This is a genomic window from Kibdelosporangium philippinense (genome assembly GCF_021390435.2).
Lineage (GTDB): Bacteria > Actinomycetota > Actinomycetes > Mycobacteriales > Pseudonocardiaceae > Kibdelosporangium > Kibdelosporangium philippinense.
Genome location: NZ_JAJVCN010000002.1, coordinates 2,631,536 through 2,688,742, shown reverse-complemented (window position 1 = coordinate 2,688,742; position 57,207 = coordinate 2,631,536). Strand labels below are relative to the sequence as shown.

At 65.0% G+C, this 57,207-nt stretch carries 55 protein-coding genes (1 of these 55 running past the window's edge); 30 read left to right on the top strand and 25 right to left on the bottom strand.

Annotated features, from left to right (window positions below; genetic code table 11):
* Window positions 1-62: 62 nt before the first annotated feature.
* Window positions 63-638: a hypothetical protein gene (locus LWC34_RS31325; protein ID WP_233728667.1), complete on the bottom strand. Its 576-nt coding sequence runs from the start codon at window positions 636-638 to the stop codon at window positions 63-65.
* Window positions 639-827: 189 nt separating this feature from the next.
* Between LWC34_RS31325 and LWC34_RS31320 the strand changes: the two genes are divergently transcribed.
* Window positions 828-983, top strand: a complete 156-nt coding sequence (locus tag LWC34_RS31320) for a hypothetical protein (RefSeq protein WP_233728666.1) — start codon at window positions 828-830, stop codon at window positions 981-983.
* 40 nt (window positions 984-1,023) lie between these two features.
* Window positions 1,024-1,230 carry a hypothetical protein gene (locus tag LWC34_RS31315; protein WP_233728665.1) on the top strand — a complete coding sequence of 69 codons (207 nt, stop codon included), beginning with the start codon at window positions 1,024-1,026 and terminating at the stop codon, window positions 1,228-1,230.
* Between the two features lie 23 nt (window positions 1,231-1,253).
* On the opposite strand, the gene LWC34_RS31310 is transcribed toward LWC34_RS31315, so the two are convergent.
* Window positions 1,254-1,577, bottom strand: coding sequence for a hypothetical protein (locus LWC34_RS31310; RefSeq protein WP_233728664.1), 324 nt, complete (start codon window positions 1,575-1,577; stop codon window positions 1,254-1,256).
* Between the two features lie 507 nt (window positions 1,578-2,084).
* Here LWC34_RS31310 and LWC34_RS31305 point away from each other — a divergent pair.
* Together LWC34_RS31305 and LWC34_RS31300 are read left to right on the top strand one after the other, a co-directional pair.
* On the top strand, window positions 2,085-2,807 hold the full coding sequence (locus LWC34_RS31305) for a maleylpyruvate isomerase family mycothiol-dependent enzyme (RefSeq protein ID WP_233728662.1): 723 nt from the start codon (window positions 2,085-2,087) through the stop codon (window positions 2,805-2,807).
* A gap of 130 nt (window positions 2,808-2,937) precedes the next feature.
* Window positions 2,938-3,663 carry an SAM-dependent methyltransferase gene (locus tag LWC34_RS31300; protein ID WP_233728661.1) on the top strand — a complete coding sequence of 242 codons (726 nt, stop codon included), beginning with the start codon at window positions 2,938-2,940 and terminating at the stop codon, window positions 3,661-3,663.
* Between the two features lie 115 nt (window positions 3,664-3,778).
* Here the strand turns inward: LWC34_RS31300 and LWC34_RS31295 are convergent, their stop codons facing one another.
* Window positions 3,779-4,777, bottom strand: coding sequence for an RDD family protein (locus LWC34_RS31295; RefSeq protein WP_233728659.1), 999 nt, complete (start codon window positions 4,775-4,777; stop codon window positions 3,779-3,781).
* Between the two features lie 40 nt (window positions 4,778-4,817).
* Here LWC34_RS31295 and LWC34_RS31290 point away from each other — a divergent pair, with 40 nt between their 5' ends.
* Window positions 4,818-5,825, top strand: a complete 1,008-nt coding sequence (locus tag LWC34_RS31290) for a stage II sporulation protein M (RefSeq protein ID WP_233728658.1) — start codon at window positions 4,818-4,820, stop codon at window positions 5,823-5,825.
* A 17-nt stretch (window positions 5,826-5,842) separates the two neighbouring features.
* On the opposite strand, the gene LWC34_RS31285 is transcribed toward LWC34_RS31290, so the two are convergent.
* Complete coding sequence (locus tag LWC34_RS31285) at window positions 5,843-6,694, bottom strand: IS5 family transposase (protein WP_233722595.1); 852 nt, start codon at window positions 6,692-6,694, stop codon at window positions 5,843-5,845.
* Between the two features lie 191 nt (window positions 6,695-6,885).
* On the opposite strand from LWC34_RS31285, the gene LWC34_RS31280 reads away from it, so the two are divergent.
* Entirely contained in the window at window positions 6,886-8,274 is a 1,389-nt protein-coding gene (locus LWC34_RS31280; RefSeq protein WP_233722400.1) for an IS1380 family transposase, read from the top strand.
* A 160-nt stretch (window positions 8,275-8,434) separates the two neighbouring features.
* Here the strand turns inward: LWC34_RS31280 and LWC34_RS31275 are convergent, their stop codons facing one another.
* From LWC34_RS31275 to LWC34_RS31250, 6 genes are all read right to left on the bottom strand, one after another.
* On the bottom strand, window positions 8,435-9,727 hold the full coding sequence (locus LWC34_RS31275) for a DUF58 domain-containing protein (protein WP_233728657.1): 1,293 nt from the start codon (window positions 9,725-9,727) through the stop codon (window positions 8,435-8,437).
* A 7-nt stretch (window positions 9,728-9,734) separates the two neighbouring features.
* Window positions 9,735-10,685: an AAA family ATPase gene (locus LWC34_RS31270; protein WP_233728656.1), complete on the bottom strand. Its 951-nt coding sequence runs from the start codon at window positions 10,683-10,685 to the stop codon at window positions 9,735-9,737.
* The gene (locus tag LWC34_RS31265; protein WP_233728655.1) at window positions 10,685-11,794 is read right to left on the bottom strand and encodes a DUF4350 domain-containing protein; all 1,110 of its coding nucleotides are present in this window, start codon (window positions 11,792-11,794) and stop codon (window positions 10,685-10,687) included. The genes LWC34_RS31270 and LWC34_RS31265 overlap by 1 nt, the downstream gene beginning before the upstream one ends.
* Complete coding sequence (locus LWC34_RS31260; RefSeq protein ID WP_233728653.1) at window positions 11,791-12,402, bottom strand: DUF4129 domain-containing protein; 612 nt, start codon at window positions 12,400-12,402, stop codon at window positions 11,791-11,793. Before LWC34_RS31260 ends, LWC34_RS31265 begins: the two co-directional genes overlap by 4 nt.
* Entirely contained in the window at window positions 12,399-13,538 is a 1,140-nt protein-coding gene (locus LWC34_RS31255; protein WP_233728652.1) for a DUF3824 domain-containing protein, read from the bottom strand. The genes LWC34_RS31260 and LWC34_RS31255 overlap by 4 nt, the downstream gene beginning before the upstream one ends.
* 294 nt (window positions 13,539-13,832) lie before the next feature.
* Window positions 13,833-14,888, bottom strand: coding sequence for an MFS transporter (locus tag LWC34_RS31250; protein ID WP_233728650.1), 1,056 nt, complete (start codon window positions 14,886-14,888; stop codon window positions 13,833-13,835).
* Between the two features lie 227 nt (window positions 14,889-15,115).
* Here LWC34_RS31250 and LWC34_RS31245 point away from each other — a divergent pair, with 227 nt between their 5' ends.
* Genes LWC34_RS31245 through LWC34_RS31235 form a run of 3 tightly spaced genes read left to right on the top strand, consistent with a single transcriptional unit; the run spans window position 15,116 to window position 18,576 of the window.
* A complete protein-coding gene (locus LWC34_RS31245) occupies window positions 15,116-16,009 on the top strand; it encodes a LysR family transcriptional regulator (RefSeq protein WP_233728649.1) in 894 nt (297 codons plus the stop codon).
* 60 nt (window positions 16,010-16,069) lie between these two features.
* Window positions 16,070-16,531 (top strand): (2Fe-2S)-binding protein, encoded by a 462-nt coding sequence (locus LWC34_RS31240; protein ID WP_233728648.1) that lies wholly within the window; start codon window positions 16,070-16,072, stop codon window positions 16,529-16,531.
* Entirely contained in the window at window positions 16,528-18,576 is a 2,049-nt protein-coding gene (locus LWC34_RS31235) for a xanthine dehydrogenase family protein molybdopterin-binding subunit (RefSeq protein ID WP_233728647.1), read from the top strand. The genes LWC34_RS31240 and LWC34_RS31235 overlap by 4 nt, the downstream gene beginning before the upstream one ends.
* A gap of 61 nt (window positions 18,577-18,637) precedes the next feature.
* On the opposite strand, the gene LWC34_RS31230 is transcribed toward LWC34_RS31235, so the two are convergent.
* From LWC34_RS31230 to LWC34_RS31215, 4 genes are read right to left on the bottom strand one after another with little or no spacing between them, the layout of a single operon-like run.
* On the bottom strand, window positions 18,638-19,639 hold the full coding sequence (locus LWC34_RS31230; RefSeq protein ID WP_233728646.1) for a LacI family DNA-binding transcriptional regulator: 1,002 nt from the start codon (window positions 19,637-19,639) through the stop codon (window positions 18,638-18,640).
* A gap of 52 nt (window positions 19,640-19,691) precedes the next feature.
* Window positions 19,692-21,119, bottom strand: coding sequence for an NAD-dependent succinate-semialdehyde dehydrogenase (locus tag LWC34_RS31225; protein ID WP_233728645.1), 1,428 nt, complete (start codon window positions 21,117-21,119; stop codon window positions 19,692-19,694).
* A gap of 14 nt (window positions 21,120-21,133) precedes the next feature.
* A complete protein-coding gene (locus tag LWC34_RS31220; RefSeq protein WP_233728643.1) occupies window positions 21,134-22,378 on the bottom strand; it encodes a M24 family metallopeptidase in 1,245 nt (414 codons plus the stop codon).
* Window positions 22,371-23,321, bottom strand: coding sequence for an NAD(P)-dependent oxidoreductase (locus LWC34_RS31215; RefSeq protein WP_233728637.1), 951 nt, complete (start codon window positions 23,319-23,321; stop codon window positions 22,371-22,373). Before LWC34_RS31215 ends, LWC34_RS31220 begins: the two co-directional genes overlap by 8 nt.
* Before the next feature lie 107 nt (window positions 23,322-23,428).
* On the opposite strand from LWC34_RS31215, the gene LWC34_RS31210 reads away from it, so the two are divergent.
* A complete protein-coding gene (locus tag LWC34_RS31210) occupies window positions 23,429-24,346 on the top strand; it encodes an ABC transporter substrate-binding protein (RefSeq protein ID WP_233728636.1) in 918 nt (305 codons plus the stop codon).
* On the opposite strand, the gene LWC34_RS31205 is transcribed toward LWC34_RS31210, so the two are convergent.
* A complete protein-coding gene (locus LWC34_RS31205) occupies window positions 24,341-24,808 on the bottom strand; it encodes a MarR family winged helix-turn-helix transcriptional regulator (protein ID WP_233728635.1) in 468 nt (155 codons plus the stop codon). The genes LWC34_RS31210 and LWC34_RS31205 overlap by 6 nt on opposite strands.
* Before the next feature lie 36 nt (window positions 24,809-24,844).
* Window positions 24,845-25,756, bottom strand: coding sequence for a TetR/AcrR family transcriptional regulator C-terminal domain-containing protein (locus tag LWC34_RS58220; protein ID WP_233728634.1), 912 nt, complete (start codon window positions 25,754-25,756; stop codon window positions 24,845-24,847).
* A 105-nt stretch (window positions 25,757-25,861) separates the two neighbouring features.
* Here LWC34_RS58220 and LWC34_RS31195 point away from each other — a divergent pair, with 105 nt between their 5' ends.
* Together LWC34_RS31195 and LWC34_RS31190 are read left to right on the top strand one after the other, a co-directional pair.
* Window positions 25,862-27,040, top strand: coding sequence for an FAD-dependent monooxygenase (locus LWC34_RS31195; protein ID WP_233728633.1), 1,179 nt, complete (start codon window positions 25,862-25,864; stop codon window positions 27,038-27,040).
* A gap of 27 nt (window positions 27,041-27,067) precedes the next feature.
* Complete coding sequence (locus LWC34_RS31190) at window positions 27,068-27,460, top strand: DUF2237 family protein (RefSeq protein WP_233728632.1); 393 nt, start codon at window positions 27,068-27,070, stop codon at window positions 27,458-27,460.
* Here LWC34_RS31190 and LWC34_RS31185 read toward each other — a convergent pair.
* The 3 genes from LWC34_RS31185 to LWC34_RS31175 all read right to left on the bottom strand — a co-directional run bounded on the left by LWC34_RS31185 (window position 27,457) and on the right by LWC34_RS31175 (window position 30,021).
* Window positions 27,457-27,843, bottom strand: coding sequence for a polysaccharide deacetylase family protein (locus LWC34_RS31185; RefSeq protein ID WP_233728631.1), 387 nt, complete (start codon window positions 27,841-27,843; stop codon window positions 27,457-27,459). The two genes, LWC34_RS31190 and LWC34_RS31185, sit on opposite strands and share 4 nt — an antisense overlap.
* A 79-nt stretch (window positions 27,844-27,922) precedes the next feature.
* Window positions 27,923-28,837 carry a polysaccharide deacetylase family protein gene (locus tag LWC34_RS31180; RefSeq protein ID WP_233728630.1) on the bottom strand — a complete coding sequence of 305 codons (915 nt, stop codon included), beginning with the start codon at window positions 28,835-28,837 and terminating at the stop codon, window positions 27,923-27,925.
* A gap of 32 nt (window positions 28,838-28,869) precedes the next feature.
* On the bottom strand, window positions 28,870-30,021 hold the full coding sequence (locus LWC34_RS31175) for a putative hexosyltransferase (protein WP_233728629.1): 1,152 nt from the start codon (window positions 30,019-30,021) through the stop codon (window positions 28,870-28,872).
* Between the two features lie 240 nt (window positions 30,022-30,261).
* Between LWC34_RS31175 and LWC34_RS31170 the strand changes: the two genes are divergently transcribed.
* From LWC34_RS31170 to LWC34_RS31155, 4 genes are all read left to right on the top strand, one after another.
* On the top strand, window positions 30,262-31,113 hold the full coding sequence (locus LWC34_RS31170; RefSeq protein WP_233722595.1) for an IS5 family transposase: 852 nt from the start codon (window positions 30,262-30,264) through the stop codon (window positions 31,111-31,113).
* Window positions 31,114-31,230: 117 nt separating this feature from the next.
* Complete coding sequence (locus tag LWC34_RS31165) at window positions 31,231-32,289, top strand: alginate lyase family protein (protein WP_233728628.1); 1,059 nt, start codon at window positions 31,231-31,233, stop codon at window positions 32,287-32,289.
* Between the two features lie 74 nt (window positions 32,290-32,363).
* A complete protein-coding gene (locus LWC34_RS31160) occupies window positions 32,364-32,891 on the top strand; it encodes a DUF4865 family protein (protein WP_233728627.1) in 528 nt (175 codons plus the stop codon).
* 460 nt (window positions 32,892-33,351) lie between these two features.
* Entirely contained in the window at window positions 33,352-34,581 is a 1,230-nt protein-coding gene (locus LWC34_RS31155; RefSeq protein ID WP_233728626.1) for an HNH endonuclease signature motif containing protein, read from the top strand.
* Here LWC34_RS31155 and LWC34_RS31150 read toward each other — a convergent pair.
* Window positions 34,560-35,846, bottom strand: a complete 1,287-nt coding sequence (locus LWC34_RS31150) for an aminotransferase-like domain-containing protein (RefSeq protein WP_233728625.1) — start codon at window positions 35,844-35,846, stop codon at window positions 34,560-34,562. The two genes, LWC34_RS31155 and LWC34_RS31150, sit on opposite strands and share 22 nt — an antisense overlap.
* Before the next feature lie 69 nt (window positions 35,847-35,915).
* Here LWC34_RS31150 and LWC34_RS31145 point away from each other — a divergent pair, with 69 nt between their 5' ends.
* Together LWC34_RS31145 and LWC34_RS31140 are read left to right on the top strand one after the other, a co-directional pair.
* On the top strand, window positions 35,916-36,671 hold the full coding sequence (locus tag LWC34_RS31145) for an alpha/beta fold hydrolase (protein WP_372496653.1): 756 nt from the start codon (window positions 35,916-35,918) through the stop codon (window positions 36,669-36,671).
* Entirely contained in the window at window positions 36,668-37,426 is a 759-nt protein-coding gene (locus LWC34_RS31140; RefSeq protein WP_233728623.1) for an SDR family oxidoreductase, read from the top strand. Before LWC34_RS31145 ends, LWC34_RS31140 begins: the two co-directional genes overlap by 4 nt.
* Here LWC34_RS31140 and LWC34_RS31135 read toward each other — a convergent pair.
* Window positions 37,414-37,860, bottom strand: coding sequence for a TetR/AcrR family transcriptional regulator (locus tag LWC34_RS31135; protein ID WP_233728622.1), 447 nt, complete (start codon window positions 37,858-37,860; stop codon window positions 37,414-37,416). The genes LWC34_RS31140 and LWC34_RS31135 overlap by 13 nt on opposite strands.
* Window positions 37,857-38,651: an SGNH/GDSL hydrolase family protein gene (locus tag LWC34_RS31130; protein WP_233728621.1), complete on the bottom strand. Its 795-nt coding sequence runs from the start codon at window positions 38,649-38,651 to the stop codon at window positions 37,857-37,859. Before LWC34_RS31130 ends, LWC34_RS31135 begins: the two co-directional genes overlap by 4 nt.
* Window positions 38,652-38,748: 97 nt before the next feature.
* Between LWC34_RS31130 and LWC34_RS31125 the strand changes: the two genes are divergently transcribed.
* From LWC34_RS31125 to LWC34_RS31085, 9 genes are all read left to right on the top strand, one after another.
* Window positions 38,749-39,078, top strand: a complete 330-nt coding sequence (locus tag LWC34_RS31125; protein WP_233728620.1) for a DNA glycosylase AlkZ-like family protein — start codon at window positions 38,749-38,751, stop codon at window positions 39,076-39,078.
* Window positions 39,079-39,213: 135 nt separating this feature from the next.
* Entirely contained in the window at window positions 39,214-41,388 is a 2,175-nt protein-coding gene (locus LWC34_RS31120; RefSeq protein ID WP_233728619.1) for a xanthine dehydrogenase family protein molybdopterin-binding subunit, read from the top strand.
* A 9-nt stretch (window positions 41,389-41,397) separates the two neighbouring features.
* The gene (locus LWC34_RS31115; protein WP_233728618.1) at window positions 41,398-41,853 is read left to right on the top strand and encodes a (2Fe-2S)-binding protein; all 456 of its coding nucleotides are present in this window, start codon (window positions 41,398-41,400) and stop codon (window positions 41,851-41,853) included.
* Window positions 41,854-41,934: 81 nt separating this feature from the next.
* Complete coding sequence (locus LWC34_RS31110; RefSeq protein ID WP_233728617.1) at window positions 41,935-43,137, top strand: PucR family transcriptional regulator; 1,203 nt, start codon at window positions 41,935-41,937, stop codon at window positions 43,135-43,137.
* Between the two features lie 8 nt (window positions 43,138-43,145).
* Window positions 43,146-43,793 (top strand): hypothetical protein, encoded by a 648-nt coding sequence (locus tag LWC34_RS31105; protein WP_233728616.1) that lies wholly within the window; start codon window positions 43,146-43,148, stop codon window positions 43,791-43,793.
* 111 nt (window positions 43,794-43,904) lie between these two features.
* Entirely contained in the window at window positions 43,905-44,690 is a 786-nt protein-coding gene (locus tag LWC34_RS31100; protein ID WP_233728950.1) for a PaaX family transcriptional regulator, read from the top strand.
* Between the two features lie 71 nt (window positions 44,691-44,761).
* Window positions 44,762-46,360, top strand: coding sequence for a S8 family peptidase (locus LWC34_RS31095; protein ID WP_233728615.1), 1,599 nt, complete (start codon window positions 44,762-44,764; stop codon window positions 46,358-46,360).
* Between the two features lie 31 nt (window positions 46,361-46,391).
* Entirely contained in the window at window positions 46,392-46,937 is a 546-nt protein-coding gene (locus LWC34_RS31090) for an RNA polymerase sigma factor (protein WP_233728614.1), read from the top strand.
* A 255-nt stretch (window positions 46,938-47,192) separates the two neighbouring features.
* Window positions 47,193-47,495, top strand: a complete 303-nt coding sequence (locus LWC34_RS31085; RefSeq protein WP_233728613.1) for a CHAT domain-containing protein — start codon at window positions 47,193-47,195, stop codon at window positions 47,493-47,495.
* On the opposite strand, the gene LWC34_RS31080 is transcribed toward LWC34_RS31085, so the two are convergent.
* Together LWC34_RS31080 and LWC34_RS31075 are read right to left on the bottom strand one after the other, a co-directional pair.
* Window positions 47,452-47,892 (bottom strand): RidA family protein, encoded by a 441-nt coding sequence (locus LWC34_RS31080; protein ID WP_233728612.1) that lies wholly within the window; start codon window positions 47,890-47,892, stop codon window positions 47,452-47,454. The two genes, LWC34_RS31085 and LWC34_RS31080, sit on opposite strands and share 44 nt — an antisense overlap.
* Entirely contained in the window at window positions 47,889-48,644 is a 756-nt protein-coding gene (locus LWC34_RS31075) for an SDR family NAD(P)-dependent oxidoreductase (RefSeq protein ID WP_233728611.1), read from the bottom strand. The genes LWC34_RS31080 and LWC34_RS31075 overlap by 4 nt, the downstream gene beginning before the upstream one ends.
* Before the next feature lie 98 nt (window positions 48,645-48,742).
* On the opposite strand from LWC34_RS31075, the gene LWC34_RS31070 reads away from it, so the two are divergent.
* The 3 genes from LWC34_RS31070 (at window position 48,743) to LWC34_RS31060 (ending at window position 55,856) form a co-directional block, all read left to right on the top strand.
* Window positions 48,743-51,064 (top strand): bifunctional salicylyl-CoA 5-hydroxylase/oxidoreductase, encoded by a 2,322-nt coding sequence (locus LWC34_RS31070; protein WP_233728610.1) that lies wholly within the window; start codon window positions 48,743-48,745, stop codon window positions 51,062-51,064.
* Window positions 51,061-52,167, top strand: coding sequence for an acyl-CoA dehydrogenase family protein (locus LWC34_RS31065; RefSeq protein ID WP_372496652.1), 1,107 nt, complete (start codon window positions 51,061-51,063; stop codon window positions 52,165-52,167). The genes LWC34_RS31070 and LWC34_RS31065 overlap by 4 nt, the downstream gene beginning before the upstream one ends.
* A gap of 638 nt (window positions 52,168-52,805) precedes the next feature.
* Entirely contained in the window at window positions 52,806-55,856 is a 3,051-nt protein-coding gene (locus tag LWC34_RS31060) for a GH92 family glycosyl hydrolase (protein WP_233728609.1), read from the top strand.
* A gap of 104 nt (window positions 55,857-55,960) precedes the next feature.
* Here LWC34_RS31060 and LWC34_RS31055 read toward each other — a convergent pair whose 3' ends face one another.
* Window positions 55,961-57,207 carry the 3' portion of an MDR family MFS transporter gene (locus LWC34_RS31055; RefSeq protein WP_233728608.1) on the bottom strand. It continues 766 nt past the right edge of the window, so the window shows 1,247 of its 2,013 coding nt (coding positions 767-2,013); its start codon lies off the right edge, out of view; the stop codon is at window positions 55,961-55,963.

The following is a 57,207-nucleotide window of genomic DNA, read 5'->3' as shown; positions in this document are numbered from 1 at the left end:
ACACACCCGCCAGGTCGCACGACAGCTTGACGATCACCAGCGCGTACCGACACCCCGACACGCTACAAAGTGGACACATTAACCCGTACGTGGCTGGTCACATGAGTCCGTACGCCGACACATACCTTGGCCGGATAAGGAAATGTAGGTGCATACCTTGATGAACGCCGGGCCGAAGTCGATGTGTTGAACAGGAAGAAGTAGTAGACGCTGACCCGCCGGTCGGCCTTGGTGAAACACCACTGCACCGCCCCGGTCGGGCTCTGCCGCTCATAGGCGGTCCAGACTCGCTGAAACTCTTGTGCCACCCCGATCGCCGCGACACCGGACCGGCCAGTAGCGGCCTGACGATCCAGGTGTGGACGCATCAACTCCAACTTGCCGCCGACATCGTGCTTGCCGAACTTCACCCACGGGATGTCGTTGGCCTCAGCGAAATCCGACACCGCCCGGCGGAACCGGTCACCCAACTGCTTGAACAACGCCGGAGACGGGAACGGATATCCCAAGTGACCCGACAGGAACGCCACCACCTGCGCGCTGGTCTGCAACTTCGGCACGTAGGCGTTGAGATAGATCCGGTCCAGACACTGGATATCCGGTGTCACGTGCCCGTCGAGCACGTCGTTGACCGTCACCACATGCCCGCCCCTGACCAGCCTCCGTCACCATGGCTACCCAGGCGAGCATGCTCCGACCCGCAGCGGGCACACCAGACCAGCCACCCTGCTCGGCGGTCCGAGGCGACGCCTCACTGGTACTCCAGCCGGACTTCTTGATCTTGGCTGGTGAGGGTGCCGGAAGACGAGCGCGGCCACCAAACGATCATGAGCAGTTGGGTGGACAACTCAAGATCAGGTGGTGGCCGCAGGCGCCATCCTAGACTCGGCGAACCGATCGAGATCGACAACGCGTCCGAGATCCAGCAGATCAACGCTATCCGCCGAGCCGTCTTCGGCGGTACCGACGACGCGAACCGTTGAAACACCTCGGCGAGGCCCAGACCTGCTTCATGATCCTCAAGTGGAGCAAGTTCGCCGGTTCCTGATGGATCTCAGACGACCGGGGCCGTGCCTCCAGCGAATCACCACGCGAACGATCGACCTGGTCAACACAGCCGTCATCGCCGGCGATATCGCTGCGCGGGATGCCTTCGACCTCATGCGCCACATGACCGACGTCGGCCGACACCTCCGGCTTCCCAACTTGACGGCCGATCTGCAGCGATGACGTGTCGCCCCGGCCAGAACATGTCAGGGTCGGATGATGCTGCCCAAGGCAGCCCGCCCAGACAGCAGCAGCGTGGCGAGGTCGGCACGTGCCGACAGCACCGGCTGGACCGCGCGGTCCGCAGCAGCGGCGGCGACCGCACTGGCGGTTGAACGGGCTGGCGACCGCCACACGCGCTCGGACTGAACTACCGCCGAACCGACCGAGTTGCCCAGACAGCACACCGGACTCGACTGGTCGACACTCAGCCCTATGACCGCTTCGTCCGCATCCGACACCTCGGGCCAACGCCGAGAACCAACGACCTCGACCTCTGTTGACGCCGCGTGCGGCGATCTGACCGTCACATTCGACATCCGCTATATCGACGGCCCCGCCAGTGATCGGCTCGCAGCGGCACAAGCCAGGGCCATATACGCGCTCCTGGAGTGGATGGCCGCAGGCCACACCCACCAGCGTTGACGGTCTGTACCCGCAGATCGAGGCTTGCTTCCGCGAAGTGGTGCCGGTTCGACTCGCCTATCACCAACCTGCACCACTTGAGCGCTCCGTCATGCGCAGGTCAGAGCCATGATTGTCGCGGTGCAGGTTCGAGTCCTGCCGGGGGCACACTTTTCAACCCAGCCTTGAGCGACGGTCCACCCTGTCCCTGGTGTGACCGCTCCGCACTTGGTTACCCATCTCGCCGAGCGTCCAAACGCAAGAATTATTAGGCCGATCGGGTGAAGTCGAGGCCATCCATGCTAACGGCGGATCGAAGACGTGAACGAAAATCGCATTGGCCAGCTCCAGGTCGCTACCGACGGCTTTCTACGCGCCTGCCTGGTTGAGCGCGTCGGGCTAGGCTGAGCTGGGTGGAGATCTTCGACGACCTCGAGGCCGAATACGACCGGTTGGACGGCATCTTCGCCACGCTCACTGCGGACCAGTGGATGCAGCCGTCGGCCGCGGATGGGTGGAGCAACGTCGACGTGCTGCTTCACCTCGCACAAAGCGAAGAAATCGTCACGGCCACAGTCAATGGGACCGCGACGCGCGATCGCGGGGCCATGAGCGTGGACGAAGCGATGGATCTCTGGGTGCGTGCTGATCGTGCTGGACCTGAGGTGGTCTATCCGCGCTGGCAGGCGGCTCGACGGAGCTCGGTTCAGGTTCTGCGATCCGCTGATCCGGCCAAGGCGTCGGCGTGGGTGTCCGCTCCGCTGCGGCCCGCGACGATGGCGACGACACGACTCGCCGAGCATTGGGCGCATGCTTTGGACATCACTGGTCCGCTGAACATTCCGTATCCGGATACCGATCGGCTCAGGCATATCGCACGGTTGGGGCATCGCACATTGCCTTATGCGTTTCAGTTCGCGGGCCACGAATTCGTGCCCATCAGGGCAGAGTTGAGCGGGCCGGATGGGACGAGTTGGCGGTTCGGTCCGGATGACGCCGAAAGCGTGATCAACGGTCCGGTCGGCGCGTTCTGCCGGGTAGGGGCACAGCGGTTGCGGCCGGAGGACTCCGGTTTGACGACCTCTGGGCCGCATGCCGCGCTCGCCTTGCGGTTGCTGCGCAACTACGCCGCCTGAATGCTATTTTGATCGTGAAACGCAAGCACTTCCTGGAGGAAGCCATGGCTGCCCGGAGCCTGTCACCGGGCGCTGCACCCGCCCGGTGAACCGAGTCATCACAACACTCGAGATCACCAGGAGTTTTTACGTGTCCACTTGGTACACGACATTCTTCACCCACCTTCCTAACGAGTTCTGGCGCAGGCTGGCGCCACCCTCCACCGCGGACATCGACTTCGTCGAACGGCACTTGCGGCTGACACCGGGCGCACGCGTTCTTGACGTGCCTTGCGGCAGTGGCAGGCATTCGATCACCTTGGCGGAGCGCGGATACCGTGTGACAGGCGTGGACTCGTCCGCGGAAGCGATCGAGCATGCCCGGGTCACAAGCAGTGCGGTCGAGTGGATCGAGGCCGACATGCGCGACATCCCTCGCGATGGCCGGTTCGATGTCGCGATCTGTATGGGCAACAGCTTCGGATACATGGACCACGACGGCAGCGAGCATTTCCTCGAAGCGCTCGGGGCCGCCGTGCGTCCTGGTGGCGGCATTGTTCTGGATATCGGGGTGACGGCGGAATCCGTGCTTCCTGGGTTCGGGGACGACCGTGAACCGATGGTCGCAGGCGACATCACCGCGTACGCAACGTCCAGCTACGACGTGGCAACCAGCCAGTTGATCACTGATTACCGGTTCGTACAGGGCGATCGGGAACATCGGGGCACGGCCGTGTACCAGGTGTTCACGGTCGCGCACCTCAGCCGGATGCTGTCAACGGCCGGGTTCGGGCGTATCGAACTCTATTCCGGACCGGATGACGTGCCGTTCCACCTCGGCAGTCCACGGTTGATGCTGACCGCGATCCGAATCTAGGAGTGGCCGGGGGCGATGGCGACGCGCGATCGCCCCAGGCAGGCTGGAACCTGTCGCCAAAGCTATTGCTGTGAAAGCCGATCCGTGACACACCCGGAGATTCGGCCCGGAAGGTTCAGCTCGGTGGGGTGAAAGGATTGTCTGGCACGGAAGGCGAGTCCGTGGCGGGCTGCGGCTGAGATGGCGAGTCGGCGGCTGGCTGGGCCTGCTGCTGTTGGTCGATGGCAGGCTGCCGTTGCCACGGCGAATCCGTAGCCGACTGGGATGAGGCCCCTGGCTGGGAATCCGTGGCTGGCTCGTACTGGAACCGTGGCTGCTGCTGGAATTGCTGCTGCTGCGGATCTTGCGGCCGGTGGTTCTGTTGGTAGTGCCTGGCTTGCTCACGCGTGCGGCGCTCAGCCAAGATCGCCGACAGGTATGCGTACACCGGCACGTTCGGCGGCACTGGGCTGCCCAGGTACGCGCTGACCTCCGCCGCAAGCCTGCTTCCGAGGTTGTGGGCGGCTTCCGGGGCCAGTTCGTGCAGCCTGCCGAGGTATTGCCGGATTGCCAGCGCCAAATCGTTCGGCAGGCCCGTTACGTTCTGTGTCGACGCCCAGTTGGCCAGGGGCGGTGGCATGTAGACCGGGGCTACGTTCTGCTCCGGGATGCGTTCTCTGATCACCAATGTGCCTGCGAGCATGTCGCCGACTCGCTGGCTGTTTCGGGAACTCAGGGACACGATCACCGCGACCGCTCCGAGCAGCCCCACTCCCCAGAAGTCCACGAAGAATCCGGCTAGGCCGCGCACCAACGCGTGCCGGAAGCGGATCGGGCCACCGTCCACCCTGACCACGCGCAGGCCTGCTGCCGCTTTGCCGACGGTCTTGCCGCGGGTCAGTGTTTCCGCTGTCACCGGGTATCCGACCAGGACCGCGACCAGTCCTACCAGGGTGACCGTTCCTTGCAGTGCGTTGTCGAATCCGACGAGGCCCGCGGCGCTCAGGATCATGGCGAGGAACAGCAGCGCAGCGGCTTGGATCAGCACGTCGAGCGCGATGGCCAGACCACGGCTGGCCAGCTTCGCCACTCGCACCTCGAGCAGCACGGCCTCGCCACTGACTAGATCTGACATCTGGTGCCCACCCCCTGGTCAATACGGAATAGTAAGGGGTGTGGACATCGATTTGTTCGTCGCGGCACACCGTGCCGACTGGGATCGGCTGGCTGAGCTCGTCCGGCGCGGCAGTTCCGTCCGCGGGGCCGAGGCCGATGAGCTGGTTCGGTTGTACCAGCGCACCGCGACGCACCTGTCGATCGTCCGGACCGAAATGCCAGATCCCGGGCTGATCGGCCACCTTTCCACCCTCGTCGCGCGGGCGCGCTCAGCGATCACTGGGACGCACAGCCCTGCTTGGCGTGAGGTCGCTCAGTTTTTCACCCGGCGCTTTCCTGCCGCTCTTTATCTGGGTTGGCGCTGGTGGGTTCCGACCGGACTGGTGTTCACCGGGGTTTCCGCGTTGATCGCGTTGTGGATCGCGGGCAATCCGGATGTGCAGGCCAGTATTGCCGCGCCGGAGCAGATACGGGACCTGACCCAGCCGGGCGGCGATTTCGAGACGTACTACTCCAGCAATCCCGCCGCGTCTTTCGCCGCGCGAGTGTGGACCAACAACGCCTGGGTGGCCGCGGCGTGCCTGATGCTCGGTGTCCTGCTCGGCCTTCCTGTGATCTACGCGCTGTGGCAGAACGCGGTGAATGTCGGCGTGAGCGGCGGGTTGATGATGTCCGTCGGTCGCGGTGACATCTTCCTTGGCCTGATCACGCCACACGGCCTGCTCGAACTGACTGCGGTGTTCGTGGCTGCGGGTATCGGGTTGAAGCTCGGTTGGACGGTCATCGACCCGCGTGGCCGGACGCGTCCGCAAGCGCTCGCGGAAGAGGGACGGCCTGTGGTTGTCGTTGTACTGGGGTTGGCGTGCGTGCTGGCCGTGTCGGGCGTCATCGAGGCGTTCGTGACTCCGTCGGGGCTGCCGACGTGGGCACGGATCGGCATCGGCGTGGTCGCTGAACTGCTGTCCCTGGCGTACGTGTTCACGCTCGGCCGTCGCGCCGCGCAGGCTGGCGAGACGGGCGATGTCGACGCGAAGTACGCAGGCGACAAGCTCCCAACGGCCGCTTAGAGGGCATCTGATCTTAGTTAGGCAAGAATGTCTGCTTTGGGTGGATCGTTTCGCCAGGTTTGGGTGGATTCCCCGGTCAGGGTGCGGCTCATTATGTTAGTCATCGCCCAGTGGACCATCGTGCGCGACCGCTGGGGCAGGGCTTCGTAGTCGCGCGCGAGTCGGCGGTGTTGCATCAGCCAGCCCAGACTGCGCTCCACTACCCACCGCCGGGGCAACACGTGGAATCCCTTGGCAGAAGGGCGTTTGACGACCTCAACCCGGATACCCCGCTGGGCTCCATGACGGATGACTGTGTTGTTGTAGCCACCGTCCACCCATGCCGCCGACACGGTCGGATGCGCAGCGGCGAGATGATCGAGAACCTGTTGCCCGCCAGCGGAATCCTGCACCGACGCCGCGGTCACGATTACCGCCAGCAGCAGGCCGAGCACATCGGTGGCGATGTGCCGTTTGCGGCCCTTGATCTTCTTGCCCGCGTCGATACCCTGACTGGATTCGCTGACATTGCAGGAGGTTTTCACGCTCTGCGAGTCGATGATCGCCGCCGTCGGGGCAGCAGCGCGGCCTTTCGCGACGCGGACTTGGTCACGCAACAGGTCATGCAGCGTTTCCGTTGTGCCATCGGCTTCCCACTTGGCGTAGTAGTCATAAACCGTCTTGCAGGGCGGGAAGTCGTGCGGCAGATACTCCCAGGCGATCCCGGTCCGGCACACGTACAGGATCGCGTTCACGATCTCCCGCAAGTCATGCACGCGCATCACGGTTCCCGGCCCACGCCGGGCAGCACGCCACGCCGTCAGCGTTGGCTCGATCAACGCCCAGCGAGCATCGGACAAGTCGCTGCGGTACGCACGCCGGGACCCCACAAGTTGATCAAGGTATCAGCCGTCACCCGACACAGACATATCGCCCCAACCAAGATCAGATGCCCTCTTAGCCTGAATCCACTGATGAGTGGGTGTTCGGGGCGGCGTGTTACAAGTGAAAGTGCCTTCTGACCTGTGATAATACGAGTTACTGAGGCTCGATTATCACCCGGGGATGGAAGGCACTTTCAGTGAAATTATCGCACAGGTGGTCGCGGGCGGCGGTGCGGTTCGATGAGGAGAATCTCGTGTCCTGCGCCGGGATCGTGCCGGTGATGGCGCTGGCCGAGCGGGCGGGCATGTCGGAACTGGTAGCGCAGAAGGTAGAGATCACGAACGCTCCGATCCCGTCGACTGGGGCCAGCCCGGCAGGCAAGGTCGCCTCGATCGTCGCGGGGATGCTCGCGGGCGCGGACTGTATCGATGACCTGGACGTGATCCGCCACGGCGGGATGAAACGTCTGTTCACCGGGGTGTACGCGCCCTCGACGCTGGGATCGTTTCTGCGCTCGTTCACCCACGGCCATGCGCTGCAACTGGCCGCGGTGCTGCGCGCGATGCTGGTGTCGCTGGCGGCGAAGACCCCGGTGCTGGCCGGGGCGGATCAGATGACCTTTGTGGACATCGACTCGCTGCTGCGCCGCGTGTACGGCACCCAGAAACGAGGTGCGCGGTTCGGGCCGGCCAAAGTCGGTGGCTACCAATTGTTGCTGCGAGGGCTCTCGCCGCTGGTGGTCACGATCTCCACCCGGCTGGCCGCACCCCTCGTCGCCGCGATCCGTCTGCGGGCAGGCAACGCCGGTTCCGCGCGGGGCGCGGCGAGGTTACTGACCCAAGCCCTGAACACTGCGAAAGCCGCCGGGGCACGCGCGGGACGGATCCTGGTCCGCGGCGATTCCGCCTACTACGCCGGCACAGTGGTCAGTGCCGCACGCCGCGCCGGGGCGATGTTCTCGATCACCGTGGCGACCAACCCGTCAATCCAGGCCGCCATCACGGCGATCGCCGAGGACGCGTGGGTCGCGGTGCGCTACCCGGGTTCGGTGGAAGATCCCGATACCGGCGAGCTGATCTCTGACGCCGAGGTCGCCGAGACCGGCTATACCGCCTTCGCCGGAACCCGCCACGTCATCACCGCCCGGCTGGTGGTACGCCGGGTGAAGGACAAGAACTCCGAGAACGCCCTGTTCCCGATCTGGCGTTACCACGCGTTCTTCACCAACACCGAACTATCCACAGTAGACGCTGATCTCGCCCACCGGCAGCACGCGATCGTCGAAACGACCTTCGCCGACCTCATCGACGGCCCGCTGGCGCATCTGCCATCGGGGCAGTTCGACGCCAACGCCGCGTGGGTCGTCTGCACCGCCCTCGCCCACAACCTGCTGCGCGCCGCAGGCAGCCTCACCAGCACCTTCCACGCCAAAGCCCGCGGCGCGACACTGCGCAAACACCTCGTCTGCGTCCCAGCCCGCCTTGCCCGCCCTCAAGGCCGCCCGGTCCTGCACCTACCCGAGCACTGGCCCTGGGCCGAGGCTTTCACCACCCTGCACACCGCCGCCAGCCCACCCGCCGCCTGACCTTTTCTTCACCACCCGCCCGCCAGGGCCCGACCGGAGACCTCCCGTGGACACGCTGGACAAGCCAGCCGTTTCACCATGCCCACCACCAAAACCCAAGATCCACACATGACCAGAACACCCCGGAAGATCAACACAAGGTCTATCGGTGGATTCAGGCTTAGAGCCTGCCTGCGGCCTTCAGCGCCAAATAAGCGTCCGCGAGGGCAGGTGCCAGCTCGTCCGGTGTGGCGTCGACGACCTCCACACCGCGCCGCCGCAACAGACCCGCGACGTGCTCACGCTCTTGCGTCGCGCGCGCTGCTGCTGCCGCGTCGAACACGGCTTCCGCGTCACCGCGCGCGTGGGACATCTCGCTGATGCGTGGGTCCGCGACGGACGCGATAAGCACCAAATGCCGTGACGTCAAGGTGTGCAGGATCGGCAACAGCCCTTGTGCCAGCGGATCTGGCTCCAGGCCGGTCAACAACACGACCAGCGAACGGCGTCGGCTGCGGCGCAACACCTCCGCGGCGATTCCAGACGCGTCCGACTCCACCAACGTGGGCTGCAGCGACGCCATACCGTTTACCAAGGCAGGCAACAGTTCCACAGCACTCGACCCCTGCACGCTCGCGCGCACCTGCCTGTCGTAGGCGATGAAGTCGACGCGGTCACCGGCTCGCGAGGCCAATGCAGCCAACAACAACGCGGCGTCCATCGACGCGTCGAGCCGAGGGATGTCGCCGACGCGTCCCGCGGACGTCCGGCCGGTGTCCAGCACGACCATCAGGTGCCGGTCGCGTTCCGGGCGCCAGGTCCGGATCATCACGTCCGTCGAGCGAGCCGTTGCGCGCCAGTCGATCGAGCGCACGTCGTCACCGGCCACATAGGTCCGCAGCGAGTCGAACTCCGTGCCTTGGCCACGAGCGAGAGTGCGCAGCCTGCCATCGAGGTCACGCAATCGGTCCAACCTGGACGGCAAGTGCTTGCGGCTGGTGAACGGCGGCAAGGCCCGTACTGTCCACGGAACGCGGTGCGATCCCTGACGTGCCGCCAAACCGAGCGGACCGAACGCTCGAACCGTTATCCGGTCGGCCATCCTGTCGCCACGACGAGTCGGCACCAGAGTCGTGGTCACGGTCTGCTGGCCACCGCCGCGAATGTCCAGAGCGTGCCGGTCCGACGCGCCCGCGCTGGGCGGCCACGCGTCGCGCAGCACACCGCGAACCCTGGCACCGCCGGGATTCATCACGGTCAACGTCACCGAAGCCGGTTCGCCCAGGCGCGCTGACCGCGTGCCGCCGCGCGTGAATGTCAACGCACTGATCGATGCCGCCAAAGCGAGATCGACCAGGATGGCAGCCACGATCACGCCCGTGACCGCGATGATCCCGATGTACGACGGCACCGCGACACCAACGATGATGGCGCCCAACAGGGCAAGCAGCCCTGCGCGCCCGCTGATCGCCACGGGCCCGTCAGCGGGGAACCGGAACGGCCGCGAGCACGCCGTCCAGCACCCCGTCGGTGGTCGCACCCTCGAGCTCGGCCTCCGGCCGCAGTTCGAGGCGGTGCCGCAAAGTCGGGCGCGCCAACGCTTTCACGTCATCCGGCGTCACATATTCCCGGCCGGACAACCAGGCCCATGCCCGAGACGCGGCGAGCAAAGCGGTCGCGCCACGCGGCGACACACCGAGCCGCACGGCAGGCGAACTACGAGTCGCCCTGCAAATGTCCACAATGTATCCGAGGACCTGCTCGTGCACGGTCAGCGCCTGAACCTGGGCACGGCCGTCGTCGAGGTCCGCTTTGCTTGCCACCGGCTGGATCCCGGCGGCGGCGAGGTTACGCGGGTCGAATCCGGACGCGTGCCGCGACAGGATGCCGACCTCGTCCTCACGCGAGGGTGTCGGCATGGTCAGCTTCAGCAGGAACCGGTCCAACTGGGCCTCTGGCAACGGGTACGTGCCTTCGTACTCGACCGGGTTCTGCGTGGCGATCACGATGAACGGGTCGGGCAACGGCCTTGGCGTGCCGTCGATCGAGACCTGCCGCTCCTCCATCGCCTCGAGCAGCGCCGACTGGGTCTTCGGCGGCGTGCGGTTGATCTCGTCGGCGATCAGCAGGCTGGTGAACACCGGGCCTTCGCGGAAGACGAAGTCGGCCTTGTGCGGGTCGTAGACGATCGACCCGGTCACGTCACCGGGCATCAGGTCCGGCGTGAACTGCACGCGCGTGTTCTTCAGGTCCAGCGCGGTCGCCAAAGCCCGTACCAGCAACGTTTTCGCCACCCCCGGCACGCCTTCGAGCAGTACATGGCCGCGGCACAGCAACGCGATGATCAGGCCGGTGACCGCGGCGTCGTTGCCGACCACCGCCTTGCCGACCTCGGAGCGCAGGGCGATCAGCGCCTCGCGTGAGTTTCCCATCAGTGTGAACCTACCTCATTGGCCAAGGCGTCCAGGTCGTCCGCGATCTGAACGAGCGCTTCTTCCGTCGTTGGTGGTGGTCCGAAAAGGACGGCGTGCACCTCGACACCGGGTCGTCCGGTCCGGGCGGCGACGCCTTCGCTGATCGCCGCGGGGGAGGCGTCGGAAGACAGCCCCAGCATCGGGATCAGTTTGCTGATCGTGGCGCGCCGCAACGCGTCCGCGGCGTGATCGGTGGCTTTGGCCCGCCGGTAGAGCCTCGCGCGTCCCTCGGTCGTTTCCGCCGCGCGCACGACAACGGGCAGTGGTTCGGTGACGATCGGGCCGAGCCTGCGTGCCCGCCATGCCATGAAAAGCAGGACAGCGATGCCGACTTGGCCGAGCGCGAACCACCACGCGCTGGGGATCAGGCTGTACAAGCTCTGGTCGCCTTCGTTGTCACCGCCACCGACCGCGCGGTCATTCAGGTTTGGCATGTACCAAACGAGTTGGCGGTGCTCGCCCAGCACTCGCAACGCCAGGGCCGCGTTGCCTTCTTCGTCGAGGGTGTCGTTCACGATCGGCGAGGCGTCGCCAAGCAACGTGACGTTGCCGTCACGCACCACAGTGCCGTCGTAGCAACTGGTTCGTGCCTCGTAGGTCACGCCTCCGATGTAGACGGCACCAGCAGCATCGAAACTGCAACCCGGCTGCCGGTTCTCCGGTTCGACGAGTCCTGACCGCCCTGTTCCCGGCGCCAACCCGTCCACCGCGCCGCCCGTCGGCGCGATGGCGACCGTCGATCCGGATTCCTCGCTCAACACGCTCAACTGCTCAGCGCTCAGCCAGTTCGGATTGGTGATAAGCAAAGTCGTATCGCCGTTGACCGCTCCGGCGGCGTCGTCTATCGAATTCGCGCGAATGATCTGAACGCCTTGCTGCTCAAGCAGCCTGGCGACGGCGCGGCTGCCCTGCGGCGACGCCGACTCGGGATCGAGCGCGTCTTCCTCACCACCGCTGCTCACCAAGGCGATCACGATCGCGGCGGCGAGCACGATCAAGCCGATCAGCACGGGACCGCGGCCAGCGCTCCAGATTCGCCTGGCGTCGGGGGAAATCGATGTCGTCATCGGCTGGCGCCGTCCAGAGCCAAGTCGAGGTCGACCAACCGCCGGTATTCGTCCACTGTGGTCTCCCGGCCGCCGTACCAAACGTCATCGAACAGCCTTGCGCCCGCACGTAAAGCGTTGGCGTAGTCCGGAATTCTGGCTCCTGCGGCGCGCGCGACCTCGTCGACCGTCCGGCCGGAGCGTTCATCGAGAACACCCCGTTCCTCCAAGCCTCGCGCGATCGCACGGAACCGCTCCCGCACAGCCTCAGGCAGATTCCCTTGTGCCTCAGCAGCATCGGCCGCCCGCCGGTGATCGGCCGCCGTCAGCTTGCGTCCGGCGAATACGGCGGTACTCGCCGCTGCGCGCGCGAACTTCCCAACTTTCAGCCGGATGGCCACGATCACCGCGATGACAATGACCACCAGCGCGATCACGCCGAAGATCCCACCCGGGATCGCGCTCGCGACACCGTCGAGCAATCGCATGAACCGCTCGATCAGCCAGCGAAGGGCCTTCATGAACATCGAAGGCTCGGCTTGCTGGTACGCCGGGTCGGACAGCTCCCTCACGGCCGCGTCGCGCGCGGCGTCGCGGCCGATGTCGACCGGGATGTCGTTGCTGTTCACCAGGCCGTCGGTGGTTGCTGTGGCTGCATCGGGACACCGGCCTGACGAGCCAGTTCGATGTCCATGCCCTCGCGGCGCATCCGGCGGTCGATGTAGATCAGCGTGGTCACGCCTGCGGTGAACGGCAGCGTGATGGTTTCCGCGATGACCGCGCCGAGCGCCGACAACAGGAGGACCTGATTCAGGCCCCCCAGGTCGATGTCATTGGTGAAAGTGCCGGAGACCAGGCCGAACGGTAGTTCCACGATCTGGCTGAGCAGCGCAACCATGATCGCGGCGAGGATCAGAATGCCGAACGTACGCCACCACGCCCCGTTGATCAGGGCACGTGACCGGTCGAAGCTCCTGCCGACAGTGGCGCCTTCGAGGACCAGCGCGGTGCTGGCCAGACTGAACAGCACGTACAGCCAGACGCCAGGGAGAATGAGGAATATCGAACCGACGACGACGATCAGCATGTACAGCAGGCTCAATCCCAGCAGCGCGCCGAACCGGGGCTTGATGTGCTGCCACGCCTCACCGAACGTGATCGGCTGGCCGAGCACCGCCTTGCCCATCACCACGGTCAGCATTCCGGTGAGGAACGTGCCGACCATGACCGAGACGACGCTCGCGGGGAGGCCAATCAGCAGCGCGACCTGCATCTGTGCGACGAAGACATCGAAGTCGGTCGCCGACAGCGGCAGGTCGGGGCTGAGCAGGTCGGTCTGGTTGATCATGAGGAGGACGACGCCGACACTCAGCAGGTTGGACACGGCTGACGCCAGGGCTGAGACTCCGAGCATGAGCTTGGGGTAGGACCGGATCGCGGTGATCGCGCCGTCCAGGATCTCGCCGAGGCCCAGTGGCCGCAGGGGGATCACGCCCGGCTTGGGTGATGGCGGCTGTGGTGGCGGGAAGTACTGCTGCCCGGGGTAGGGCTGGCCAGGGTAGGGCTGGCCCGGGTACGGCTGCTGGCTCGGGTATTGCTGCGGGTACCAACTCGGATACTGCTGCGGGGTGGACTGGCCAGGATAGGGCTGTTGCCCAGCGTAGGGCTGCTGGCCGGGGTCTGGCTGGGCATGGTGGTAGCCGGGGTCCGGCTGCGCATGCGGGGAGCCTGGGTCCGGCTGCGCGTGTGGCTCACCGGAGCCCAACTGGGGGTCTTGGGGCCGAGATTCTTGCGACTGCTCGTTTGAAGCCTGCTGGCCCATGTCTGGCTGCGCGTCTTGCGGCTGACCGCCCGCATCGGGCTGGGCGTGCTGCTGGGTCGGGTCCGGGTGTTGATCTTGGGGCTGCCCGGGAGCAGGATCCTGTGGTCTGTCTGGCTGACCGTCCGGAGACGGCCGTCCGTCTGATTCCGTCACTCGAACCCCCTGCTCCCGCCCGTTGTGTCGGGTTCACTCTAGGGGCACTCGCTACACGTTAAATACATGCGGGTACCAGACACGTCAGCTGCCGCGAACACTGAGGGTTCGGCGGGCGGCCCAGGCGAGTAGAGCCAGCTCCAGCGCCGAGAACAGGACCACAGCGGTCTGGCTCGGCAGCCACACCAGCGCTATGCCGATCGCCAGCACGGGCAGCACCAGTCCGGCATACGCCCCAAGGAACAGAGCGGCGAGCACCTCACCACGGACCGAAGGCTCAGCCAACGCCGCTCCAGCCGCCACCGACGACCGGAAAGCCATCCCCACGCCTGTCCCGCCGACCACAGCCCCCAGGAAAAACAGCCACAACGCGTCGGAAAGCACCGCCACAGGTACGAACACCAACCCGACAGCCATCAACCCGAAGCCGAGCTGCAACTGCGGCCGCATCGGCAGACGGTGGAACACGACCTGAGCCGCGGCCGCCGATCCCAGCAAGGCGAACGTTGCCAATCCCCCAAGCAGCTTCGAGGGCTGGTGGAACGCCAACGTCAGCAGTGTTGGTCCAAGCGCCGTGAACAAAGCCATCATCGCGAACGAGGCGAACGCACCGGTCGTTGCGCCGAAAAACGTCGTCAGCGACTCACGTGGCAACGACACCCGCTGCGGCCGATAAGCCGGACGTTCTCCCGCAACCGACACGGTTTCCGGGACGAGGCTGATCGCGAGCGCACTCAGCAGCAACAGGCCAAGGAAGATCAGGTACGGAGTGGTCAGCGGCGAGTCCACGAACTGCAACAGCACTCCGCTGATCACCGGGCCGATCGCCAGCCCGCCCGTGTTGACCACAGTGGACACCAGGGTTGTGTCGGACGAGCCGGGGCGGGCGATGAGCCGCAGTTCTGACAGGTGCGCAGTGGCCGCGGCGACGATCACGCCGACTCCGGCGCCGCCGATCAGCCTGGCGAGGATCAGCCCGGGAACGTCCGGCCAGGCGACGAAGATGAACGCCGACAGGGCTTCGACGAGTGTCGCCCCGAGGATCATCCGGCGGCGGCCGTACCAGTCGCTGAGGTGGCCGATCAGGTACAGGCTGGCCACGACACCGACCGCGTACGCGGCGAAAATGACCGTGATCACCCTGGTTGGGAAGTCGTCGCGCTGCTGGTAGATGCCGTACAGCGGGGTTGGGATCGTTGAAGTACGCCAGCGCGAGCGTGAACGCGGTGACGATCACCCAGTAGCCCCCGTTGTGGCTGAGGCGCCAGGTGGGAGCGGCGGTCAGACTCATAACTCAACCGTGCGCGCGCAGACTCATCAAGTCCAACGAAGAATCTTGGTCATATTGTCCAATAGAATCGATAAATATGGAGACACGGCAGCTTGAAGTCTTCGTCGCGGTCGCCGAGGAGTTGAGTTTCACGCGCGCCGCGAAACGGCTCTACGCCGTCCAGTCCACTGTGTCCGCGGCGATCAAGGCACTGGAGGCGGAGCTCGGGACGACGTTGTTCGACCGGTCGACAAGGCGGGTCACGTTGTCCGAGGCAGGCAGCGCGTTCCTGCCCGAGGCGAAGGCCGCCCTTGAGGCCGTCGACCGGGCGATCGCCACAGCGCAGGAGGCGTCCGCTGGGCTGCGCGGCAGCATCCGGATCGGCACCATGACGAACCTTACGGTGATCGATCTACCCGGCCTGCTTGGCGCGTTTCGCCAGCGCTATCCCCTGGTCGACATTCATGTCACGGTCTCGACGACCGGGTCGAGTGGAATGGCCGAGGATGTCCGGTCCGGCAGGCTTGACCTAGCACTCGTCGGGCTGCCGGAGTCCGATCTGGTCGGGCTGGACGCAAGACCCCTGGCGAGTTGGCCGTACGTGGTGTTGCTGCCTTCTAGCCACCCGCTCGCCAAGCGAAAAGCGGTTTCACTGAACGACCTGGCGAAGGACACGTTCGTGGATACGTCTGCCGGGTTCGGGAACAGGGTGGTGATCGACCGCGCGTACGTCGCGCTGGGCATGCCGCGACGGGTTGGGGCCGAGGTCGCGGATCTGAGCGCGGTTCCGGCGTATGTGCAGGCTGGGTTGGGTGTGGCCGTTGTGCCCAACCTGGGATTCGAGGTCGGGCCGGGTGCTGTGCGGATTCGGCTCGCGGATGGGATGACGTGGCCGATGACCATCGTGACACTGGCTGGCAAGCCGCCGAGCCGGGCGTTGCGAACCCTGCTCGGGCTGCTCGATCGATTGATATCGTTTGCAGACAGCTAACACCTGTTGACCCAACCTGGGCCGCTAGGTAGCGTGCAATCGTTAGCAGGGGAGACGGGAATGGGTATGACAGAGACGTTCCAGCTGACGGTGAACGGGACCGAGGTCGAAGTGACCTGCGACCGCGACACGCCACTGCTCTACGTCCTGCGCAACCACCTCGACCTGAAGGGCACCCGGTTCGGGTGCGGCCTGGGTCTCTGCGGGGCGTGCAACGTGATCATCGATGGCCACACGGTGTACTCGTGTGACACTCCACTGTGGTCGGTCGCGGGCAAGGCAATCCGTACGGTCGAAGGCCTGACGGACAACCCGGTGCAGCGGATGTTCGTCGAAGAGCAGGCGGCGCAATGCGGGTACTGCGTGTCCGGGATCGTGATGAGCGCGACCGCGTTGCTAGAACAGAATCCGAAACCTGACGAGCACGAGGTACGTACGGCGCTAGACAACAACCTGTGCCGTTGCGGGGCGCACAATCGAATGGTCCGCGCGGTGCTGCGCGCACGCGAGGCGACGTCATGATCCCGCCCGCACTCGCCGCCGCGCCAAGGCTTTCCGGGTGGATCACTGTGCACCCGGACGGTACGGTGTCCGTACGGTCCGGGAAAGTCGAACTGGGGCAAGGAATTCTCACCGCGCTCGGCCAGATCGTCGCCGAGGAGCTGGACGTGGACTTCGCGCGGATCACGATGATCCCGCTGACCGCGCCCCTCACCCCCGAGGACACATTGACCGCGGGCAGCCGATCCCTTGAAGAGTCGGGAGTCGCGCTCCGCCAGGCCGCCGCCGAGGTCCGCGCCCTCTTCGTGCGAGCCGCCGGGCTCGGGCCGGACGCCACGGTACGAGACGGCGTCATCGGCTCTACGACCTATTGGGATCTAGCCGAATCCGTCGACCTGGATGTCGACGCGACCGGTGAACCCACGCCAAAACCCGTGACACAGCACAGCGTTGTCGGTTCGAACGCGCCACGATTGGACCTTCCGGACAAGGTCTACGGCCAACCTCGATTCATCCACGACATGTCGTTGCCCGGCATGCTTTACGGACGCGTGGTGCGCCCGCCCTCCCCCGGCGCGGCCCTGCGTTCGCTCGACACGACGGCAGCCAAAGAACTCGCCGGAGTGGTCGAAGTCGTCCGCGATGGCAGCTTCCTCGGAGTTGTCGCGACACACGAGGAAACCGCGATCTCCGGCGCCGAACTGCTGCGCAAGCACGCCATCTGGCACGAAACCGCATCCCTGCCGCCAGTCGAGGACCACCTGGCATCAACGGACTACGAAACCCAGACCATCGAAGCGGAATCCCCGGACTTCACCACGACCGTGTCCGCCCGATACACCAGGCCGTTCCTGGCGCACGCGTCGATCGGCCCGGCATGCGGTATCGCGCAATGGAACGACTCGCTGCTGGAAGTCTGGAGCCACACGCAAAGCGCGTACAACCTCCGCAAAGCCATCACACTGGCGTTGCCGCTGAACCCGGACCAAGTCACCGTGCATCACGCCGAAGGCGCCGGATGCTACGGCCACAACGGCGCCGACGACGCCGCCTTCGACGCGGTTCTGTTGGCACGCGCGGTACCTGGGCACCCCGTCCAGGTCGTCTGGTCGCGCGCTGACGAACTGTCCTGGGCGCCCTTCGGCCCAGCGATGGCCGTGCAGTTGTCCGCGCGCGTCGAGGACGGCACCATCACCGGTTGGCGCCACGAGACGTACGGCAACGGTCACGCGTCCCGTCCGGGCACATCGCCGATCACTCCGGGTCTTCTCGCGGCGGCGCATATGGCTGATGCGAAACCATTGGTCCCGTCGAACGATCCACCGACTGCACGCGGCGGTGGCGCGCAACGCAATGCGATCCCGCTGTACACGTTCCCTCAGCGCGAAATCATCAAGAACCGGTTGCTGGAGATGCCGCTGCGCACGTCCGCGATGCGCGCGCTCGGGGCCTACCTGAATGTCTTCGCCATCGAGTCCTTTATGGATGAACTAGCCGGCGACGTTGACCCGGTCGAGTTCCGGTTGCGATACCTGTCCGACGACCGTGCCAGGGCTGTGATCCTGGCTGCGGCCGACCGTGCAGGCTGGTGGGACCGGTCACCAAAGCCCGATTATGGCTACGGTTTCGGCTTCGCCCGCTACAGCAACCATGGCGCGTATTGCGCGGTTGTCGCAGAAGTCCGTGCCGAGAACGAACTCCGGGTGACGCGCCTGACCCTGGCCGTGGACGCTGGCCTGATCGTCAATCCTGACGGCCTGCGCAACCAGATCGAAGGCGGCGCGATCCAGAGCACGAGCTGGACGTTGAAGGAACAGGTCCGCTTCGACCAGACGCACGTCACGAGCTCCGACTGGGAAAGCTATCCGATCCTGAGGTTCTCCGAAGTCCCCGCGGTGGACGTGGTTCTGCTCAACCGTCCGGACTTGCCGAGCTGTGGCGCGGGCGAAACCGCGCAGGGCCCGACCGCCGCCGCGATCGGCAATGCCCTGTATGACGCGCTGGGCATCCGAGTCCGCGACCTCCCGCTGAACGCCGAGAACATCGTGGCCGCGATGCCGGAATGAACACTGTCTTCCCAGCTCAGCCCTCGTGAGTGGTTAGCAGGGTTCTAACTCGGTTAACCACTCACGACCCTTTAGGTGCGACTGAGCCTCGGCGGATCAGCTCGACGGGCAGGATCACGCGCTTGGCGGGCGTTGTCGGGTTCGCGATCCGTTCGAGCAGCAGCCTGGCCGCTTCCAGACCCATTTCGTAGTGCGGGATCCGGATGGTCGTGAGCCCTGGCCGTTGCTTGTCCGCGAACGGCATGTCGTTGAAGCCGACCACGGACACGTCGTCAGGGCACGACAAGCCGTGCTCGTCCAAAGCGGAATAACAGCCAAGGGCGATCAGGTCGTTGCCCGCGATGACCGCGGTGACGTCCCGCTGCAACTCCACTGCGGCGCGATATCCGGCCTCTTCGGTGAACGCCGTTGAGAACACCACACGCCCGGGGTCGACCTCCAAACCGTGTGATGCCATGGCATCGACGAACGCCCGGTAGCGCTCCCAGCCTGTGGACAGCTCCTGCGGCCCGGCGACGTGACCGATGCGGGTGTGCCCCAGCGAAGCAAGCAACTGCACGGCCGAATAGACGCCCGCGTTGTTGTCGTTGGTCACTGAAGGGATGTCACTGGAGTCGGTTCGACGGTTCACCAGCACAGTGGGGACGTGGTCGGCGGGCGTTGGGTCGTTGCGGCGGCCGGTGGCGAGGATGAAGCCGTCGGTCTGTCTGCCGCGCATGGCCAGCAGGAGCTCGCGTTCGCGTTCTTCGTCGCCATCCGTATTGCCCATCAGGGCCATATAGCCCGCTTCGCGCAGCCCGTCCTCGATTCCTCGGACGATCGGAGGAAAGACCGGGTTGCGCAGGTCCGGGATGATCACGCCGGCCACCGAGGATGTCTTGGTGCGCAGCGATCTCGCCGCCGAGTTCGGCGCGTAGCCGAGGGATTTCGCGGCTTCGAGCACCCGGTTGGCTGTCCGCGTGCTGACTTTGCCCCTGGTCTGGGGATTCAGCGCACGGCTGGCTGTCGCCGCGTGCACCTTGGCCAGGCTGGCGACATCCTTGATCGTTGGCGGCTTTTCCACGGCGGTCACCCTAGCGGTAACAGCCGGGTTACCTACCGCTATCGGGCCATAATCACCACTTCACAGCAATGTATTTGGACTCCGTGTATTCGAGCAGGCCCTCGTGACCACCCTCCCGGCCCAGCCCGCTCTGCTTCACGCCACCGAACGGCGCCGCGGGTTCCGACACAAGGCCACGGTTGAGCCCGACCATTCCGGACTCCAGCGCCTCAGAGACCCGCAGCCCACGGGCAAGATCCGCGGTGTACACATAGGACACCAGGCCGTGCTCGGTCGCATTGGCCAGCCTGACCGCCTCGTCCTCGGAGCTGAACGTCACGATCGGCGCGACCGGCCCGAAGATCTCCTCAGCCAGCACGGGAGCCGTGGACGGCACGTCGGCGAGCACAGTTGCCGGATAGTAGAACCCAGGTCCATCCGGGCGGGCGCCGCCGACCAACGTCCGCGCGCCAAGCGAAACCGTCTCGGACACCAGGCTGTCCACTTTGTCCACTGCCTCGGCGTTCACCAACGGCCCGAGTTGGACACCGTCAGCCGTGCCCGGCCCCATCGCCAGCTCGCCCATGGCTGAAGCCAGCCGCGCGGCGAACTTGGGCGCGATGCCTGCCTGCACGTAGAACCGGTTGGCCGCGGTGCACGCCTGTCCGCCGTTGCGCATCTTGGCGATCATCGCGCCTTCGATGGCCGCGTCCAGGTCGGCGTCGTCGAAAACCAGGAATGGCGCGTTTCCGCCAAGTTCCATCGAGCACGACAGCACGCTCTCGGCCGCGGTCGCCAGCAGCCTGCGACCAACCTCGGTCGAGCCGGTGAAGGACAGCTTGCGTACCCGCGGATCCGCCAGCATCGCCGAAACGACTGGGCCCGACCGACGAGACGGGACGATGTTGACCAGTCCCGGTGGCGCACCGGCTTCTTCAAGCAGGGCACCGATCGCCAGCGCGGTCAGCGGCGTCTCGCTGGCAGGCTTGAGGATCACCGAGCAGCCAGCGGCCAGCGCGGGCCCGATCTTGCGGGTCGCCATCGCGGCCGGGAAGTTCCATGGCGTCACGAGCACACTCACGCCGATCGGCTGACGCAGCACCATGATCTGGTTCTGCCCGCCGGGCGCGGTCTGCACGGTGCCTTCGACCCGCACGGCTTCCTCGGCGTACCAGCGGAAGAACTCGGCCGCGTACTTCACTTCGCCCACCGCGTCGGGCAAAGCTTTGCCGTTCTCCAGGACAATCAAGCGTGCCAAGGAATCCGCACGTTCCTGCATCAGGTTGAACACAGTCATCAACAGGTCGGAGCGCTCACGGGGCGCGGTCGCGGCCCATGAAGGCAACGCGGCAGCGGCCGCGTCGACCGCGGCCAGCCCGTCCTGCACGGTTGCGCTGGCCACGGCCGCGATCTCGTCGCCGGTCGCCGGGTCGAGCACCGGGATCCGCGCGCCATCCGAGGCGGGCAGCCACTTCCCGCCGATGAACAACTCGGTCTTCATGCGAACAGCCTTCGTTAGTACGGGTTGGCGATGAACAGGTCCTGTGCCGGGAACTTCGTCAGCACCTCGGCGCCGCGGTCGGTCACCACGACCTCTTCCTCGATCCGGGCGGCGGAGAACCCGTCGGACGCGGGGCAGTACGTCTCCAGCGCGAACACCATGCCCGCCTGGATCTCGACGGGATTGTCCAGACTGTTGAGCCGGGAGATGATCGGCCGTTCGTGCAGGCCCAGCCCGAGGCCGTGACCGAACTGCAGGCCGAACGCGGCCATCTCGTCGGCGAACCCGAAGTCGGTCGCGGCAGGCCACGACAACGCGATCTCGTCCGTCCCGACACCGGGTTTGACCAGCTGGATGGCCACGTCCATCCACTCGCGGGCCCTGCGGTACGCGTCGCGCTGCGAATCGGTCGCGCTGCCGACGCTGAAGGTCCGGTAGTAGCAGGTCCGGTAGCCGTTGTAGGACTGGATGATGTCGAAGAAAGCCTGGTCACCTGGCCGGATCAGCCGGTCGGAGAAGTTGTGCGGGTGCGGGTTGCACCGCTCCCCCGACACCGCGTTGATCGCCTCGACCTGGTCGGAGCCCATCTCGTAGAGCCGCTTGTTGGCCAGCGCGACGATCTCGTTCTCCCGCACGCCGGGCTTCAGCGCCTCGACGATGTCCTGGTACACGCCGTCGACCATGGCAGCGGCCTGCGAGAGCAGGGTGATCTCGTCCACCGACTTGATCTGCCGCGCGTCCAGCATCAACTGCTGCGCGTCGACCACTTTCAGGCCTTGGCGCTGCATCTCGAACAGGAACGGCGGCTCGACGATGTCCACGCCAACCGGCGCGTCCGCGACGCCTGCCTGCGTGAGGATGTCCTTGATCTCGGCGATGGCCGATTCCATCAGCCCGGCGCTCGGGGCGATCGCGCCACGCAGGCCGAGCATCCCGGCCCGGCAGTTGTCCTGCTCCAGCCACGGCGAATACAGCTTGTGGTGCCGCGCGGCCGAGCCGAAGTCCCACAGGATCGGCTCGCCGCCTCGGGTCAGCAGCGCGTAGCGGGTCATCTTGTCGCCGAGCGCGCCGCCGATCCACGTTTGCGTGGTGTAGCGGATGTTGTAGAAGTCGAACAGCAGGAAGGCACCGCACTCACTGGATTCGAGCGCCGCCTTGGCCCTTTCGACGCGATACGCGCGCAACCGGTCGAAGTCGACGCGCTGCTCGTAGTCGACGGCGCCGTGTCCCGGCGCCGGGATGGGCCGGTTATCAGCCATCTTTCGCCTCCAGACCGTCGGTCACGTCGGCGTCCTCCGGCTCCAGTTTCATTCCGGCCCTGCGGGCCTGTTCCTGGATCAGGACCGAGAAGTCCTCGTCCCGGTAGCCCGCGCCGATCGCGGCCGACACGATCTGCGCGGCGGCCGAGGCGACCGGCATTGGCGCTTCGAGCGTCCGCGCGGCCTGCAGGCCGAGGTCGAAGTCCTTACGCAGCAACGGCATCGTGAACGTCGGGGTGAAGTCCAGGTTGACAAGAGCCGGGGTCTTGTAATGGCTGAACGCCGAGCCCATCACCGACTGGTTGAGGAACTCGAGGAACGCGGCCCTGCTCACGCCGCCCTTCTCGGCCAGCACGGTGATCTCGGCCATCGACTGGATCACCACACCGAGGAACACGTTGTGGGCGATCTTGACCAGACGGGCGACCTCGTCCTCGCCGACGTACGTCACCGCTTTGCCCAGCGCCGCGAGCACCGGCTCGACCTGGTCGAACACCGGGCGCGGGCCGGACACCGCCAACGTCACCCGGCCCGCGTCGACAACCTTGGGGTTGCCGCTGACCGGCGCCGCGAGCAGTTCGGTGCCGCGCTTGAGCGCCACGACCCGCACGCTCGCCGAGGCTTCCTCGGAGACCGTCGACGAGTCGATCAGCACCTTGGGCGCGACGTCCGGGTTGGTCAGCACGCCGTCCTTGCCCGCGGTGACGTCTTCAAGGTCGGCCGAGGCGGCCACCATGGTGAAGACCACATCACGGTCGGCGAGGTCGATCGGGCGCTCGGCGATGGTCGCGCCGAGTTCGACGAGCGCCTCCGCCTTCGCCCGCGTCCGGTTGTAGACCGCCACGTCGTAACCGGCCAGCAGCAAGCGTTTGGCCAGGGCCGCACCCATCCGGCCACAGCCGATCCAGCCGATCCGGGGACGGTCCGCGGGAATGGCCGCCATCGTTACCTCGCTCCCAGTGATTGCAATCGTTCGCATTCACGATGCCTCTCGATTCTGCCGTCGTCAAGGACTTGACTCCGGGCAGTGATGTGCGAACGATTGCGTTCGTGCGCACGGTGCGAGTGGGAACCTTCAGTCCCTCGGTGTTGGTCGAGGTCGCCGCCGAGACGGGCGCGCTGAGACACGCCGAACTCGACGTGCTGGAGATCCCCGCCACATCGTCGCCCGCCCAGTTTGCCGCACTGATGGACGGCGAGCTGGATGCCGTGCTGACCAATCCGGACAACGTCGTAGCGTACCGCTGTCTGCCGAACAACCCACTGAGCCGAACCGCGGACGTGCGAATACTCGCCGCGATCGACGGCGGACTAGGGCTGTCGCTGTTCGGCCAAGCCGGTTGCGCCGGGCCGAAGCAGCTGCGCGGCGGCGTGCTGAGCGTCGACGCGCCGACGACCGGGTTCGCGTTCATCGCCTACGACCTGCTCGACCGGCTCGGCCTGCGCAAGGGCGACGACTACACCATCGAGGCCATGGGTTCGACGCCCCGGCGTACCGAAGCGTTGCTCGGGGCGCGATGCCACATGACGATCCTCAACGCGGGCAATGACCTGCGGGCCGAAGCCGAGGGTGCTGTGCGGCTGAGCAGCGTGACGGGCATTGGGCCGTACGTCGGAACCGTGCTCGCGGCACGCGGGGAGACGATCGAGCGCGACGGCGACATGCTCGCCCGGCTGATCGAAACACTCCTGCAGACAGCCACCGACCTCGTCGCAGGCAAGCACGCCGATCTGGCCTTGGCCGCCACGGAACGCCGATGCGGTCTGGATCGTGCGACCGCCGAGCGCTACCTCAAGACACTGACCGACCCTGCCGAAGGCCTGATCCCGGACGGCTGGATGTCACCGGACGCGCTGAGCACGGTGATCGACCTACGCAACCGCTATCAGCCAGGGGCCACCAAGCTCACGCTCAAGAGCGTGCTCGGTTCCGGGATCGTGGACGACGGACTGCTGCCCGCGTCATGACCGCTTCGCGACCGCCCTGCGCTGATGCTCGGCCACGTCCATGAACGCGGCCTTGAACTGCGCGAACGCGTCCCGGCCGAGCCTGCGGGCGTGCCGGTCCTGCAACCCGGCCATGATCTTGTCCGCGGCCTTCATCTGCTCAAGGCCACGCTCGGTCGGGCAGACGAGCTTCGCGCGCCGGTCGGCCGGATCGGGGTGCCGCTCGACGTAACCAAGCCGTTCCAGCTCGTCGACGAGCGTGCCGATCACCTGCTTGTGCTGACCGGACAACCTGGCGAGGTCGGTCGCGCGGACACCGTCGGGATCCATGTAGGCCATCACGGCGCCATGGCGCGGCTGCAGGTCGTCGAACCCCTTGGCGGCAAGCGCACTGAACAGTTCGTTCTGCACCGCGAACAACAACCGCCCGGCCAGCACCCCGAGATCGGGATTCGCCTTGACTCGCTGTGCCCGGGTCGTCATGTGTTCCGCCTTTGTGCCGTACCGGCCAGTAACCGGTCAGTGTAGTTCGCGCGTCCGCAGCTTGTGTTCGACCCCGTCGAGTAACAACCGCAAGCCATACTCGAAGACTTTGTCCAAGTCATAATCGAAGTCGACCTTGATCGTCGCCGCCATCGTCGGGTACCTGCCGGTCGCCAGCAATCGATCAAGCGCGGCCTCCTCGGTCGCCATCCATTCCTCATGCGTCACCCCAGTGTCCTGCCGCGCCTGCAGTTCGTCCTGCAATGTCAACGCGAGTCCGCGAACATGGCCGAAAATACTCAGATGCGTGTACCAGTTCTCGGTCAACGGCAGGCCTAACCGGCCAAGCGCGGTCATTGTCCATTCGGTATACATCATCACGTTCGGCGACACGCGCGGCCTCGTCATCGACATCGCCGACGCCACCCAAGGATGACGGCGGCAGACTGTCCACATCAGACGCGCCGCGATCTCGACACACTCTCGCCAGGCCCGCGGCATCCGATCGGGGAACGGCTGCTCGGCGAACGCGGCGTCGGCCATGTCGACGATCAGGTCTTCCTTACTGGTCACGTGCCGGTACAACGACATCGTGGCCACGCCGAGATCGGTGGCGATCCGGCGCATCGAGACCATGCCGAGGCCTTCGGCGTCCGCGATCGCCATGGCCGCCCTGACCACTCTCTCCTTGCCGAGATCGGGCTCTTTGGGGTACTTGCGAGTTGGCTGCGTGACCGGCCTGACTACCGTGCCAGCGCCTGGTTTCGTGTCGACGACACCGTCGTCTTTCAGTGCCGCGATCACTTTGGTCGCCGTGGCCATCGCGACGCCCCACTCCTGCGTGATCTGCCGCGTCGACGGGATCCGATCACCGGGCCGGAGTTCCCCGCTGGCGATGCGCGCCTTGATCTCCGCCGCGATCCGGCGATAGGGCGCTTCAGCCGTCACAAACCCTCCAGCGCACGAGCACCGAACCGGGACAAAGGCAGCATAACAGCGTCCAGTGCACTAGTTCGCTGTACGCTGTATGCCCATCTCGGTACGGTGTATCCCATGCGCACTGTGCTGATCTCAGGGGCAGGCATAGCCGGACTCTCACTTGCCTACTGGCTGACCGAATACGGCTTCCGCCCGACGGTGGTGGAACGCTCCCCGGCATTGCGAACCGGCGGACAGGCGATCGACATCCGTGGCACCGCACGGGAAGTAATCTCCCGGATGGGCCTGATGGACACCATCCGGGCGCACCACACCGGAACGCACGGCATCGCGTTCCTCAACGAGGCCGGCGAGCACGTGGCCAGGATGGGCGGCGACGACTTCGGCGACTCAGGCGGAATCGTCGCGGAGATCGAGATCCTGCGCGGTGACCTCGTTCGTATCCTGCACGAGGCGTTGCCGTCGGGCGTCGAATTCCTGTTCGGCGACAGGATTGTCGCGATGACCGAACACGCGGACGGCGTCGATGTCACGTTCGCCGAAGCAGCACCTCGGACCTTCGACATCGTGGTCGGCGCGGACGGCGTCCGCTCTGGCGTGCGTGAGCTGATGTTCGAGGCGGACGTGCGGGATCTTGGCTACTACTCGGCTTACTTCGCCGCGCGGCTTGACCTCGACTTCGACGGCTGGGAGCTGATGTACAGCGTGCCGCGCCGCAACGTCATCCTGTATCCGGTGGGTGACAGCGGCGAGGTCCGTGCCATGTTCGCGTTCTCCGGGCCGGTGGTGCCCGACGCGCGGCGCGATCCGAAAGCGCTGCTGGCCAGGGAGTTCGACGGCGTCGGCTGGCATGTGCCCGGCCTGATCGAACAGTTGTGGCGGGCCGAGGACGTCTATGTGGACCGGTTCACGGAAGTGCGCGTCGAGCACTGGTCGAACGGGCGTGTGGTGCTGCTCGGCGACTCCGCGTTCGGCGGCTCCATCGGAATGGGCACGAGCATGGCGATCGTCGGCGCGTACGTCCTGGCGGGTGAACTGTCTGAAAATGGACATGAACACGCGTTTGCCCGATACCAGAACGAGATGCGCGACTACGTGGCGACGAACCGCAAACGCCCACCAGGCGGCACGAACGGTTTCCTGCCGCGTACCCGGCGAGGTATCTGGCTGCGCAACCAGTTCATGCGGCTGCTGACGCGTCTGCCCGGTCGCAAGAAGATGATGGGCGGGATGGACAAGGCGGCCAGTTCCATCACGCTGAAGTCATACACACGTTCTGTCTCTCCCGGATGATCGGCATGGTGTGCGACCCTGTGAGGTATGAGCGACGACCGGAACGTACTCGGCGGCGCCCTCGAGGAATGCGGCACTGACCCGGTGACCGGCTTCTACCGAGACGGCTGCTGCACCACGGGCCCGCAGGATGCGGGCAGTCACACCGTATGCGCGGTGATGACCGGCGAGTTCCTGCAGCACCAGCGGGAAATCGGCAACGACTTGGCCACCGCACAGCCACGCTTCGGTTTCCCCGGGCTCAAGCCGGGAGACCGCTGGTGCGTGGTGGCTTCCCGCTGGCTGCAGTCCTATGAGGCCGGCGTCGCGGCGCCAGTGGTGCTCGCCGCGACGCACGCCCGTGCTTTGGATGTCGTTCCGCTGGAAGCCTTGCAGGAGTACGCGGTCGACGTGCCAGCCGACCCCAGTTCACTGCTTTAACGAATCGGCCGCCATGGCTGCGGGATCTCCTCTTCGGTGCCGAACGCGAGCGGGATCCGGTACGGCACTGGTGCTTTGACGGCCGGAATCGGTTCGCCCGACGAGACATAACGGTCCGCGATCACCTGACCGGACGCGTCCACCACACCAAAGCAGTATCCGAGTTCCCGCGCCTTGTCGATTATCATCCCGACGGCTTGCACTGTCGCCGCGCCGGACGGGGTGTCGATCGGGCCGTCGTGCATCCCGATGATCACGCCGGGTTTCAACTGCCGCACGATGTCGTCGCTGATGGCGGTCGCGGTCATCTCGGGCAGCCAGTCGGAAGTGTTGATGCGGTTGAGGAAGTACGTGTACCCCATTTCGATCAGCAGCTTCTGCACGGCCGGGTTCGATCCGCCGAAAGGCGGCCGGATGCCTGTGAAATCGATTGGCGCGCCCGCTGCCTTCAGGACCTTTTCGTTACGCAGTACCCTCTTCCCGGTTCTGCTCGGGCGTGAGCTGGTCCATGTGGACATGCGAGTAGGTGTGGTTGAGTTCGACGTGGCCTTCGCGTGCCTGGAATCTGGCCCACTGCGGGTTGGCTTCGACGCGCACGCCGTTGTCGAAGAACACCCCGTGGACTTGCTTCTCCCTGAGTGTTTTGAGCAGTTCGGGCCGGTAGATCGAGGTTCCGTCGTCGAAGGTGAAGGCGATCCGCCGGTCGCAGGAGTTGTCGATCTGCGGCTTCGTGCCGACGTCCGAGCGTGCCGCCGCGGCCAGGACAGCCAGTCGTTGATGGGCGTTCAACCGGAACTGTGCAGCTGCTTTGTCCACTGTGCTCAGGAAGTCGGCCTTGCCGCGGAACGGTTCGGCGTTCCACACCACATCTTGCAACGTGCATCCGTCCGCACGTTGCGGGTTTCGCACTCCGGAATCGCTTCGGCCGTATGAAATCGTTTGTTCCGGCGCCCATCCGTTCGGACAGGCGTCCCGCGCCGGGATCACGTCCGTGCGTTTGATGTCGTTGACCGTCACCGTGTTGACGAGCTGGTCGGGCACGTCGGCGGCGACGTTCACGACTACCCGGATCGGCGGGTAGGACGAACGTGGTGGCAGAGCGTCACTTCGCTGGCAGGTCGTTGCGGTGCACGTCCATCCTTCGCCAGCGACCGCTGTCGCGGTCAGTCCGGCGGGCAAAGTGTCGCTCACAGTAACCGTTCCCGTGGCAGAGGATCTGCCGGGGTTTGTGACTGTGATCGTGGCGTATGCGGCGATCATGCCCGGCAAGAAGTGCGATGGCGCGTGGTTCACCGACACTGTCAATGGTTGTGCGGCATTCGCGGGGATTGACACTGCCAGTAAGAGGACGGCGGCGCCGACCACGGACCTGATCATGTTCACCCCCAATAGTTCGGAAGGTTTCCTAATCAGTCTCCAATCGGCGTCAAGGGTCTCCGGGTTTCCAGCACGAGCTCCCGTGTCACCAGCACAAGCGCTGCCAACATGGAAAAGGCCAGCAGTTTGAGGTCCACGCTCACCTTGCCGAACAGAAACGGCGTATATGAGAAGAACGACGCGAACTGGACGAGCAACGGTACCGGCCAAAGCCTGCGCGGGAAGTAGAACGCCACGATCACGGAAAACACGTCGGCAAGGTAGAAGTAGCGTTCGTGCATCGCGGGCAGGAAGAACGGCACAAGGATCGCGAACACTCCTGCCAGCAGGATCACGCGCGGAATCGTCAGCGGCATCCGGCTCGCCACAACACCGAGCACCACGATCAACGCCAGCGTCCCGGTGAACAACACGCCCGCGGTCCTGATCAGGTCAGCGGAGTTGGTGACGTTGAGGAACTGGTAGATGTTCGACGCGTTCAAGGTCAACCGCGTGTCCTGCCCTGCTTGATCGACGTATACCGAAAGCAGCTGCACAGGGTTCGCGCCCGCGAGCAAAGCCGGGCCGTCGAGCAGCAACACGACACCGGGCACGACAAGCAGCCCAGGCCAGGGCACCTTGCGCAGCAACACAAGGATCAACAGCAGCGGGAACAGGAACACGATCTGCAGCTTGAAAGCCAGCGCCAGGCCGAAGAACACGCACGCCAGCCACGGCCGGGAACGCACGGTGTAGTACACCGCGCCGACGCCGAACGCGGCGTAGATCGAATCGCATTGGCCCCAGAAGGCGCCATTGGTGACGACTGTCGGTAACAGGCTGACCGTCGCAGCGGCAAGGAAGGGCACCCAGCCACGCGGATACTTCAGCGCCACGAGCTTGTACGCGTAGAACGCCAGCAGCAGGTCGAAGAGGATCGAGATGACCTTGACGCCGACCAGGGCAGGCACCGGCAAGTACGTCAGGACCGCCAGCAGATACAGATACGGCACGTTGTAGTTGGCGAATTGATATCGCAGTGCGGAAAAACCGCCGTTGGCCTTGATGAAGTCGTACCACTGTGCGACGAACATCCGGTAGTCCATCGACTGGAAGTCCAGCAGCACCAGCCGGACGGCCACGGTGAGCAGAACGATCGCGGCAGCGACGAGGAAAACCTGGCCAGGACGGGCTATTCGGATCACGTCCGACACAAGACCAGATCCAGCTGGGTGCGAACTGGGAGCTGGCTGAGCGTTTGATCGAAATGCCCGGTTCTATTGACGGTCGTGGTCCAGACCACAGACACTTGGCGTGACCCAACCGCCGCCACCGGAACGTTCAAAGGAGAACGATGCCTGCATCCGGTCGCCGCTTAGAGGGCATCTGATCTTGGTTGGGGCGATATGTCTGTGTCGGGTGACGGCTGATACCTTGATCAACTTGTGGGGTCCCGGCGTGCGTACCGCAGCGACTTGTCCGATGCTCGCTGGGCGTTGATCGAGCCAACGCTGACGGCGTGGCGTGCTGCCCGGCGTGGGCCGGGAACCGTGATGCGCGTGCATGACTTGCGGGAGATCGTGAACGCGATCCTGTACGTGTGCCGGACCGGGATCGCCTGGGAGTATCTGCCGCACGACTTCCCGCCCTGCAAGACGGTTTATGACTACTACGCCAAGTGGGAAGCCGATGGCACAACGGAAACGCTGCATGACCTGTTGCGTGACCAAGTCCGCGTCGCGAAAGGCCGCGCTGCTGCCCCGACGGCGGCGATCATCGACTCGCAGAGCGTGAAAACCTCCTGCAATGTCAGCGAATCCAGTCAGGGTATCGACGCGGGCAAGAAGATCAAGGGCCGCAAACGGCACATCGCCACCGATGTGCTCGGCCTGCTGCTGGCGGTAATCGTGACCGCGGCGTCGGTGCAGGATTCCGCTGGCGGGCAACAGGTTCTCGATCATCTCGCCGCTGCGCATCCGACCGTGTCGGCGGCATGGGTGGACGGTGGCTACAACAACACAGTCATCCGTCATGGAGCCCAGCGGGGTATCCGGGTTGAGGTCGTCAAACGCCCTTCTGCCAAGGGATTCCACGTGTTGCCCCGGCGGTGGGTAGTGGAGCGCAGTCTGGGCTGGCTGATGCAACACCGCCGACTCGCGCGCGACTACGAAGCCCTGCCCCAGCGGTCGCGCACGATGGTCCACTGGGCGATGACTAACATAATGAGCCGCACCCTGACCGGGGAATCCACCCAAACCTGGCGAAACGATCCACCCAAAGCAGACATTCTTGCCTAACTAAGATCAGATGCCCTCTTAGGGCTGCTTTCCGGCGTTCTAACCCTGCTGATCGCCTTCGCTGTACCCGCGGTTCCGGCAAGCGCGGCCCCTGCGGTCTTCACTCACCCTGGAGTGATGGTCAGCCGTGCCCAGCTGGATTTCGTCCGCGGTCGTGTCAACGCGAACGCACAACCATGGCGCAATGCCTACAACCAGATGGCTGGCAGTCAGTACGGATCTTTGTCGCGCACGGCGAGGCCGCGTGCGGTAGTGGAATGTGGCCCCTATTCGAACCCGAACCTGGGCTGTACCGATGAACGTCAGGACGCGATCGCCGCGTACACCCTGGCATTGATGTGGTACATCACCCAGAACTCCCAGTACGCCACCAAGTCCATCCAGATCATGGACGCGTGGTCGAACACCATCCGAGACCATACGAACTCCAACGCACCCCTGCAGACCGCATGGTCGGCGGCGTCGTGGACGAAGGCCGCGGAGATCATCAAGCACACCTACTCGAGCTGGCCGAACTCCGGCCGGTTCGGCACGATGTTGCGAAACGTGTACCTGCCGGAGATCGCCAACGGCCGGGCGAACACGAACGGCAACTGGGAACTGACCATGATGGAAGCGTCCCTGGGAATCGCTGTGTTCCTTGAGGACCGAGCCGCCTACGACAAGGCAGTCGGGATCTTCCGCACCCGAGTGCCCGCGTTCATCTACCTGCCAAGCGACGGCGCCCTGCCGAGAACCCCGCCAGGCAGTGGAATCGACACAAGGGCGGAGATCATTTCCTACTGGCACAACCAGTCGACGTTCGTCGAAGGGCTGAGCCAGGAAACGTGCCGGGACTTCACCCACACCGGCTACGGCATCGCCTCGATCGCTGCCTTCGCCGAGACGACGCGAATCCAAGGCCAGGACCTCTACCCAGAGGTCGGTGACCGGTTGCGTACGGCTCTTGGCTTCCACACTCGGTACGAGCGTGAAGGCCCGCCGTCGTGGCTGTGCGGTGGTGCGGTGAATCGTGGCCTCGGTCCGGTGACCGAGGTCGGCATGAACCACTTCGTGACACGTCAGGGCATTGCCATGCCCAACACCCAGGCGTGGACCGAGGCTGGACGCCCGCACGGTTCGAACAACCTGTTCGTCGCGTGGTACACGCTGACGCACGCAGGTAACGCCAGTTAATGAGGTCCCTGGATCCCCCAGTGCGCTGGTAGGTTTTTCGCAGACCAGCGGACTGGGGGATCACTATGTATGCCATGCAGTACTCGATCACGCTGCCTGCCAACTACGACATGTCGATCATTCGTCACCGGGTGGCCACTCGCGGGCACCTGATGGATGGGTTCGCGGGCTTGGGTTTCAAGGCCTATCTGATTCGGACTGTGGCCGACGGGTCCGCGGTGAACCAGTATGCGCCGTTCTACGTGTGGAACGACGTTGCCGGGATGGGGAAGTTTCTGTGGGGTGGGGGCGGGTTTCAGGGCATCGTCCGGGATTTCGGGCGGCCTGTGGTTCGGCACTGGACTGGGGTCGCGGTGGAGTTCGGGTCTGGGGATGTGGCTCGGTCCGCTTCTCGGACGGTGACTCCGATTCCCGAGGGCGTTGACCTGACTGAGTTTGTGGCCGAGGCTGTGCAGCCTCTTGGGGAGCTGGCGGATTCGGAGTCGGTGTACGCGACCGTTGCGGGAGTCGATCCGGACCGGTGGGAGTTGGTTCACTTCACCGTATGGTCGGACACGGCTCCCGGGCGGTATGAGGTCCTGCATATATCCCAAGGCACCTGAGGTTCGTGTCCACCGTTCCAGCACACCGTGTCCACCGTTCCAGCACACCGTGTCCTCCTTTGCGGCACCGTGTTTTATCTGGACCTGGCTTTTTGGCTTCTTAACGGACCGTGTCCTCGCCGGACGGCAGACCACCGAGAGTAGAGGGGGCCGCCCTCCCTTTCTCCCCGTCTGGCCTGCCCGATGGGAGTAAGGGAGCTCGAAGGGGACCTTCGCGCTTCCGCGCAGCTGTGGTACGGCGGCGATCCGTTTGGCTTCCGCTTCTTGTTGCTTCCCGTGGGCGGATCACCGCCGCAGTTTCGTTTGCGCACACTGCGCTTTCGGCCGCTCTCCGCCTTCCTGTTTTCGCTCAGTGCTCTCCCCGCTCTCTGCCGCGTTCCGTTGTCCAGCTTCTGCACCCGATCGTGTGGTTGCCTTGCATTGCAAGGACTTTCACGTTCCAACGGCGTAACCTGGAGATATGGGGGAGATCACATCAACACTCTGGCAGCTCGATAACCGCGAGCTTGTCGCGTGTATCTCCGCTTCAGAACGCAAGCTACGCCGGGACTATGCCGAGCACCTTGCTTTCCTGGCCGAAGCGGATGCGCGGGGCACCGCGTACTCCTTGGGGTACAGCAACACCACCGCGCTTCTCATGCATATGTTGAACATCTCGCGCAGTGAGGGCAATCAACGGCTTGCGCACGCGGCCGCCCTGAATGACGCGAAGACACCCACCGGTGCCGCGATTGAGGCCTCGATTCCGTTGACTGCCAAGAAACTCGATACTGGCGACGTCAGCGTTGGGCAGGTTGAGGTGATCCGGAGGTTTGTTGGCAGCTTGGATCATCTTGAGCCTGAGAAGATTACCCTCGCTGAAGAACTGCTCATCGAGCGTGCCGCTCAGGATGATCCGAACGCGTTGGCCCGGTTTGGCGAGCGTGTCGTGCGAGACATCGTTGACCCGGATGGGAAACCACCGAACTTCGATGCGCCACAACGCCCCGAGCGGGAACTACGACGACACACCTACAGCGATGGACACCTCGAGTTCAAGGGGCGGCTCGATGCCGAGACGGCCGTGCTGTTCAACGAACTGCTTAAACCGTTCGAGAAGTACGAGGCCGACGACCCTCGCGGCTACGCCGAACGGGCTGGAGACGCGTTCGGCGATGTGCTCCAGCAGGCCGCCAACTGTCCGGACCTACCAACACATAATGGCCTCAAGACAGAGGTCGCCGTCACCATCTCCCTCAACCAGTTGATGAATCTCGCAGCCGACCATGTTCTGCCGGGAACCCAACTGACCACCGCCGACGCGCGACGAATCTGCTGCGATGCCCACGTTCTGCCTGCCGTGATGGGCGGCGCATCCAAGCCACTCGACATCGCCGTCCCCGCATACACCATCCCCGCGCACATCCGGCGGGCCTTGGTCCTTCGCGATCGCGGATGTACCTTCCCCACCTGCGAACGACCAGCGAGTGTGTCCCACGGGCACCATATAGTGGAATGGCAACACGGCAGGCCTACCGCCGTCGACAACCTCGTGCTGCTCTGCGGGCGTCACCACAGATTGATGCACCGAAGCGACTGGAAAGTCGAGCTCAAAGACGACGTCGCCTGGTTCATTCCGCCGGACTTCGTGGATCCTGAGCGGAAGCCACGGCGGAACCTCTTACACCGTCAGGAATCCAGAGCTTCGTAAGGGGTACTCGCTGCGAGCCGTGCGAGGGTGCCTAATGCTGTGCGCAGGGTTTCCAATGGAGGAGCGGACAATGACAGGCGGACCGCGTTGCGGGAGTGGCCGGGCAGCACCGCGAAGGCTGCGGCTGGGGCTATCGCGATGCCTTGGCGGGCCGCGGCTGCCACGAAAGTCTCTGCGCGCCATGGGTCTGGAAGTTCCCACCAGCAGTGGTAGGCGCGTGGGTCTCCTGTCACCGGCAGGTATTCGCGGGCGATTTCCTGACGGGTTGCGGCGTCGGCACGTTTCGCCGAGCAGATCTGGTCTACCAAGCCATCCGTGAGCCAGCGGGTTGCGGCTTCTATGGCGAAGTGTTGGGCCGCAAGGCCTGTGGTCCGCACTGCGGCCACGACACGGTCGGTCAACTCGGGTGGTGGCGCGATGAAACCAACAGTCAACCCCGGGGCAAGCCGTTTGGACAGGCTGTCCACAACGATGGTTCGCCCGATGGGCGGGAGGTCGTCGGCCAGGAAGCCGTAGATGTTGTCCTCGATCGCGTAGATGCCTGCCTTCTCAAGCATTGCGGCCAACGACGCTCGGCGCGCGGCAGACATCGTGACACCCAACGGGTTGTGCAAGGTTGGCTGGAAGTAGACCGCATCCACTCCCGTCAGGTCCTGTACGGCAAGGCCATCCGAATCCATCGGCAACGGAACCAAAGTGATGCCACGGCGAGCCGCGATCCCTTTCACCACAGGGTAAGTGAGAGGCTCGACTCCTAGACGGCCACCAGTAGGGACCAATACCTCCAGCGCCACCGAGATTGCCTGCCTGCCATTGCCTGCGAACACCACATTCGAAGGGCTCCAACCGCCCCGGGTCATCATCCGCGTAGCCGCCGAACGCAAAGCGGAACTACCCGTGACGGCCGTTGGCATCAGTGCCTCCGTCAGCACGTCCGAGCGCATCAAACCCGCCAGACTCGCCGACTGCATAGCGGCTTGCCCTGGCAACACGGAGAAGTTCAGCTCCATGTCCACTGTGGCTAGTGCAGGCTCCGTCAACGCATCGCCCACAGGCGTGGCAGCCCGCACGAATGTCCCCCGGCCCGTCTCGCCGACCACCAGGCCGCGGCGCCGGAGCTCGGTGTACACCCGGGTGACCGTCGAGTTGGCGATGCGGTACTTGCGGGCCAGCTGCCGCTGGGGCGGGAGCTGATCGCCCGGCTTCAGCGTGCCTGACGCAATGGCCGCGGCAAGCTTGTCGGCTATCCGGAGGTAATCCACCATTGCACCATATTGCACCGAGAGCAATGTTTCTATTGCACCGAGACACGAGCCGTGGTTAGCGTGAAACCCGTGCTCAGCTATGACGATGTCGGCTCCGGCCATCCGATCGTGCTCATCCACGGTCATCCGTTCGACCGGTCCATGTGGCGGCCTCAGGTCGAGCGGTTCAGCGACAGCTACCGTTTGATCGTCCCCGATCTTCGGGGGTACGGGCAGAGCCCCGTCATCCCCGGCAAGACGCCACTGGATGCGTTCGCCAAGGAGGTCGCCGGGCTGGTGCTCGACGAGCTCAAGGTCGACGAGTTCGTCCTCGGTGGACTGTCCATGGGCGGGCAGATCGTGATGGACTTCTACCGGCAGTTTCCCGAACGCGTCGCGGGTTTGCTGCTCGCGGACACCTTTCCTGGCGCCGAAACACCCGAAGGCGTCACAGCGCGCAACACCATGGCTGACCGGCTCGAAGGCGAGGGCATGGAGCCGTATGCCACCGAGGTTCAGTGGAAGATGGTCGCGAAGGGCAACGACTCCGCGCACGTGATGCGGATGATGAAGAAGGCGCCGCCCGCAGGCGCGGCCGCCGCGTTGAGAGGGCGCGCGGAACGACCGGATTACACCGATTTGCTTCGGACTATCACTGTGCCAACGCTTGTCGCGGTTGGGGAACTGGACGAGTACACGCCAGTCGCCGTGGCGGAGCGGATGCAGGCGTTGATTCCCGGGGCCGAGCTTGCCGTGATCGAGGGCGCTGCCCATATGCCCAATTTGGAACGGCCAGTGGAGTTCAACGCGGCATTCGAACGACTTCTTAATACGGTATGGGTATGAGCAAAGACATGATCGTGTTCGTGACGGGAGCCAGCACCGGGTTCGGCGCGGCTATTGCCCGGCGGTTCGCGATGGAAGGCGCACACGTCATCGCTTCGGCCCGGCGGGTCGACAAGCTCAACGAACTCGCCGACGAGCTCGGCGACCGGGTTCTGCCACTTGAGCTTGACGTGACCGACCGGGCGGCGGTCTATGCGGCGGTGGACAACCTCCCGTCCGCGTTCCGGGATGTGGACGTGCTGGTCAACAACGCGGGTCTGGCGCTGGGGATCGAACCGGCGCAGCGCGCGGACCAGGACGAATGGGACCGCATGATCGACACCAACTGCAAGGGACTCGCCACGTGCACGCGCGCGGTGCTGCCGGGCATGGTGGAACGCGGCCGTGGCCACGTGATCAACATTGGGTCGGTCGCGGGTTCGTACCCCTACCCTGGCGGGAATGTCTATGGCGGGACCAAGGCGTTCGTGCAGCAGTTCAGCCTGGGGCTGCGCAGCGATCTGCATGGCACCGGCGTGCGCGTGACGTGCATCGACCCGGGCATGGTCGGCGGGACGGAGTTCTCCACGGTCCGGTTCTCCGGCGATCAGGAGAAGGCCGATGCGGTGTACAAGGGCCTGCAGCCGTTGACCGCCGACGATGTCGCCGAGTCTGTGCACTGGGCGGCCGCGCAACCGGCTCACGTGAACATCAACCTCATCGAGCTGATGCCGGTCGCGCAGAGCTCGGCGGGTTTCCAGTACTACCGGACGTAAGGCTCCAAGGTGACGGCAAGGACGGCGTAAGCGTCGGGCAGCAAAGCCAACCCGCGCAACGCCGCCCACAACGAAGCCGCTTGCAGCTCGGAACCTGGGACAAGGCGACGGAACTGCTCGAACACCTCAGTGCCGAGTGGCGCCATGTCCTGGCGGAACATCAACTCGAACAACGCGGGGCCGCCTCGAGCGAAGTCCACATAGGACTCGCACGCGGCGGTCAGCTGCTCGGCCTCGCGCAGCCGCTGTGCGAGCGAGGCGTACCCAGTTGATGCCACGGCCGACAACAGGGCTGCGCGGTTCGGGAAGTGCCGTAAGGGTGCGCCGTGCGAGATGCCTGCGTCGCGTGCGACACGGCGCACGGTCACCGCGTCAACGCCGTCGTGAGCGAGCACCTCAAGCGCACAATCGACCAGGCGCTTGCGGGTGCTCACGCGTTGCCGGGCACAGGCAGCAACTCGGTTACCGGGAGCAAGTGCGGGCGCTTCGGCAGGACGCCATCGCCTGGCTGTCGGCCGATCAAACGGTTACGAATCCGTCCCCGCACCAGGGGCCAGACCTGCTGGACGACCCAGCGGGCGTTGGACACCATGCTCGGGGGCGCGGGCACGCCGGGAAGCGGTTCCAGCCACGAAGGCTCGTAAGCAACGTCCAAGCTGCGAAGCAGGTGCGCGGCCAGACGGCGATGGCCGGTCTCGGCCAAGTGCAGGCGGTCGGGCCCGAAGTACCGCGAGTCTCCAGCGGCATGATCGCCCCACAGGTCGACGAGGACCGCGCCATAACTCACGGCAGCCTCGCGGATGGCGGCGTTGAGGGCTTCGATACGCGGGCCCATGCGCCAGCCGAACGGCATGCGGCTGGAGATGTCGCTCAGCGTGAACACGACGACGGTCGGCGCCAGCTCGGTCAGGGCCCGGACCGCCTTGTCCACTCGACGAGCCACGACGCGCTCCGAGTAGCCGCCCGACATGATGTCGTTACCACCACCGAAGAGGGCGACCAGGTCGGGGTTCAGCGACATGGCCGCAGGGATCTGCTCCACAATCATCTGGTCGAGCCGCCGGCCTCGGATGCCGAGGTTGGCGTACCGGAAGTCCGGGTTGTCGCAAGCCAGTCGTTGCGCGACCAGGTCGGCCCAGCCGCGGTACACCGCACCGCCCGGGTACGGGTCGTCAAGACCCTCGGTGCAGCTGTCACCGATGGCGACAAAGCGTTGGTATCTCATTCACGCCCCTGTAACCTCGAATTCAGGTAGACAGTGTCTACCATCCCCGCCGAATTGAGGCCAGGACCTGTCCGTTATTGGCCATAGTGTTCGTGCTATGAAGCTCACCCGTAAGGCCCTCAACCGCGCCACGCTGGCCCGTCAGCTTCTCCTCGACCGCTCGGACATGCCGATCTCCGCCGCGATCGAGCACTTGATCGGTCTGCAAGCCCAGACGACGCACAGCTGGTACCCCGGCTTACGGAGCCGGCTGATCGACTTCGACCCGTACGCGTTGTCCGGCATGCTCGGCAACGACGAAGTGCTACGGCTGGCCTTGATGCGGTCGACGATCCACCTGGTCACCGCGCTGCCCAAGGAAGGCTTGTCGCTGCTGAAGTTCCACGCGCCGGACGCGGTGCACGACATCCGCTTCGAAGCCTCGTGACTGTGGCTGGCCACATTTCCCAGGCCCGCAACTGTCACGTCGTCACACAAATAGCGTGACACGACTACGGAACGTTGAATCGGCGCATATCGGTACTTACTGTGACCTCGGTTCCCACCCCGGAAAGGGGCCCCGATGGCCACTCCCACCACCCGGCGCGGATTCCTGACGTTCCTGGTCGCCGCACCAACCCTGACAGTCGCGACGAACCTGTCCGCTGACGCTTTGCCGAGCCTGCCCGCGCCAGCGGAACTCGCGGATCTCGGTGAGATCCTCATCCTCGCCGGCGCGCCGACGGCGAACATGCTTGTCCTCGAAGTGAATCCGGACGGCACGGTCGAGTTCCAGCTGCCAAGGTCCGAAGTCGGCCAGGGCATCACGACGGCGACCGCGATGCTGGTCGCCGAAGAGATGGATCTACCGGTCTCCCAGGTGCGCGTATCGTTGGCGGACGCGCGCGCCGAGTTGCTGTTCAACCAGCTCACTGGCGGTTCGAACACGATCCGTTCGGTGTACGACCCGGTCCGGCGCACCGCGGCGACCGCACGCGCGCGGCTCGTCGCGGCCGCTGGCAAGCAATGGAATCTCGCGCCTGAGAAGCTGTCCACCAGGTCCGGGAAGGTTGTCGCACCTGATGGCCGGACGCTTTCGTTCGGCACGCTCACCAAGATCGCCGCGACCCTGACCGCTATCGGCTCCACCACACCGAAACCCGAGTCAGAGCACCGGGTTGTCGGCACGGCTCAGTCCAGAATAGACGCTCGGGCGATGGTCACCGGGCAGATGAAGTACACATTGGACCTTGACGTGCCCGGGGCGATGCCAGTGGTCGTGCGCAGGCCTCCGACGATCAACGGGTCGGTCAAGTCGGTCGACGACTCCGTCGCCAAGTCCATGCCCGGTGTGCTCGCGATCGCTGTCGTACCAACGGGTGTCGCGGTAATGGCCGAGACGTTCGGCCAAGCCATCGCCGCCAAGGACGCCCTCAAGGTGACCTGGAATCCAGGCACGATCGATGCCTTGTCCGACAAGGACATCAAGGCCAAGCTCCGCTCGGCGGCGCTGCCGTTCGTGGTTCCGCCACTGTTGACGCAGCACGTCGACGGCGAGTTCGACTTCGCGTTCGTCAGCCATGCGCCGTTGGAAACCAACTCCGCGATCGCTGACGTGAAAGCCGACCGCGCGGAGATCTGGGCGGGCCTGAAGTCGCCGATCGTGGCCAAGCAGACCATCGCGGCCACCCTTGGCCTGCCGCAGGACAAAGTCACAGTGCACGTCACGCAAGGTGGCGGGTCGTTCGGCAGGCGGCTGTTCTTCGACGGCGCGCTGGAGGCCGCGCAGATCTCGAAGGCCATGCGCCGCCCGGTAAAACTGATGTGGACCCGGACCGACGACTTGCGCCACGGTCGCGCCCGCGCGGCAAGCCACCACAAAATCCGCGCGACGTTCGCCCTCGGCCAGGTGCTGACGTTCGAGCACCGCGTTGCCTCGGTGGAAACCGACTTCCGGCACGGCCTAGGCGAAATCCTGACTGCGACGGCCGCGCATCTGCCGGTCGGCGGCAACCTCAGCTTCGCGCAGACGGTGTTCCTCACAACCGTCAAGGTCCCGTACCACTTCGGCGTGTGCACGCAGCTGCTCAACGAAGTTCCGCTGCGGATGCACACCGGCAGCTGGCGGTCGGTCTACTCGGCCAACACGAGGGGTGCCGAGGAGATCATGGTCGACGAGATCGCCGCGAAACTCGGCAAGGACCCGGTGGCGTTCAGGCGGGAAACCCTCAAAACCGACCGGCAACGCGCGGTGCTCGACAAGGTCGCGTCGGCGGGCAACTGGGGCCGGACCATGCCGAAAGGCTATGCCCAGGGCGTGGCGTTCCATGACGAGTACAAGTCGTGTACGGCGTGTCTGGTCGAAATGGACGCACGGGATCCCAAGAATCCCAGGGTGACCAAGGCCGTGATCGCGGTCGACGTCGGCAGGCCGATCAATCCTCTTGGCGTACAGGCACAAATGCTCGGCGGGCTGACCGACGCGATCTCCACGACGCTGCGTGCGGGCCTGCACATCGAGAAAGGCCTGCCGCTGGAAGGCAGTTACTCACAGTTCCACTACGCGAGGCAACGCAACTCGCCGCCACAGGTGGAGATCCACGTCATGCCCGCCAACGGCGAACCGGGCGGCTGCGGCGAACTCGGCGTGCCAGCGGCAGTGGGGGCGATCGCCAACGCCTACGCCCGTGCGACCGGGATCAAGCCGCGCAGCTTCCCGATCAATTTCCCCGTCGACTTCGACCCGTTCCCCCGCTAGGAGAAAACAGTGCCGAAATACACGTTCTCCGTCAACGGGAACCCGGTCAGCGTCGACGTGCCCGCGGACATGCCGCTGCTGTGGGTGTTGCGGGACAAGCTCGACGTGAAGGGACCGAAGTTCGGCTGTGGCATCGGTGTCTGCCACGCCTGCACGAGTCACCTCGCGGGCAAGGAGATCCAGCCGTGTGTCACCCCGGTTTCACAATGCGCGGGCAAGGAAGTGACCACGATCGAAGGCCTCGCGGACGGCGATGACCTGCATCCGGTGCAGGAAGCGTGGCTTGAGCAGGACGTTGCGCAATGCGGTTACTGCCAGCCAGGGCAGATCATGGCCGCGGTGGCGTTGCTCAAACGTACGGCCAACCCGACCGACGCGGACATCGACAAGATCGAGAACGTCTGCCGGTGCGGCACGTACTTCCGGATCCGCCAGGCCATCAAGAAAGCCGCCCAAAAGATGTAACGCGTTGGACTGAACGGTGGTGTTATCGTCCACTAACCCTGCTTAGAGGCCCCCTGCTTAGAGGCTCAGTGTGGAGCGTCGATGCACTTCGTGGACACCCAACCGGTGCTCGCCCGGCTCGCGGACGCGGCCGAGCGGCGCAAGCCGGAGATGATCAAGAACACCGTCGCCCAGATCATCGAGGAAATGCCGGTGTACGGCCGGGCCGAGTTCGTCTCGCACGACGAGCTGACCCGGTCGGTCACGGTGAACATCGCCGTGGTGATGCGGACATTGCGCGGCGTCGAGCCGCCGGACACGTCGCAGGCCACGGCGACTGGGCGAGCCCGTGCGGAACAAGGCGCTCCCCTGCCGGAGTTGTTGCGCGCCTACCGCATCGGGCTCACCCAGGTCTGGCTCGAATTCACCGAAATGACCCGTGACACCGCCGAACTCATCGCGGTCACCACAGCGATCTGGGCATTGATGGACGACTACGCTGAAGCGTTGACCACGTCCTATCGGGACACGACGGCATCGATGATGCTGGCGCACCAAACCCGGCGCTCCGCATTGGTCGAGGCGTTGTTCGCGGGAGGCTCGGAGGGCTCGCTGTGGGACATCGCGCGCGTCCTGGACCTGTCGCTGGACGGCACGTTCGTGGTGGTGGCTGCCGAAACCCCGGTTGTCGGCCAGGAGGCGTTGCCGCGCATCGAGTCTCGATTACGGGAACGCTGCCTCGCCTCGGCGTGGCGGCTGACCCCGGATCTGCAGGTAGGCGTCGTATCGCTGCGGCACCCAGACGCCTCGGCCGCGATCGTGGACCTGGTCAGCGAGGACATCTCCGGGCGCGTTGGCGTCAGCCCGGTCTACACCGGACTCGGCAACACCGCGCGAGCCCTGCACCTGGCCAGGGTCGCGCTCTCCAGCCTGGCCCCGGGCACGGCGAGCATGGTGCAGTTCAACGATTCCCCGCTGGCCGGGCTCGTGGCCAGTGCGCCGGAAGCCTCGGTCCAGCTGGCGCACCAGGTACTCCGGCCGCTGCTGGATCTTCCTGGCGAGGAACGCAATGTGCTGCTGCTGACGTTACGTGCCTGGTTCGAGGGCCAAGGTTCGACCAAGCTGACCGCGCAGCGGATGTTCTGCCACCCCAACACGATCCGCCACCGCCTCAAACGCATCACCGACGAACTGGGCCGGACCTTGACCGATCCGGCGGACATCATGGAAATCGGCACGGCACTCCGGGCATTGTCGATCTTTCCGGACACCGCACATCTGCCCCCACCAGCCCGACCGGCATAATGAGGGTGGTGGAAGACAGCGCGTACCTGCGGGACTGTGAAGCGTTGCGGACAGTCTGGATCGAGCGAATCGCTGGTACGGATGGGCCACTGCCTGGCTCGGATCTCGACCCGTTGATCACCCCACAGGGCTGGTGCGGACACGTGCTGCTGGCCGAGGGGCAGCGCGCGGCCACCGTGATCGAGGCGGCCACCGACATCGCCTCGGCCTACGACCTGCCCGACGGCTCGATCGTGGTCCGAACGATGGCCGAAAACCGCCAAGTCTTCCTCTGGGCCTATGCCACGAAGTCCGGCGCGGACTACCACCTGAGCTGGCCCCACCCGGTGCTTGACGGCAGCGAGTTCGTGGACATCAAGCGCGAGAGCAGCGGCACGACCCTGTTCGACCTGGTCCAGCTGACCACCTGGGCACGTGCCCACAAGGAGAGCTGGGAGGCCATCCGGGCTGGGCGTGACCAGGACGTGCAGCAGTTCGTCCGGCGCTTCACCCGGCTGCGCGCGGGCATAGTGGACATCCTGACCCGCGCGAAACCCCAGCAAGTCCGTGAGCTGCTGCTGCGCGTCGGCCTCGACCGGGCATCCCTGCCCAACGACCTGGCCGAGCAGATCGGCTACCCCAAAGACCGCGATCCGACGATCCCCATCCCACGGTAAAGCCCGCAAGCAACGGTCAACACGGTGTTCCGCAATGGTGGACACGGCCTTCAGGAACGGTGGACACGGCGGGGGTGGGCGGGCGGCTATTGTCGGTACGTGACGGTCGCCATGGAAACTGCGCAGCCGCGGCACCTCATCGTGACCGTGTACGGCTTGTACGCGCGCGGAGCTGGCGGCTGGATGTCGGTGGCCAAGTTGATCAGCCTGATGGCCGATCTTGGCGTTGACCAGGCGGCGGTCCGCTCGTCCATCTCTCGGCTCAAGCGCAGGGGCATGCTGCAGGCCCAGCGGCAGAACGGGGCGGCCGGGTACGAGCTGTCCGACGAAGGCCTCGCGATCCTCAAGGAAGGCGACCGGCGGATCTTCCGGCAGGAACGAGCCACTCTCGCCGACGGCTGGCTGCTCGCGGTCTTCTCCGTCCCCGAGTCCGAACGCTACAAACGCCACCTGCTGCGCTCGCAGCTCACCCGTCTTGGCTTCGGAACCACGGCCCCTGGGGTCTGGATCGCGCCCGCGCACCTGTCCGACGCAACCGAGGACATGTTGCGGCGCCTGGACCTCAGCGGGTACGCGGACCTCTTTCACAGCAAGCACCTTGCCTTCGGTGACCTTGCCGAGAAGGTCCGCCGCTGGTGGGATCTCGACCAACTGGAAAGCCTGTACAACGAGTTCGTCCAGTCGCACGAGGCCGAGCGCGCGAGCGATGACCGCGAGGCGTTCGTCAAATATGTACGCCTGCTAACCGATTGGCGTCGACTGCCCTATCTGGACCCGGGCCTGCCCGCCGAACTGCTGCCCGCTGACTGGGCGGGGATCAAGGCGGCCGATCTGTTCTTCACCCTTCAGGCGCAACTGGCCACCCCGGCCGAAAGGCACGCCGTAACGTCTTCGTGACCCCGTGGGACGTATCTGACACGCAGGTAAGGCGCACCTGTGGTACCAGAGCGACCCGAAGGGGAGAGCGAATGGTGGTCAAGTTCGTCAAGAAGCCAATCAAGCCCTACGGCGATGACGATCGCAGCGCGGTCCCGGAGATTCCCCAGAACCTGTTGGAAAGGCACGGCGCTCGCGTGCTGAACCCCGTCAACGCGTTGGTCGCGGGCGGCCCCTACCCGCCGCCAAGGTCCACTGTGTACCGAGCTGGCTCGATGCTGATCCCCAACGACATCATCCGTGATGCCCGAAACACCGTCGCCTTCAACGAAGTGCTGAACCGGGTCGACCTGGAACTGATCACCCCGAGGCACCAGAACCAATACACCGAACGCCTGTACCGACTGCCCCGCCCAGTGTCCTTACGTGCGATCGGCCGAACAACGAAACCAACCCAGGTCGACTGCTGGCTGGCATTGCAGGAACTGCGAGTGGCCGCGTTGAACGGCAGGCTGCGTAAGGACTTCGTGGACCGCATCTCGGTCGACCATCTACTCGTCGGTTCCGTCGACATTGGCGGCGCGCCATGGGAAGCCAGCGGAATCGGTGGCGCGCCTTGGGAAACGAGCGACGCTGGCTACGCACGCGGCGGCACGACCGGACGTATCCCGGTATCGTTGGCCGCTCCCCCGCCACCTCGAAGCCACGTGTTCGATCGGCGGCCTGTTGTCGCGGTTCTGGACACGGGAGTCGGCCCGCATCCGTGGTTCGACTTGCCCGACCGCACGGCTCCGCCGACCGGGTTCCTCAACGTCTTCCCCGAACTGCAGGACGCGATCCGCGAGCAAGGCGAAGAAGCCGCTCTGACGACACCGACCCGGATCCTGACCGACTTCTGGGACGCGCCCGTCACCGACAACCCCTTGGTGGGCAACCTGGATCGGGACACCGGGCACGGCACATTCATCGCTGGGATCATCCGGCAATCCGCGCCGGACGCGAACGTCCTCGCGGTCCGGGTCCTGCACAGCGACGGCATCGTGTACGAAAGCGATGTTCTGCTTGCCTTGTGGAGCTTGATCTTGCGAGTACAAGACGCACAGGAGAACGATCCAGAGCGAATGATCGACGTGGTCTCGTTGTCCCTTGGGTACTTCGACGAAGCCGGGTCGACGAGCTCGTTCACCGGATTGACCGCCGAAGCAATCGACAGGTTGCGTGAACTCGGCGTGCTCGTGGTCGCCGCGGCGGGCAACGAGGCCACCAGCAGGCGGTTCTATCCAGCCGCGCTCGCCGAACGGCCAACCACCCCGGATGTCGCACCCCAGGTGATCAGCGTCGGCGCGTTGAATCCAAGCACCACACGGGCATTGTTCAGCAATGAGGCGCCATGGGTTCGCGCATGGGCGACCGGCGCCGGTGTGGTGAGCACGTTCCCGATCGACGTGCAAGGCTCGGTCAGCGCGAGCATGGTGCCCGTCGACGGCCGCAGCGCGTTGGACCCGGACGACTACCGCGCCGGATTCGCCGTCTGGGACGGCACATCCTTCGCCGCTCCCCTCGCCGCCGCGGAAATCACCGCCGCCATGATCACGTGTTCCACCGATGATCCCGCCCTCGCACTGAAGACTGTGGACCGCGAGGTCGCCGTCAAACGGGCGCGGGCCGCGTTGACGAGAGCTGGCGGATGAGATGCCCGATACCTCCTTGCATCACGCCAGAATGGCCGATTTGCTGGAAGCCGCGCGTCGCGGCGACCAGGCCAGTCTTGCCGACCTGGTCGACGAATTGACGCCGTTGTTGTGGCAAGTCGCACGGGCACAAGGATTTGACCGTGACGCCAGCAGCGACATCGTCCAGACCGCATGGCTCAAACTGCTCGGCGCGGTGGCGGAGATCCGCAGCCCGATGGCACTGACCAGCTGGCTTGTCACCGTGACCAGGCGTGAAGCCTGGCGCGTGCGCAACGCCACCCGGATGGAGGTACCTGCCAAGGACGTGATGTTCGCCGAACTGCCCGACCTCGGCCCGACGCCGGAGGAACGGCGAGTTGAGATCGAACACACGCGCCAGTTGTGGCTGGCAGTCGGCACCTTGTCGGACAGGTGCCAGCAGTTGCTCCGAATCATCGCCTTCACCCGCAGGCCCGACTACGACACCGTCAGTGCCGCACTCGGGATGCCAAGGGGCAGCATCGGTCCGACCAGGGGCCGGTGTCTCGCCAAGCTGCGGGACGCGTTGTCCGCTGACTTCGCCGAGGAGAGCTAGCGATGACTTCCCCGGACGAGCCGCTCGACGAGCGGGATCACGCGATACTCGCCGGTGTCGGCGAGCTGTGGCGCCGGTTCGATCCCATGCCCGACGATCTGCTCGCCCGGGTCAAGTTCGCGATCGAACTCGATACCACGGACGTCGAGGTGATGCAGGCGACCGAGGCGCGCGAACCGGCGGCGGTACGCGTTGACGAGCGGCCAAGGCTGATCACTTTCGACAGTGAGTCAGTCACCATCATGCGATGGCCCGATGATGGCGTACGACATCCACCAGCTTCGGTCGGCGCCGGCGCACGTTGTGCTGTCGTCGTGCGATGTCGGGCAGACCGTCGTGCGCAACGGCGACGAGATCCTGGGGTTCACGGCCGCTTTGCTTTACAGCGGAACCAAAACAGTATTGTCCAGTGTGGCCTCGGTGGATGACGGCGCCGCTGTCGACGTGATGGCCGCGTATCACCGAGGGTTGCGCCAAGGGTATCGGCCAGCACGTACGTTGGCCGATGCCACGCTCATTCAGCCGCTGATGCCGTTTGTGTGCTTCGGGTCGTCCTAATAGCTGCGTACCCCTGGACTTCGACGAGCGCCTCGACGTCCCACAACCGGCTCACGCCAATGCCCGCCATTGCCGGGTACTCGGTGCCGACCAACGTGCGCCAGACGCGCCCAATCTCGCGGGCATGCGCCTTGTAGTCCTCCATGTCCACGATGTAGATCGTGACGCTGACCAAATCCTCCGGCTCGCCGCCTGCCCCGCGCAGGGCCGCGATGAGGTTGCCCAGTGCCTTCTCGAACTGCTCGACCACGCCGTCGCCAACGATCTTGTTCTCGATGTTGAGGGCGGTTTGACCTGCGAGAAAGACGATTCGCTCGGCGTCGGCGGTGTTCACGGCGACCGCGTGCGAGAACCCTGACGGTTTGCCGAGCTCGGCCGGGTTGACTCGTTCGATCATGACTGCACCGCACCACCGTCGACGTTGATGGCCTGACCGGTGATGGCACCGCTGCCGACGCACAGGTCGACCACGTCAGCGACCTCCTGCGCGGTGATCAGCCGGTGGATCGGCTGCTTGCGCTCCAGCGCCGTCCGGATCTCGTCCTGCGGGCGGCCGGTTCGCTCCGCGATCCGCTCGACCCAGCCGTCGGTCATGGGCGTATCCACGTAACCAGGACAAACGGCGTTGACTGTCACTCCGCGCTTGGCCACCTCGGCAGCCGCGGTACGGACAAGGCCGATCACACCGTGCTTGCTCGCGGTGTACGCGGCAAGGTTCGGCTCGCCTTCACGGCCCGCGATCGAGGCGATGACGACGATCCGTCCCCAGCCGTTGCTGGTCATCGCCGGGATCGCGCGGCGCATCGCCACGAAGGGCGCGGTGAGGTTGAGGTCGAGCTGGCCTTGCCAGTCCTCGTCGGTCAGCTTGGCGATCGGCTTCGCCACCGCCGCGCCCGCGTTCAGGACAAGGACTTCCACCGGCCCCCACGTGTCTTCTACGGTCGAGAACACGTTCTGGATGGCGGCCGCGTCGGTCACGTCGGCGGGAAGGCACAATGATGGCCCTGGCAGCTTCTCCGCCACCTCGGCGAGCTGGTCCGCGCTGCGGGCGGTGAGCGCGACCCGGTGACCGGCGGCGGACAACCTGCCCGCGATCACACTGCCGATACCCCGGCTTGCGCCCGTGACCAGGCAATTCCTTATCGTCACCGAGCCAGCTTGTCAGATTTTCGTAACGGTCGTCAACAGAACGCTATATGTTGTATCCTTGACGGTCGTAAGGCTCACGACAGAAGAGGTGGGCGAGCGTGCGGATCGCGATAGCGGGCGGCGGACCCGGCGGGCTCTACTTCGCCGCCCTGACCAAGGCCCTCAACCCCAGCCACGAGATCACGGTGTGGGAGCGCAACGCCCCGGACGACACGTTCGGCTTCGGCGTGGTGTTCTCCGACGAGACACTCGGCGGGATCGAGCACGCCGACACCACGATCTTCGGCCAGATGAGCACCGAGTTCGCCCAATGGGATGACATCGACGTGCACTACCGCGGCACGACGTTCACCTCGGGCGGGCACGGCTTCGCCGCGATGAGCAGGCGTCGTCTGCTGAACATCCTGCAGCAGCGCTGCCTCGATCTCGGCGTCACGATCCACTTCCGCACCGAGGTCCCCGCCGATCTTTCCGGCTACGACCTGATTGTCGCCTCCGACGGTGCCAACTCCGCGTTCCGCAACCGGCACGCCTCGACTTTCCAGCCGACCGTGGAAACCCGGCGCTGCAAGTACATCTGGCTCGGCACGGACTTGGTGTTCGACGCCTTCAAGTTCTACATCCTTGACACCCCGGCCGGGGTCATGCAGGTGCACGGCTATCCGTACAGCCGCGAGGCCAGCACGTTCATCCTCGAAATGCACGACGACGTCTGGGAGCGTGCCGGTTTCACCGCGCCACAAGGGCTTCTACCCGGCCAGAACGACGAAGAGTCGCTTGCCAAGATCCGGGAGATCTGCGCGGACGTGCTCGGCGGGCACTCGATCGTCGGGAACAATTCGAAGTGGACGAACTTCACCACGATCCGCTGCGCGACCTGGCGTCACGAAAACGTTGTGCTACTTGGCGACGCGGCCCACACGGCGCACTTCTCCATCGGCTCTGGCACGAAGCTCGCCATGGAAGACGCCCTGTCCTTGGCCGCTTGTCTATACGAACAGCCTGATGTGGACACGGCTCTTGCGGCGTATGAGGAGGAACGGCGTCAGGTTGTGACGTCGACTCAGCGTGCCGCACAGGCCAGCCTGGAGTGGTTCGAGAACATCGGCCAGTACACCGATCAGGACCCGCATCAGTTCGCGTTCAACATCATCACGCGCAGCCGCCGTGTCACGTATGACAATCTTCGTTTGCGGGACCCGGAGTTCGTCGCGGACATGGACACGTGGTTCGCGCGGGACTTCTCGGATGTCCGGCCGCCGATGTTCCAGCCGTACAAGATCGGCGACCTTTCGTTGAAGAACCGGGTCATCATGTCTCCTATGGACATGTACCGCGCGGTCGACGGCGACCCCGGCGACTTCCACCTTGTCCACTTGGGAAGCAAGGCCATGGGCGGCGCTGGCCTGGTGATGACCGAGATGGTGTGCGTGTCCGAGACCGGCCGGATCACACCCGGCTGTTCGGGAATGTACAAGCCCGAGCATGAAGCGTCGTGGAAACGGATCGTCGACTTCGTCCACACGCACTCGGACGCGAAGATCGGGATCCAGATCGGACACTCCGGCCGCAAGGGCTCGACCAAGCTGATGTGGGAAGGCATCGACCAGCCCTTGCCGTCGGGCAACTGGGAGGTGTGCGCACCGTCCGCGATCCCGTACTCCGCGGTCAACCAGACTCCTCGGGAGCTTTCCGTTGACGAGATGGCCTCGATCAAGGCCGAGTTCGTCGCGACCGCGCAAGCGGCTGTGCGATGCGGGTTCGATCTGCTCGAAGTGCACTACGCGCACGGATATCTGCTGTCGTCTTTCCTGTCGCCCTTGACCAACAAGCGCACGGACCAATACGGCGGCTCGTTTGAGAATCGGCTTCGCTATCCCCTCGAAGTGTTCGACGCTATCCGGGCCGTGTGGCCGCATGCGATGACCGTGCGGATCTCGGCGACCGACTGGTGTGAGGGCGGGATCGACGCTGAGGAATCGGTGGAGATCGCGCGTGCGTTCGCCGAGCACGGGGTGGATGGCCTCGACGTGTCGACCGGGCAGGTCGTCAGCGAGGAAAAACCCGCATATGGGCGCAGTTACCAGACGCCTTATGCCGACCGGATCCGCAATGAGATCGGCCAGAAGTACGGTGTCGCGGTGATCGCTGTTGGCGCGATCTCGTCCTATGACGACGTGAACTCGATCATCCTCGCTGGCCGCGCCGATCTTTGCGCCTTGGGCCGTACACACCTCTATGATCCACACTGGACATTGCATGCGGCGGCAGATCAGGAGTACACCGGGGTTTCGTGGCCGGATCCGTTCAAGGCGGGCAGCCGCAAACCGCGAGCAGGCCGGATCGATGAGCCGAAACCGCGCCTTGACCTGATCCGGTCCGGCACGCCACAGACCTCGCACGCCCGGTGGAGGGGATGACGATGGACGTCAAGGCGTTGGCGACCGAGCACTTGCTGCCGTTGGCCGAGGCGGGCAAGCCGGGCGCGGTCAACCGTGAACTGATCAAAGCCATGGGCTCGTTGGGCTTGCTGGCCCGACTGTTCCCTGGCGTGGAATCCGGGCAGCCAACCCGTGACGCGGCCGCGATGGACCTGTGCCTGTTGCGTGAAGCCCTTGCCACGGTCAGCACCGAGGCCGAGACCGCCTTGGCTTTGCAAGGCTTGGGGACTTACCCGGTCTTGCAGTCCGGGTTGGACAGTCAGGTGTCCCGGTGGGTTCCCGCTGTGGCCGCTGGCGACGCGGTGGCGGCTTTCGCTTTGACCGAGCCCGAGGCAGGCTCGGACGCCGCGGCCCTGCAGTTGCAGGCGACCCGTGACGGCTCGGGCTGGCGGCTGTCCGGCGAGAAGATCTGGATCTCCAATGCCCCCGAGGCGGACTTCTACTCGGTCTTCGCCCGGACCTCGGACTTGGGGGCACGTGGCGTTTCGGCTTTCGTCGTCCCCGGCGATCGGGCCGGATTGTCCGGTGAACACCTGGACATGGTCAGCCCGCACCCTATTGGCCGCTTGACGTTCGAGGATGTCTACGTCTCGTCGGATGAACTCCTCGGCGAGGAGAACCGCGGGTTCCGGGTAGCGATGCGGACCCTCGACTTATTCCGCCCCAGCGTCGGCGCGTTCGCGGTCGGGATGGCCCAGGCCGCTTTGGACGCTGCCGTTTCGCATGCCGGAAGCCGGATCGCGTTCGGCGGCCCATTGAAGGACCAGCAAACCGTCTCGCACACGCTGGCCGAGATGGCCACTCGTATCGAAGCTTCCCGACTGCTGGTGCATTCAGCGGCTCAGGCCTACGACGCGGGCGAGTCCAACATCGCCAGCCGCGCGGCCATGGCCAAACTCTTCGCCACCGAGACCGCGCAGTACGTGGTGGATGCGGCTGTGCAGATCCACGGTGCCCGTGCTTTGCAGCGCGGGCACCTGCTGGAACACCTGTATCGCGAGGTTCGCGCGCCACGGATCTACGAGGGCGCCTCGGAGATCCAGCGCACGATCATCGCCCGCGAACTGTTCCGCCAGGCCTGATCGCCACCCGAGTTATGCCGTGAAGGTCACCTTCACGGCGTTCAACGCAAGTAACTAGGCCCTCGCGCTAACGCCCATGCCAGGAACTCGAGGTTCGGAGTTTGGCCGAGACTCGAGCCGGGCACGGACCGCTGACCTGCGAATACTCATGGTTTGCACGGGTAGGTCGGCGCTGGGGATCGGCCGTCATGGCGCGGGCACGGCATTACGTGAGGTGGGCGGGTGTGAGGGCCGAGTTGAGTGCGTTGAGTGCAGTCAAGGTGGCCTTCACGGCATTCCGTCCCGTAACAGGTGGGGCTGTTGTGGCGAATGTGGCTGATGAGGTGGCTTTTTGTCCATAGTGGACCTTGAGATGCTCGAAAGCGGCCCGGATGCGGACTTGGTCAAGCTCGTAGCTTTGCCATCCCGTTGAGTTATGCCGTGAAGGTCTTCTCACCTTCACGGCATCCACCGCCGCGAAACTTCCCCTCACTCGCCCCACCTTGACCCTCAATTAGTACAGCGCCTAAACTTACCCGCCGATCGACGACAACGTTGTCAGCACTGCCCTGCGGGAGTCACGCATGCGCGCACTTGCCCGGCGGTTAGGCCTCGTTCTCACAGCAGCTGTCACGGGGACGCTTGTTAGCGTCTCCCCTATGCCCACAGCGACCGCGCAACCGGTCACCGACCCAACCGACCTGGTCAACCCATTCATCGGGACAGGAACAGGCGGCCAGTTCGTCGGCTCGGTGAACACGTTCCCCGGCGCCGTGGCACCGTTCGGAATGCTTTCGTGGAGCCCGGAAACGTCCTCCCGGCCGACGGGCGGCGGATACAACTACGACGACTCCGCGGTCACTGGCCTCAGCCTGACGCACCTGTCCGGCGTCGGCTGCCCAATCCACGGTGACCTGCCAATTCTGCCGACCGTTGGCGCGATCGACGGGGCGCCCGCGCGGACCACCAAGCCGTTCAGTCACTCGGATGAGGTAGCCAAACCGGGCTATTACCGGACCAAACTCGAGCAGGTTGACGTCCAGGTGGCCGCGACGCAGCGGACCGGCGTCGGCCAGTTCGGCTTCCCGGCGTCCGCCCAATCGAACTTCCTGTTCAAGACCGGGTCGTCACAGAACGGCAACAGCAACGCGACCGTGACGATCCAAGGACCGGACCGCCTCTCCGGCTCGATCAGCAGCGGCCGTTTCTGCGCCAAGCAGAACAGCTACACTCTTTACTACGCCGCTGTTTTCGATCGCCCGTTCACCTCGCACGGGACCTGGCAAGCCAACACAGTCACCCCTGGGTCTGGTGCGGCCGAGGGGCCAGGTTCCGGCGCCTGGGTCACGTTCGACACCACGAAGCAGGCCCAAGTGGGGCTGAAGGTCGCGATCAGCTACGTCAGCGTTGCCAACGCCTGGGCGAACCTGCGAGCCGAGAACCCCGGCTGGGGCGTCGATCCCGTCGCGGCGCAGACCAAAGCGGCGTGGAAGAACCTTTTGTCCAAAGTGGAGATTGAAGGCGGCACAAAGGACCGGCAGATCCAGTTCTACACCGCGCTGTACCACTCGTTGCTGCACCCCAACGTGTTCAGTGACGTCAACGGCGAGTACATCGGCTTCGACTACAAGGTGCACACCACCGCGCCGGGAAAGGTGCAGTACGCCAACTTCTCCGGGTGGGACATCTACCGCACGCTGATCCAGTTGCAGGCGTTGCTCGCGCCCAAGGAATCGAGCGACATGATGCAGTCGCTCATCAACAACGCGGCGCAAGGTGGCTGGCTGCCCAAGTGGCCGGTTGCCAACGGATACACGGGCGTGATGAACGGCGACGCTGCCGTGCCAATGATTTCCTCCGCGTACGCTTTCGGCGCGCGCGACTTCGACACCAAGGCCGCGCTGGCGGCGATGGTCAAGGGTGCTGAGGTCGTGCCGACGCGCGATCAACTCGGTCAGGGCTGGTACGAGCAGCGCCCTGGCCTTGCCGACTACAAGAGCCGTGGCTACATCCCGAACACCTTGCAGAGTGACATCTCCGATGTGAACAACGGCGCCTCGGCCACCCTGGAGTACACCTCCGCGGACTTCAGCCTTGCCCAGTTCGCACGCGCACTCGGTGACGAGGACAAGTACCGCCATTACCTTGCCAGGTCACATAACTGGACCAACCTCTACAACGTGCACTCCGGCTACCTCCAGCCACGCGGCGAAACCGGCGCGTTCCCCGCTGGCAACCCGGTCACCACCGGGATGACGAACTTCGGCCAGTCCGGGTTCCAGGAAGGCAACGCGGGCCAATACCTGTGGATGGTTCCGCACAACATCGCCGGACTGTTTTCCGCGATCGGCCAGGACAACGTGCAGCGCAGGCTGGACGCGTTCTTCGCCGAGTCCAACGCGGGCCCGAACCGGCCGTTCTACTGGGCCGGCAACGAAGTCAACATGTTGGTGCCGTGGCTGTACACGTACGCCGGGGCACCACACAAGACGCAAGAACGTGTCCACAAGCTGCTGACCACTATGTACTCGAACTCTCCCGGCGGCGAACCGGGCAACGACGACCTTGGCGCGTTGAGTTCGTGGTACGTCTGGTCGGCCATGGGCCTGTACCCGACGACACCGGGAACGTCCACAGTAGCCATCAGCGCGCCGATCTTTTCGACTGTCCGTATTCGCACTCAGCGTGGGGTGACCATCATCCAGGCACCTGGTGCGGCTCCAGGGAAGTACGTCCGGTCGTTGAGCGTGAACAATCGTCCTTCGCAGCAGACTTACCTGCCTGGTCTGAGCGGTTTCAACGTGCTCCAGTTCACGCTGTCGGACGCGCCCGGTACCTGGGGCCGCGACAATCCCCCGCCGTCGCATGACACCGGGCCGCTCGACTTCCCGCCTGGTGTGCTGCCGGTCGAACTCACCGTGGACTCGACCACGGTGACCGCGGGCGCCCAGACTGCCGCCACGTTGAACCTCGATGTGGGCGCGGGTGCTGAGCCTGCCAAGCCGATCTCGGTGCAATCCGTGAACTGGGTCGCGCAGCCGGTCAACGGGCTGAGCGTCACCCCGAGCTCGGGAACCGTTCCGGTCGCGGCCGACGGCACTGCTCGGATCGACGTGACGGTGTCCGCATCGGCCACTGCCAAGCAAGGCTTTGGTTCGATCCCGATCGCGCTGCGCACGTCCGGAGTTGCCTTGCCACAGCTGGCTTTCCCGGTCGCGGTGATCGGCCCGGGCAAGACAGCCAAGGCCTGCACCACACTCGGTGCAACCAATGTCGAGTTTGGACTGGCTCAGCGTGAACTGGCGGGCGACGGCGTGACCACACCGGTGACTGTTGGCGGCAAGGAAGCGCGCCGGACCGTGCTGCGGGTGCCCAACAACCTGAACATGTACTTCCGGGTCGACCGTCGGCTCGCGTTCGATGGGTCGTTCACGGTGACTTTCGACGTCACGTACTTCGATTCCGGCAGTCACGGGTGGCAGTTGCAGTACGACGCCGTGGATCACCCGTACAAGGGCGCGATCAACGTGGTCAACCAGAACACCAATACCTGGAAGACCATGACCGTCACGGTGAACGACGCGAAGTTCGCCCAGCGGCAGAACGAGCAAACCGACTTCCGGATCGCATCGGACCAGCCGATGACGATCCACAGTGTCCAGACCACGATCACAGGTGACGGCGTACTTCCCATGGACCTGTGCCCATAAAGAAGAGCTGTCCGGGTGGGCCCGCCGTCCCACCCGGGCACCCAAAAAGACCCTCGTGAGTGGTTATCCGTGTTCTAACCTTGCTAACCACTCACGAGTCTTCTTCAGACGCGGGCCGCGTGCTTGCCTGTTGACAGGTCGCGGCTGCTGGCGATCAGCTTCTCGGCCATCTGCTCGACAGCCTCCGCGAACTTGAGATCGCCATCCTCATGCCAGTCCTCAAGCCGTTTCAGCAGCCAGGCCCGCGCGGCGCCGATCAACTGCGCGAACGCTTCCGTCCCTGCTGGTGTGAAACGGTAGTGCCCTTCGGCTTCGGCCACGTACCCAACCTCGACCAGTTGCCGCGCAACAGGTTGGAAGATCCCAGCGGGCACTTTGGTGTGTTCGGCGATCTCGTGCAGCGTGGCATCGCCATCGTCAACGCTGTGCTTGAAAATGCGAACCAGCATCCACGCCTGCGCGTAATTCAGCGGCACACCGGATGCGGCCAGCATCTCCGGCCGCGGATCGGTTTTCTGCTTGCTCACGACCATGGCGATGAGCTTTTCCAGCTCCACATTGGAGTCGCTGGAAGCGGGCGGTGCGAAGCTCTCCCCCACGCCGGTGTTGCCAGCAGCGACAACCCTCGCGGTGTCCCTGAGCGGAACTTCCTTCAGGAACAAGGCAACAACAAAGGCGAGCAGGCCAACAGGCGCCGCCGCGAGGAACATCGTCTGCAAAGTGTCCACATAGGCCTGAACAACTGGCTCTTTCACTGCTTGCGGCAACGCGTGCACGCCATTGACGTTCAACACCAATCGCGGATCGATGCCTGGCGGAGTCACCGGATTCAGGTGTTGCGGCAACTGGTTGGCATAGATCGTGCCGAAAATCGCCACACCAAAGGAACTTCCGAGCGTACGCAGGAAACTCACGCCAGAAGTCGCGACGCCCAGGTCGTTGTAATGGCTGGTGCTCTGCACGACAACGGTCGGCACAGGCATGACAAGGCCGACGCCGAGGCCCAGTACCAGCATGTATCCGGAGATGGTCCAGAAGGTGCTGTCGGCGTCCATCAGCGAGAGCAGCACAAGCCCGCCGGAGATCAGCAGCGACCCGAAGATCGGGAACGCCCGGTACCGGCCGGTTTTGCTGATCACCTGGCCGGTGATCATGGCCGCGACCAGTAGCCCGACCACCAGCGGAAGCATCCGCAGCCCGGAGCCGGTCGCGGACTCGCCCTTGACGTACTGCAGATATGTCGGCAGGTACGTGACACCGCCGAGCATCGCGAACCCGACGATGAAGCTGAGGATGCTCGACACGGTGAAGACCGGACTTCGGAACAGCCGCATCGGCAGCATCGGCTCCG

What these genes read in the sequence shown, in the direction of transcription:
- LWC34_RS31205 (WP_233728635.1), bottom strand. Translation starts at nt 24,808, where the DNA reads ATGACGACCCGGGCACAGCGAGTCAAGGCGAATCCCGATCTCGGGGTG.
- LWC34_RS31120 (WP_233728619.1), top strand. Translation starts at nt 39,214, where the DNA reads ATGGCCACTCCCACCACCCGGCGCGGATTCCTGACGTTCCTGGTCGCC.
- LWC34_RS31235 (WP_233728647.1), top strand. Translation starts at nt 16,528, where the DNA reads ATGATCCCGCCCGCACTCGCCGCCGCGCCAAGGCTTTCCGGGTGGATC.
- LWC34_RS31215 (WP_233728637.1), bottom strand. Translation starts at nt 23,321, where the DNA reads ATGGCGGCCATTCCCGCGGACCGTCCCCGGATCGGCTGGATCGGCTGT.
- LWC34_RS31190 (WP_233728632.1), top strand. Translation starts at nt 27,068, where the DNA reads ATGAGCGACGACCGGAACGTACTCGGCGGCGCCCTCGAGGAATGCGGC.
- LWC34_RS31320 (WP_233728666.1), top strand. Translation starts at nt 828, where the DNA reads ATGAGCAGTTGGGTGGACAACTCAAGATCAGGTGGTGGCCGCAGGCGC.
- LWC34_RS31090 (WP_233728614.1), top strand. Translation starts at nt 46,392, where the DNA reads ATGGCCGATTTGCTGGAAGCCGCGCGTCGCGGCGACCAGGCCAGTCTT.
- LWC34_RS31225 (WP_233728645.1), bottom strand. Translation starts at nt 21,119, where the DNA reads ATGAAGACCGAGTTGTTCATCGGCGGGAAGTGGCTGCCCGCCTCGGAT.
- LWC34_RS31110 (WP_233728617.1), top strand. Translation starts at nt 41,935, where the DNA reads ATGCACTTCGTGGACACCCAACCGGTGCTCGCCCGGCTCGCGGACGCG.
- LWC34_RS31295 (WP_233728659.1), bottom strand. Translation starts at nt 4,777, where the DNA reads ATGTCAGATCTAGTCAGTGGCGAGGCCGTGCTGCTCGAGGTGCGAGTG.
- LWC34_RS31125 (WP_233728620.1), top strand. Translation starts at nt 38,749, where the DNA reads ATGAAGCTCACCCGTAAGGCCCTCAACCGCGCCACGCTGGCCCGTCAG.
- LWC34_RS31160 (WP_233728627.1), top strand. Translation starts at nt 32,364, where the DNA reads ATGCAGTACTCGATCACGCTGCCTGCCAACTACGACATGTCGATCATT.
- LWC34_RS31220 (WP_233728643.1), bottom strand. Translation starts at nt 22,378, where the DNA reads ATGGCTGATAACCGGCCCATCCCGGCGCCGGGACACGGCGCCGTCGAC.
- LWC34_RS31095 (WP_233728615.1), top strand. Translation starts at nt 44,762, where the DNA reads ATGGTGGTCAAGTTCGTCAAGAAGCCAATCAAGCCCTACGGCGATGAC.
- LWC34_RS31140 (WP_233728623.1), top strand. Translation starts at nt 36,668, where the DNA reads ATGAGCAAAGACATGATCGTGTTCGTGACGGGAGCCAGCACCGGGTTC.
- LWC34_RS31155 (WP_233728626.1), top strand. Translation starts at nt 33,352, where the DNA reads ATGGGGGAGATCACATCAACACTCTGGCAGCTCGATAACCGCGAGCTT.
- LWC34_RS31100 (WP_233728950.1), top strand. Translation starts at nt 43,905, where the DNA reads ATGGAAACTGCGCAGCCGCGGCACCTCATCGTGACCGTGTACGGCTTG.
- LWC34_RS31130 (WP_233728621.1), bottom strand. Translation starts at nt 38,651, where the DNA reads ATGAGATACCAACGCTTTGTCGCCATCGGTGACAGCTGCACCGAGGGT.
- LWC34_RS31240 (WP_233728648.1), top strand. Translation starts at nt 16,070, where the DNA reads ATGGGTATGACAGAGACGTTCCAGCTGACGGTGAACGGGACCGAGGTC.
- LWC34_RS31245 (WP_233728649.1), top strand. Translation starts at nt 15,116, where the DNA reads ATGGAGACACGGCAGCTTGAAGTCTTCGTCGCGGTCGCCGAGGAGTTG.
- LWC34_RS31060 (WP_233728609.1), top strand. Translation starts at nt 52,806, where the DNA reads ATGCCCACAGCGACCGCGCAACCGGTCACCGACCCAACCGACCTGGTC.
- LWC34_RS31270 (WP_233728656.1), bottom strand. Translation starts at nt 10,685, where the DNA reads ATGGGAAACTCACGCGAGGCGCTGATCGCCCTGCGCTCCGAGGTCGGC.
- LWC34_RS31165 (WP_233728628.1), top strand. Translation starts at nt 31,231, where the DNA reads ATGGTCAGCCGTGCCCAGCTGGATTTCGTCCGCGGTCGTGTCAACGCG.
- LWC34_RS31195 (WP_233728633.1), top strand. Translation starts at nt 25,862, where the DNA reads ATGCGCACTGTGCTGATCTCAGGGGCAGGCATAGCCGGACTCTCACTT.
- LWC34_RS31180 (WP_233728630.1), bottom strand. Translation starts at nt 28,837, where the DNA reads ATGATCAGGTCCGTGGTCGGCGCCGCCGTCCTCTTACTGGCAGTGTCA.
- LWC34_RS31265 (WP_233728655.1), bottom strand. Translation starts at nt 11,794, where the DNA reads ATGACGACATCGATTTCCCCCGACGCCAGGCGAATCTGGAGCGCTGGC.
- LWC34_RS31065 (WP_372496652.1), top strand. Translation starts at nt 51,061, where the DNA reads ATGACGATGGACGTCAAGGCGTTGGCGACCGAGCACTTGCTGCCGTTG.
- LWC34_RS31085 (WP_233728613.1), top strand. Translation starts at nt 47,193, where the DNA reads ATGATGGCGTACGACATCCACCAGCTTCGGTCGGCGCCGGCGCACGTT.
- LWC34_RS31080 (WP_233728612.1), bottom strand. Translation starts at nt 47,892, where the DNA reads ATGATCGAACGAGTCAACCCGGCCGAGCTCGGCAAACCGTCAGGGTTC.
- LWC34_RS31150 (WP_233728625.1), bottom strand. Translation starts at nt 35,846, where the DNA reads ATGGTGGATTACCTCCGGATAGCCGACAAGCTTGCCGCGGCCATTGCG.